Below are 57671 nucleotides of genomic sequence, written 5' to 3' on the forward strand. Positions count from 1 at the left end.
GGCGAAATCGCGGGCGCGGGGCTCGACGTGTTCGAGCGCGGGCACGAGATCAACCCGCGTCTGCGCGAGTTGTCGAACGTCGTCCTGCTTCCGCACATGGGCTCGGCCACGGTCGAAGGGCGGGCCGAGATGGGCGAGAAGGTCATCATCAACATCAAGACCTTCGCCGACGGGCACCGCCCGCCCGACCTGGTCGTGCCGGCGATGCTGTGATCCCTCAGGCCGCGCAGTAGGAAATCAGGCGGTCGCGGTCGATCACGCGCATCCGCGCATAGCCGACCTCGATCATCCCGGCCTGCGCCAGCCGCTTGAGCGCGCGCTGAAGCGTCGGCAGCGACATCGCCAGCATCTGTGCCAGTTCGTCCTGGGAATACTCCAGCCACTGGCCGGGCGTCGGTTGCATGTCGTCATGCTGCAACAGCCGCATCCCAAGCCGGTGGTCCGATCCCGGCGTGGCCACATTCGTCAGAAGCCGCAGCGTCAGCGCCATGTTCTCGTGCGTCAGGGCATAGAAATCGCGAAAGCGCTCGGGATCGGCGCGCACGATCGCGCGCATGTCGAGCGCCGACACGAAAAGCGCCGTGACCGCGGTCGCCGCGGTCACGGTCACAAGCCGCCGCTGGTCGGAAAACAGGGCCAGGTCCCCGATCCAGAGGCCTGGGTCCGCCCGGACAGCCAGGTAATCGAGGCCATTGTCCGTCGGGACCGAGATCGACACCGATCCTTCGACCACCCCGTAAAGCCCGTCGGGTTCGTCCCCCACGCGGTAGATCGTCTGCTTCGGCGCGAAGCTGCGCAGCCGGGCCAACGCAAGCACCTGCTGCTGAAACGCCGGATCGCGCGACGCGAGCCACCCGCGTACCGACAGGAGTTCGGTGGATCTTCGCGTCTCTTCTCGGGGCAGAGGCATCAATATTCCCTGCGAGTCGATCATCTGACGGATTTGCTTTCCGCGCTTTCAGTTAACCTTATCCGGCGCAGGCATGGCAAGCCATCCCCGACCGCTTCCGCACGCCTTGAAGCGTGCCGCCTGCCTGTTAGGTCCGGGAGAGGGAGAAGAACTTTGGAATATGTGAAATCATTGGGGCGCTGGCCGGTCGGAATACGCCGTGCCGCGGCGGCCTGCCTTGTGGTCGCGCTGGCCGCCCCGGCCTGGGCGCAGGAGGAGAAGCCCAACATCCTCGTGATCTGGGGCGACGACATCGGGACCTGGAACATCAGCCACAACAACCGCGGGATGATGGGCTACGAGACCCCCAATATCGACCGCATCGCGGCCGAAGGCGTGGGCTTCACCGACTACTATGCGCAGCAGAGCTGCACTGCAGGCCGCGCCGCCTTTATCGGAGGCAACGTGCCGGTGCGCACGGGCATGACCAAGGTCGGCCTTCCCGGAGCAGAGCAGGGCTGGCAGGAAACCGACGTGACGATGGCCACGGTCCTCAAGTCGCAGGGCTACCGCACGGGCCAGTTCGGCAAGAACCACCAGGGCGACCGAGACGAGCATCTGCCGACGAACCATGGCTTCGACGAGTTTTTCGGCAATCTCTATCACCTAAACGCCGAGGAAGAGCCCGAGAACCGCGATTATCCCGGGGACATGGTGCTGGCCAACGGCAGGACTTTCCTTGAGGAATTCGGCCCGCGCGGCGTGATCCACAGCTGGGCCAACGAAGACGGCACGCAGCGAATCGAGAATACCGGCCCCCTTACAAAGGAGCGGATGGAGAACGTCGACTACGAGACAATTGCCGAGGCCAAGCGTTTCATCACCGACGCGGTGGCGGCGGGTGAGCCGTTTTTCGTCTGGTGGAACGCCACGAGGATGCACTTCCGCACGCACGTGAAGGAAGAGCTTACCGGCATTTCCGGCCCGGATGGCGACGAATACCACGACGGCATGGTCGAACATGACATGCACGTGGGCGAACTTCTCGACCTCGTGGACGAGCTGGGCATCGCCGACAACACGCTGGTGATGTATTCGACGGACAACGGACCGCACTACAACACCTGGCCCGACGCCGGCACCACGCCCTTCCGCAGCGAAAAGAACTCGAACTGGGAAGGCGCCTATCGCGTGCCGGCCTTCGTGCGGTTCCCGGGCCGGTACCAGGAAGGCGTGACACTGAACGGCATCGTCAGCCACGAGGACTGGCTGCCCACCTTCGCTGCCCTCGCCGGCAATCCCGACATCAAGCAGCAACTGCGCGACGGGGTCGAACTGAACGGCCGGACCTATCGCAACTACATCGACGGCTATGACCTGAACGCCTATCTGTCGGGTGAGGCTGAAGAAAGCCCGCGGAAGGAATTCTGGTACGTCAACGACGACGGTCAGGTGGTCGCGGCACGCTATGATGCCTGGAAAGCCGTGTTCCTGGAAAACCGCGGCGAGGCCTTCGGCGTCTGGCGCGAGCCCTTCACCGAGCTGCGCGTCCCGCTTCTCTTCAACCTCCGCCGCGACCCGTTCGAGAAGGCTCAGCACAACTCGAACACCTACAACGACTGGTTCCTCGACCGGGCCTTCGTGCTCGTCCCGATTCAGGGACTCGCGGCGCAGTTCCTGCAGACCATGCAGGACTATCCGCCGAGCCAGACACCCGGGTCGTTCAACCTTTCGGGTATCGAAGAGCAACTTCGGAACGCGGCAGGAGCGCGCTGACAAAAGTGGGGCGCCTTCGGGCGCCCCCTTCCTTTCGGTCGCGTGATTTGCGCAAACCCTGCACAATTCGTTTCAGTTAGGTCCAACATGATCCGACCCATCTTCATTTCCGCTTTCGCCTCGGTCCTTCTGGCCGTGCCCGCCCTTGCCGACCCGCTGCCGTCGTGGAACGACACCGACGCCAAGACGACCATCATCGACTTCGTCGACCGCGTGACCGACCCGACCTCGTCCGACTATGTCACGCCGGCCGACCGGATCGCCGTCTTCGACAACGACGGCACGCTCTGGGCCGAGCAGCCCGTCTACTTCCAGCTTTTCTTCGCGCTCGACCGCCTGCGCGCGCTTGCCGCGGCGGACCCGTCCATCCTGACTTCGGATACGCTGCGCGCGGCCGCCGAAGGCAACCTCGAGGCCGCCCTCGCCGGTGGCGAGGCGGCGCTGCTCGAGATCGTCAGCGTCTCGCATTCCGGCCTGTCGGTCGATGCCTATCAGGATGCCGTCCGGGACTGGCTTGACACCGCGCGCCACCCGGTGACGGGGATGGCCTATGACGAGATGACCTATCAGCCGATGCTCGAGCTTCTGCGCTACCTGCGCGACGAGGACTTCGCGACCTATATCGTCTCGGGCGGGGGCATCCACTTCATGCGCGCCTTCGCGGAAGAAGCCTATGGCATCCCGCCCGAGAACGTGATCGGCAGCGCCGGCAAGACGAGCTATGCGGTGGTCGACGGCGTGCCCACGGTCCTGAAGGACCCCGGTATCGCCTTCATCGACGACAAGGAAGGCAAGCCGGTCGGGATCGACACCCACATCGGCAAGCGCCCGATCCTTGTGGGCGGCAACTCGGACGGCGATTTCGCCATGCTCGAATGGGCGACGGCGGGCGACGGGCCGCGTCTTGGCTTGATCGTGCATCACACCGACGGCCAACGTGAGTTCGCCTATGATCGCGACAGCCACATCGGGCAACTCGTGCGCGGGCTTGACGAAGGACCCGGTCGGGGCTGGCTGATCGTCGACATGGCAAACGACTGGTCGCGGATCTACTCCGGACAACGCTGAGCCCAGTTTCGGGGCCGCTGCCTTCGTGGGCCCCGCGCACCAGCGCCCCGGCGCCGACCCCTTGTCGCTTTCGGGCGATGCGGGGTCGGCGCCACCTGTTCCCGCCCTGCGAATTTCGCCAGAGTGACGCCAAACGGTGACCGGGAGGGAGTCGGGCCATGAAGACCCATGTCAGGGCGCTTGTCGTCGGCGGAGGCGCGGTCGGCACCTCGATCGCCTATCATCTGGCGCGAGCGGGCTGGGACGACGTCATGCTGCTCGAGCGGGATGAACTGACCAGCGGGTCGACCTGGCACGCGGCGGGGTTGCTGCCCTATTTCAACATGTCCTACGCCACCACCCATATCCACGACTATTCGATCAAGCTCTACAAGACGCTTCAGGCAGAGACCGGCCTCAACCCCGGCTTCTCGGTGGTGGGCAACCTGCGCATGGCGCAGACGCAGGCGCGCATGGACGAATACATGCTGTACGCCGCGACCGCCGAAACCTGCGGCGTGCCCTTCGAGTGGCTGACGCCCGCGCAGATCAGGGACCGCTGGCCCCTGGTGCGGACCGACGATCTTCAGGGCGCGATCTACCATCCCACGGACGGCTATATAAATCCGGCCGACGTGACCCAGGCCATGGCCAAGGGCGCGCGCCTGCGCGGGGTGACGATCGAGCGGAAATGGCAGGTCGACGGCTACGCCTGGACGGGCGACCATTGGGAAGTGACGGTCACGAAGATGGCCGACCGGGGCGGCAACCTGGTGCCCACGGACGAGCGCGAGGTGATCCACGCCGAGCATGTGGTGACCGCGACCGGCAACCACGCCCAGCGGACCGCGCGGCTTCTGGGGATCAGGATCCCCGCGATCCCGGTCGAACATCAGTACATCGTCACCGAACCCGATCCCGCGCTGGTCGACTGGCGCAAGTCGAACCCAGAACATCCGGTGCTGCGCGACGCCGACGCCAAGTGGTACGTGCGCGAGGAACGCGGGGGCTGGATCCTTGGCCCCTACGAACAGGGCGCACCCGCGCGCTTCCTCTACGAAGTGCCCGAAAGCTTCCGCGCCGATCTTTTCCCCCTCGATCTGGAGCGGATCGAGCAGGAATACCTGTCGATGATCCACCGCATCCCATCCTCCGAGACGGTGGGCCTGAAGGACGATTTCAACGGCCCGATCTGCTATACCCCCGACGGCAACCCCTTGATCGGACCCGCGCCGGGCCTGCGCAACATGTGGCTGGCCGAGGGCTTTTCCTTCGGCATCACCGCTGCGGGCGGGGCGGGCTACTACCTCGCGCAGCTGATGGTCGAGGGCGAGGCCGCGATCGACATGGCCAGCCTCGACCCCCGCCGCTACGGCTCGTGGATGACGACGGAATACGCGGCGCGGAAGAACGAGGAATGCTATTCCCACGTCTTCATCCTGCATCACCCCGACGAAGAGCGCGAAGCCTGCCGTCCCTTGCGCACCTCGCCCGCCTATGACCGGCAGAAGGCGCGGGGCGCGCAGTTCGGGCAGGTCAACGGGTGGGAGCGTCCGAACTACTACGGCCCCGCAGATGCGCCCGACGGGTTCGACCACGACGCCCGCAGCTTCCGGCGTGGCGGCTGGTGGCAGTACGCGGTCGAAGAGGCCACCGCGATCCGCAAGGCGGCGGGCCTGATCGACGCCACGGCCTTCGCCAAGCACCGCGTGCGCGGGCCGGGGGCGACGGCGTTTCTGGACCATCTGACCTGCAACCGGCTACCGAAGGTGGGGCGGATCAACCTGACCTATGCCCTGACCTCGCACGGCACGGTGCGGACCGAATACACCATCGTCCGCCTGGCCGAAGACGACTACTACCTCGTCTCGGCCGGGGCGTGGGCCGCGTATGACGGCGACCATCTGACGAAGGCCGCCGAGGATTTCATGGGTGCCGGCGGCGGCTGGGTGGCTGTCGACGACGTGACCACGCAATGGGGCGTCTTCGCGCTGGCCGGGCCGCGGTCGCGCGACATCCTGAAGGCGCTGGTCCGCGACGCCGACCCGGCCACGGTCCTGTCGAACAAGCGCTTCCCCTGGCTGTCGGTGCGGCAGATCGAGCTTCTGATGTGCCCGGTCCGCGCCATCCGCGTGGCCTATACCGGCGAGCTTGGATGGGAGCTTCATCACCCGATCGAGATGCAGACCTATCTCTGGGACAGGCTGATGGAGGCCGGGGCGCCGCACGGGCTGACGCTTGTGGGTGCGCGCGCCCAGAACTGGCTGCGGCAGGAGAAAAGCTATCGCGCCTTCGGCACCGAACTTGGTCGCGACGCGACCCCGCTTGAGGCCGGACTCGACCGTTTCGTGGACCTCGACAAGGATTTCCACGGCAAGGACAGGATGCTCGAGACCGGCATCCGGTCGCGCTGTGTCACGATGCTGATCGACGGACCGGCCGACGCAGACCCCTGGGGGCGCGAGGCGCTCTATCACGCTGATGACCGGGTCGGGCGGCTGACGTCGGGCGGCTGGTCGGTGGCCTTCGGCAAGTCGATCGGCATGGGCTATGTCCGTCCCGACCTGGCGGTCCCGGGGACGCGGCTTCAGGTGCGGATGCAGACCCGGCTGTGGGATGCCGTGGTCACCGAAGACAGCCCCTACGACCCGCAAAACGCGACGATTCGCGCCGACGGGTGAACATTGCGCGGTGCGGCGGGCCGGTTTCCGCCGCATTTCTTCGCCGCGGCGCGCGAAAACCGGCATGTCGCCGGCGACGATCCGCCCGCCAAAAAGGCTTTGTTAACGTTTCGCGTCCCAGACTGCGGCAATTCGCGGTCGCTTTCCCGGATTCTCCATCCGCCGTCCCTATTGTGGACACATTTCGACCTAGGCTGGTTAAGCGAGAGGGCGACGGCTGAGGGATGCACGCGCGATGACTGTGGTGACCAAAATCTCGGAGACCTCGGTGGTGGCCAAGGCAGGGGCCTTCGGGCTTTGCGCCGGGGCGAACCTGCGCACCCCCTGCGGCAGCCGGCGGATCGAGAATCTGCGCAAGGGCGACCTTATCGTCACCCGCGACAACGGTCTTCAGCCTGTGCGCCTTGTCTGGCGCCGCACGCTGACGGCCACCGAAATCGCGGCCGACCCGTCGCTTGCGCCGGTGCGGCTGAAGCCCCGCGCCATCGGCCCGATGATGCCCCAGCGCGATCTCCTGGTGGGCGGCGCCCATCGTGTGCTGATCCCGGGCTGGCGGCTTCAGGACGTGCCCGACACCACCGCCTGCCTGATCCCCGCGCGCGATCTCGCCGGGGTCAACGACGCCGCCTATATCGACCGCTCGGCGGAGGAAGTGACCTATTACAACGTCGTCTTCGACCACCACCAGGTCTTCACCGCGAACGGTCTGCCGGTCGAAAGCTTCCTGCCCACGGCGTCGGCGCTCTGTGCGCTGTCGCGCGACGTGACCGACGACATCACCCGGCTTTTCCCCGAACTGCTGAGGGCGCCGTCGGCCTATCCGCCTGCGGAATATCCGACGCCCGAGGCGCCGCGTTACCGCCCCGACTTCGCCTGATCTTCAGCGCAGCCGCGCGGGCTGAAGCGCCCGCAGGATGTCGGCCGGCATGGGCTGCGACCCGCCGGTGATCTGCGCCGCAAGGCAGGCCGACGCGGCAGGCGCCGTCTGAAAGCCGTAGCCGCCCTGACCCGCAGACCAGAAGAAGCCCGCAACCCCGGGCTCGGGCCCCAGGACCAGCGAGCGGTCGGGCGCGAAGGTGCGCAGGCCCGCCCAGCTTGTCTCGACCCGCGTCACCGGCTCGGTCACCATCGCCTCGTAGCGCGCCAGCCCTTCGGCCAGCACCATGTCGTCGGGCCAGGCGTCGAAGGGTTCCATCGGGTCTTCGTCGGCGGGAGAGACCAGCAGTTTCCCCGCATCCGGCTTGGCATACCAGCCTTCGCCCGCGCCGAAAAACATGGGCCATCCACTGACGTCGTGGCCGCCGGGCGCGGGGATGCGGGCCATCGAGCGGCGGTTCGGCTGCAGCCCAAGGGGGGGCACGCCGGCCAGCACCGCGATGCGGTCAGCCCAGGCGCCGGCGGCGTTGACCAGGATCGGGGCCGTGAACGCCTCGTCCCCGGCCATGACGCGCCACAGCGTGCCCTCGCGCGCGATGGCCCCGACCCTGCGGCCGGTCAGGACGGCACCGCCATGGGCGCGCACGGTGCGCGCGAAGTCCTGGATCAGCCGGTCGGTGTCGACGTCCCAGGCATCTTCGTGCCAGGCCGCCCGCGCAAGGCGGTCGCGCCGGAGGATCGGAACCAAGCCCAGCGCCTCGTCCGGGCCGATCTCGGGGATCTTCATTTCGGAAAGATCAGCCTCGAAGGCGTCGATCTCGTCCGGGGCGGCGACGACCATCAGGCCACGCGGGCCAAGATATCCGCCCGTCACGAAGTGGTCGCGGCTTGCTTCGTTCAGCGCCAGCGTCGTGGGCCTGCCATAGCTGGCCTCGTAAAGCGCAGCCGACCGCCCCGAGGCGTGATAGCCAAGCGCCGTCTCGGCTTCGAGCAGGGTCACACTGCCGTGGGGTGCCAGACGCGCCGCCACCGACACGCCCGCGATGCCGCCGCCGATCACCAGGAAATCGCTCATTGCCTGCCGTCCTTTTCCGTTCCGGGCGGCAAGCAATCACAGTTGCAGGGCGGGGAAAACCCCCTGACGAGGTCACTCGCGCAGGATGCCGTTCATCACCCGGTCGATGGCGTGAAGCGCGGCGTGCGGGTCGGGCTGACGCGCCATCGCGCGGCGGAACGCGACATCGACCATCGACTGCGGCGCAGGCTGCCCGATCCAGGGCGCGCCCGCCATCAGGACCCGCGACAGTGTGCCCTGATCGCCGGATCCCGGCCGATAGATCAGGTGGCCGTCCTTCACCGTGCCCACGTCATAGACGACCTGGTCGCCCTTGATCGTTCGCATCACGGTCAGGCTGTCGAGGGTTTCGGGGTCGACGGCGGTCGGGTCGTCGCTGAGGATCACGAAGTCGGCAAGCTTGCCCACTTCGATCGACCCCTTCCGGTCTTCCTCGAAGTGCTGGAAGGCGGGCCAGATCGTCATCGCCTTCAGCGCCGTGATCACGTCGACGCGCTGGTCGGGGCCGATGATGTCGTTCGACCGCGACCGCCGCGTGACGGTCGCGTCGAGGATGCGCATGGAATCGGGGAAGGCCACCGGGGCATCGTGGTGGGACGAGAACATCGACCCGCGCGTGAGGTACCACTGCGTGGGCGAGATGTTCTCGGCCAGCACCGGCCCCACGGTGCGGTCGCGGTGCCAGTCGCCCCAGTAGAAGGTATGCATCGGGAAGAGCGAGGGGAACACGCCGAGATCGACGAAGGCTTGCACCTGATCCTCGCGCTGGAACTGGCCGTGGATCAGGACTGGCCGGCGGTCTGCGGGGCCGTGAACCTCGGTCGCCTGCCGGATCGCGGCGATCAGGATGTCGGACGCGCCTTCGCCGTTCGAATGGGTCAGGATCTGGATGTCGTTGGCGAAGGCCCAGTCGATGGCATCGAAGACCTGATCGTTGCTGGCCGCCGTGTAGCCGACGTAGTCGCCGCGAAAGGTCGGCGGCGGGTTGTAATAGGGCCGGTCGCGGAACGCCGTGAAGCCCTGCGGTGAGCCGTCGATGGTCAGCTTGGCGCCGGCCACGCGGAACCCGTCGACATAGTCGCGGCGGGCATTCGCAAGGATGAAGTCGCGGTCCATGAGGATGTCCGGATAGGACACGACATCGATATCAAGGCCTTCCTCGGTCGCCACGGCCTGCATGATCTGCGCCTGGCCGGCGCTCGACCGGCCGTCCTGACCGGTCGTGTATCCGTAGCTTGCCAGAAGCTCGGTCCCGGCGCGGAACATCACGCGCATGGCGTTTTCGTCAAGCGCGCCCAGAAGACCCATCAGCGCCTCGAAGAAGGGGGTTTCCTCGAGCACGCCGTTCGGGGTGCCGTCGGCCTCGCGCCGGATCACCCCGCCGGGACGCTCGGCCGTCTGGGCGTCGAAGCCCACGACTTCGAGCGCCTTCGAGTTCAGCACGCCGATATGCCCGGACTGGTGAATGATGACGACCGGGATGTCGGTGCTGACGGCGTCCAGGTCCGCGCGCGTCGGGTGGCGCAGTTCGGCAAGCTGGCTGTCGTCGTAGCCGAAGCCCAGCAAAAGGTTGCCGGCGGCGACCCGTTCGGGGAAGGCCTCGGCGAACTCACCCAGGACCCGCTGCAACGCCGGGATGTCGTTCACCTCGCCATCGGGTGCGGGCAGCATGTTGGCCGACAGCGCCTGAAGCCCGATCATCATCGCGTGGCCGTGGGCGTCGACGAATCCGGGAAGCATCGTGCGCCCGCCAAGGTCGATCGTTTCGGTGTTCTCGCCCTGAAGCGCCGACAGGTCGGCCAGCGCGCCCACGGCAAGGATCGTGCCGTCCTTCGCGGCCACGGCCTCGGCCCGCGGGGCCGCGTCGTCCATCGTCAGGATCGGCCCACCGAAGTAGATCGTGTCGGCGCTATCCTGGGCCGCCACCGGACAGGCGATCGCGATGGCAAGTGCGGTGGCGGCAAGTCTGTTCATGCTGAAGTCCCCCTTCAAGGTGAAGAAACCCTAGCACAGAGACCCGGTTTGTCACCCTTGGTGTGGCTCACCCCGGTGCCAAGTACATTGTGCGGAAACGAAAAGCCCGGGTCGATGACCCGGGCTTCACGCCGTTGAAGACAGGCACCGCTCAGCTGGGAATGTCGCCGGTGATGCCCTGCACGTAGAAGTTCATGGTGACCAACTGCTCGTCCGTCGCCACTTCGCCCTCGGCCAGGAAGACCGATCCGTCCTGCTTGGCGATCGGTCCGGTGAAGGGGTGATAGGTGCCGGCGGTGATCGCGTCGATCATGCCCTGCGCCTCGGCGCGGATCTCTTCCGGGATGGCATCGGTCATCTCGCCGATCACCACCTCTCCCTCGGTCATTCCGCCCCAGCTGTGGGTCGATTCCCAGGTCCCTTCGAGAACGGCCTGCACCCGCTTGATGTAGTAGGGCGACCATTCGTCGATGATCGAGGCCACGCGCGGGCTGGGCTTGTACTCGGCCATGTCGGACGCCTGGCCGAAGCCGATGACGCCCGGTGTCTTCGCCATTTCGGCCAGCGGCGCGGTCGAATCGGTGTGCTGGGCGATCACGTCGACGCCCTGTTCGATCATCGCCTTGGCGGCATCGGCTTCCTTCGCCGGGTCGAACCAGGTGTAGGCCCAGATCACCACAAGCTCGACCTCGGGGTTCACCTTCTGGGCGTGCAGGAAGAACGAGTTGATGCCCTGGATCACTTCGGGAATCGGGAACGAGGCGATGTAGCCGATCTTGTTCGTCTTCGTCATCCGGCCCGCGATATGCCCGATGACGGCGCGGCCTTCGTAGAAGCGGGCGTCATAGGTCGCCAGGTTCGCGGCGCGCTTGTAGCCGGTGGCATGTTCGAACTTCACGTCCGGGAACTTCTCGGCCGCGGCCACGGTCGCGTCCATGAAGCCGAAGGAGGTGGTGAAGATCAGGCCGCAGCCGGACAGCGCCATCTGCGCCATCACGCGCTCGGCGTCCGCGCCTTCGGGCACGCTTTCCTGGTAGACGGTCTCGACCGCGTCGCCGAACTGCGCTTCGACGGCAAGCCGGCCCTGGTCATGCTGGAAGGTCCATCCGCCGTCTCCGATCGGGCCGACATAGACGAAGCCGACCTTCAGCGGCGATTGTGCCCGCGCGGGCAGGCCCAGCGCCGCGGCCGTCGCGGCGGCAGCGCCCGAGGCGAGAAGCGTTCTTCTTTTCACGAAACATACTCCCTGTTTTGCGGGGCTCCCCAAGGCCCCGGTGAAGTGGCGCCTCAGTTCGAGGCGTGGAAAACCCGGCCAAGCGAGGCCGGCGCGTTCATCGCCGCGCGCGACCTGTCGGCCGAGATGATGACCAGCACGAGGATCGTTATCAGATACGGCGACATCGACAAGATTTCGACAGGAACCTTCACGCCTGCGGCCTGCAGGTTCAGCTGCAAAACCGCTATTCCGCCGAAAAGGTAGGCGCCCAGAAGAACGCGCCAGGGTTTCCAGGACGCGAAGACCACGATGGCAAGGGCGATCCAGCCCGCGCCGGCGGTCATGCCTTCGGTCCATTGCGGCACGCGCACAAGGCTCAGGTAGGCCCCGCCCAGCCCGGCACAGGCCCCACCGAAGGCGATGGCGGCGATGCGGATGCGCACCACCTTGTAGCCAAGGGCATGGGCGCTGTCGTGGCTTTCGCCGACCGCGCGCAGGACAAGGCCCGCGCGGGTGTACTTTAGGAAGGCCCAGACCCCCGCGACGATCACAAGCGACAGGTAGACGACCGGATCGTGCTGGAACAGCACCGGTCCGATCACGGGGACGTCGGCCAGAAGCGGGATGTTCCAGTCCGGCACCAGGGGCGCGCGGATGCCGACGTAGCTTTGTCCGATCAGCGCCGAGAACCCCAGTCCGAACAGCGTAAGCGCCAGCCCCGTCGCGACCTGGTTCGACAGGAGGTATTGCGTCAGCAATCCGAAGATCATCGAGAAGGCGGCCGAGCCCAGCGCCGCCGCCAGAAAGCCCAGCGTCGGGCTGCCGGTTTCGACGGCGACGATGAAGCCGGTGACCGCGCCGATGATCATCATCCCCTCGACGCCCAGGTTCAGGACGCCCGCCTTCTCGACCACAAGCTCGCCGATGGCCGCCAGCAGGATCGGCGTCGCCGCGACCATGAGAGAGGCCGCAAGGAGGATCGGGTTGATCGAGGACAGATCCATCACGCCACCTCTGCCCGGCCAAGCCGGATGCGATAGTTGGTCAGTACATCGCCCGCCAGAAGGAAGAACAGCAGCATCCCCTGAAAGGCCTGGATCGCCGCGGCCGGGATGCCCAGCATGAACTGCGAAAGCTCGCCCCCGATGTAGGTCAGCGCCATCAGAAGGCCCGCCAGCAGGATGCCGACCGGATGAAGCCGGCCAAGGAAGGCTACGATGATCGCCGTGAAGCCGTAGCCCACGTTGAAGTCGATCGAGATCTGCCGCGCCGGCCCCGCCACCTCGAAAAGCCCGGCCATGCCGGCCAGAAGGCCCGACAGGCCAAGGCAGAAGATCACCAGGCGATTGGGCGAGATGCCCGCAAAGCGCGCGGCCCGCGGGGCCTGCCCCGCAAGGCGGATGTTGAACCCCATGATATGCCGGTTGAGCAGCACGTAGGCGAAGATCACCGCGATGAAGGCCGCCACGACGCCCCAGTGCATGCCGGTGCCGGCGATCAGCTCGGTATTGGCGGCCGAGGGGTATTGCTGAAGGTTGCGGCTGCCGGGGAAACCCGCGCCCTCGGGGTTGCGCAGAAGCCCCAGCGACATCGACGCAAGGATGTTCTGCGCGACATAGACCAGCAGAAGCGATACGAGGATCTCGTTTGTGTTGAAGCGCGTGCGCAGGATGGCCGGGATCATCGCCCAGGCCCAGCCGCCGAGCGCCCCCGCGATCACCATCAGCGGAAAGATCCACCAGGCTTCGAGCGGGTAAAGCGCCAGCGCAACGCCCGCGCCGCAGATCGCGCCGATGATGTATTGCCCCTCTGCGCCGATGTTCCAGATGCCCGCGCGAAAGCCCAGCGACAGGCCGATGGCGATCAGGATCAGCGGCCCGGCCTTGACCAGAAGCTGCGGCCGCGAATAGGCCGCGACCTGTTCGTTGAAAAGCGGGTCCCAGAAGATCAGCCGGATCGCCGCAACCGGGTCCTTGCCCAGGGCCGCGAACATGATCCCGCCCGCGATCATCGTGGCGAGCACGGCAAGAAGCGGCGTCGCCGCCGTCCAGCCGCGCGAGGGCTGCGGGCGCCGTTCAAGCCGGATCATGGCTGCCTAGCCGTCGACATGCGCGACCTCCATGTCGTGGGCGCCGCCCATCATCAGCCCGATCGCCTCGATCGTCAGGTCCTGGGTCGGCCGGGGCGCAGAGAGCCGCCCTTCGTTCAAGGCCGCGAAACGGTCCGAGATCTCGATCAGTTCGTCCAGATCCTGACTGATCACGATCACCGCCGCGCCGCGCCCGGCCAGGTCGAGGATCGCCTGCCGGATCGCCGCCGCCGCCGAGGCGTCGACGCCCCAGGTCGGCTGGTTCACCGCAAGCACCCTTGGTTCCTGCAGGATCTCGCGGCCGATGACGAATTTCTGAAGGTTGCCCCCCGACAGGGATCGCGCCGCGTTCTCGGGTCCCGGGGTGCGCACGTCGAAGGCCGCGATGACCTTTTCGGCGAAGGTCCGGGCCTTCGGCCAGTCAAGGAAGCCCCGGTTGGCGAAACCCTGCCGCACGGTGCCGGTCAGCACCGCGTTTTCGGTCAGGCTCATGTCGGGGGCCGCGGCGTGGCCCAGCCGTTCCTCGGGCGCGGCAAGAATGCCCAGCCTGCGGCGGGCATTGGGACCGAGGTGCCCGATCGGCGTGTCGCCAAGCTCGATCGCTTCGGGGTCGCTGCGCAGTTCGCCCGAAAGCGCCGCCAGAAGCTCGTCCTGGCCGTTTCCGGCGACGCCGCCGATCCCCAGCACCTCGCCTTCGCGCACCTCGAAGGCGACCGATCGAAGCGGCGTGCCGAAGGCCGTGGGCGCGGGCGCCGACAGCGCGTTGAGCCGCAGCGCCACCGGGCCAAGGCTTTCGCTGGCGCGTTTCGGCGTCAGCAGCGTCGTGCCCACCATCATCTCGGCCAGGTCGCGCGCGCTTTTTTCGCGCGGGTTGCAGCGCCCCACGACCTTGCCCAGCCGCAGGATCGTCGCCGCGTCGCAGAGCGACCGGATCTCTTCAAGCTTGTGCGAGATATAGAGGATCGCCGTGCCTTCCGACGACAGCTTCCGCAGCGTTTCGAACAGGATGCCGACCTCCTGCGGGGTCAGCACGCTGGTCGGTTCGTCCATGATCAGAAGCTTGGGGTCCTGCAGCAGGCAGCGGATGATCTCGACCCGCTGGCGTTCTCCGGCCGACAGGTCGCCCACAAGGCGGTGCGGGTCCAGCGGCAGGCCGTAGGTTTCGCTCACGTGGCGGATGCGGCTTGCCAGCTCGCGCGCGGGGGGCGGGTTCTCCATCCCCAGCGCCACGTTCTCGGCCACGTCGAGCGCCTCGAAGAGCGAAAAGTGCTGGAACACCATCGCGATGCCGGCCTGCCGCGCTACATGGGGCGAGGCGGGGGCATAGGCCGTGCCATTCAGGCGCATGGCCCCCGAATCCGGCCGCACGAGGCCATAGATCATCTTCACCAGCGTCGACTTGCCCGCGCCGTTCTCGCCCAGAAGGGCGTGCACCTCGCCCTGGGCGATCTCGAAGGACACATCGCTGTTGGCGACGACGCCGGGATAGGCCTTGGTCAGGCCGTCGATCGTCAGAAGTGATTTCGTCCCCGTCACCCTGTGGCGTCCTTTTCGGCGCTCTCGGTCCGTTGGTCCTTCAGTAGCGCGGCCGCGACCCCCACGGCAATGGCCTGCGGATGCTTGCCAAGGGACGGATCGCCGATCGGGCAGGCGATGCGCGCGATCTGGGCGTCCTCGTGCCCCAACTGGCGCAGGCGCGACCGGAAGCGCGCCCACTTCGTCTTCGAACCGATCAGGCCCGCGCGCCGGAAGCCGTGATGCAGAAGCCGATGGCAGAGTTCGAGGTCGAGCGCGTGGGAATAGGTCATCACCAGATGCTCGGCCTCGTGCGGGGCATAGCGCACCACCTCGGCGGGGGCCACGGCGACAAGCCGGGTGACGCGCGGCGGGATCGCGTCGGGAAAGCGGTCTGGCGCGGTGTCGACCCAGGTGATCGCGATTTCGGGCAGGGGGGCCAGAACGTCGACGATGGCGCGCCCGACGTGGCCCGCCCCGTAAAGCCAAAGCGCCCGAGCGGGCCTTTGGCGCGGCTCGACCATCCAGCCCGCGACGATGCCGGGGCCAGGGGCCTTGCCCTGTGCCCGCGCCGCGTTCAGAAGCCGCCGCACCGCAAGCGGCATCGCCGTTGCCGGGCCGGGCAGCGGGCGGGCGATCGCCTCGCCGGTCGCCGGCCCGAGCCGCGCCGCATCCCAGACTTCGGTCAGAAGGGTCACGCCGCCGCCGCAGCATTGCCCCAGCGCGGGGCCCAGCGGCAGCCGGTCCAGCCGGTCTGACCCCGTCGCCAGAACGGCGCGCGCCCGGGCTGCGGCCTCGTGTTCCAGCGCGCCGCCGCCGATCGTGCCGGACTGGCCGCCGGGCCAGACCAGCATCGCCGCGCCGACCTCGCGCGGGGCCGAGCCTTCGACGCCGGCCACCACGACCCGTGCGACGCGCCCTTCGCGCGCGATCGTCGCGGCAAGGGTGTCGGTGTCGAAGCTCATCCCGCGCAGACCCGTTCGACGGCGCGCAGGATCGCCTCGGGCGTCGCCGGCGCGTCAAGATGGGGATAGCCCGTGCCGCAGGCCGCAACCGCGTCCGACAGCGCCAGGAAGGCCGAGATGCCCAGCATCAGCGGCGGCTCGCCCACCGCCTTCGAGCGATAGATCGTGTCCTCGCGGTTCTCGCCGTCCCACAGGGCCACGTTGAAGACGCGCGGGCGGTCCGAACAGGCCGGGATCTTGTAGGTCGACGGCGCGTGGGTGCGCAGACGGCCCTTGTCGTCCCAGACGAGTTCCTCGGTGGTCAGCCAGCCCGCGCCCTGGACGAAGCCGCCTTCGATCTGCCCGATGTCGATCGCGGGGTTCAGCGAGGCGCCGCAGTCGTGCAGGATGTCGGTGCGCAGGATGCGGTTTTCGCCGGTCAGCGTGTCGATCACGACTTCGGTGACGGCGGCCCCGTAGGCGAAGTAGTAGAAGGGCCGGCCCTCGCCCCGGATCCGGTCCCAGACGATCTTGGGCGTCCGGTAGAAGCCCGTGGCCGACAGGCTGACCCGGTTCATGTAGGCGTCGCGGACGACGTCGTCGAAGGGGATCGCCTCGCGTCCGACGTGCACCATGCCGTCCTCGAAGCGGACCTTCGCGGCCTTGGCCTGGTAGCGTTCGGCAACGAAGGCGGCCAGCCGGTCGCGGATCGTGTCGCAGGCGGCCTTGACGGCCATCCCGTTAAGGTCCGACCCCGACGAGGCCGCCGTGGCCGAGGTGTTGGGCACCTTCGCGGTGTCGGTGGCGGTGATCTTCACCCGTCCCACGTTCACCCCGAAGCGGCTCGCCGCGACCTGCGCGACCTTCTGGAACAGGCCCTGTCCCATCTCGGTGCCGCCGTGGTTCATGTGGATGGACCCGTCCTGATAGACGTGAACCAGCGCGCCCGCCTGGTTGAGGTGGGTCAGGGTGAAGCTGATGCCGAACTTCACCGGCGTCAGCGCGATGCCCTTCTTCAGGATCGGATTCGCCGCGTTCCATTCGGCGATCGCCGCGCGGCGGGCGGAATAGTCCGACGTCTCGACCAGTCGCGCGGTCAGGTCGTGCAGGATGAAGTCCTCGACCGGCATGTGGTAGGGGGTCGTCTGGACCTCGCGCCCCTTCTTCCGCTTTTTCGGCGCGGCGGCATAGTAGTTGGCCAGCCGCACCTCAAGCGGATCGCGGCCCAGGTGATGGGCGACGTGGTCGACCACGCGCTCGATCCCGATCATGCCCTGTGGCCCGCCGAAGCCGCGGAACGCGGTATTCGACTGGGTATTGGTCTTCAGCCTGTGGCTTTCGATCCGCACGGCGGGCAGGACATAGGCGTTGTCGGCGTGCAGCATCGCCCGGTCGGCCACGGGCAGTGACAGGTCCTGGCTCCAGCCGCAGCGGGCATACTGGACGAACGCGATCCCGAGGATGCGCCCCTCGTCGTCGACGCCCACGCGGTAGTCGATGCGGAAGTCGTGGCGCTTTCCGGTGATGACCATGTCGTCGTCGCGGTCATAGCGCATCTTGCAGGGCCGCCCGGTGAGGCGCGCGGCCACCGCGCAGGTCACGGCAAGGGCGTTGCCCTGGCTTTCCTTGCCGCCGAATCCGCCGCCCATGCGCCGCACCTCGACCCGCACCGCGTTCATCGGCAGGCCCAGCGCCTCGGCCACCTTGTGCTGGATTTCCGTGGGATGCTGGGACGAGGAATGCACGATCATGTCGCCGCCTTCCTGCGGCAGCGCCAGCGCGGCCTGTCCTTCGAGGTAGAAATGCTCCTGCCCGCCGATCTCGAAGCGGCCGGTCAGGACATGGGGTGCGGCGGCGATGGCGGCGTCGGCGTCGCCCCGCCCATAGACGCGGGGGCCGTCCTCGAAGCGGCTGTTCGCGGCCAGCGCCGCGTCGATCGTCAGAAGCGCCGGCCAGTCCTCGTAGGCGACGACGGCCTTGCGCACGGCCTTGCGCGCGGCCAGGTGGCTTTCGGCCACCACCGCGAAGATCGGCTGGCCCAGGTAGTGCACGGTGTCCTTGGCCAGCAGCGGCTCGTCATGGACCGAGGGCGAGACGTCGTTGGCGAAGGGCAGGTCGGCGGCTGTCAGCACCGCCACCACGCCCGGGGCCCTGCGCACAGGGTCGAGGTCCATCGACACGATCCGGCCATGGGCGATGCTCGCGGTTCCGAAGGCAAGCGACAGCGTGCCGGCGGGTGCGGGGATGTCGTCGACATAGCGCGCCTGTCCGGTCACATGCAGCGCCGCGGCATCGTGGGGCAGGGGTTTCGCCACGCTCATGGCTGCACCTCGAGCACCCGCGTCACCGCGCCCAGATCCTCGAGCAGGCAGCGCGTCAGCATGTTGCGTGCCGCGTGCAGGCGGTACTCGGCCGAGGCGCGCATGTCGGACATGGGGGTGAAGTCGTGCTCCCACGCCTCCCAGGCGGCCGCCACGGTGTCCTCGTTCCAGCGCTTGCCCGTGATCGCGGCCTCGACATGGGCCGCGCGTTTCGGGATGCCCGCCATGCCGCCGAAGGCGATGCGCGCGGCGGCGACCATGCCGTCCTCGACCGTGATCGAGAAGCAGCCGCAGACGGCCGAGATGTCCTGGTCGAAGCGCTTCGACAGCTTGTAGCAGCGCAGCCGGTCGGGCTGGCGCGGGATCGCGACCGCCTCGACGAACTCGCCGGGCTGGCGGTCCTGCTTGCCGTAGTCGAGGAAGAAGTTTTCAAGCGGCATCTCGCGCCGCGCATTGCCCTTCCTGAGGTGCAGCGTCGCCCCCAGCGCGATCAGCGCCGGCGGACTGTCTCCGATGGGCGAGCCGTTGGCGATGTTGCCGCCGATCGTCGCGGCATTGCGGACCTGAACCGATCCGTAGCGGCGAATGAGCTCGGCGAAATCGGGGTGATGCGGGCGGACCGCCTCAGCCACATCGGTCAGCGTCGCGGTCGCGCCGAAGCGGATCGAGTCGTCGGTTACGTCGATCCCGGAAAGATCGACGATCCCCGACAGGAAGGCCACCGGGCGAAGCTCGCGCAGGGCCTTGGTGACCCACAGGCCCACATCGGTGGCCCCGGCGACCAGCGTGGCCTCGGGGTGGGCCGAGTACCAGTCCGCAAGCGTTTCGGCGTCCCGTGGGGCGATCCACGTCGGAGGGGGGCCGTCTGCCCCCCGCTCCGGCTGCGCCGGAGCGCCCCCCGAGGATACTTCGGGGTCGATGGAGGACAGGTCGTCGCGCAGCCAGTCGGGGACCGGCGCATCGGCCGCCGCCTCGGCGGCGCGGACGATCGGGGCGTATCCGGTGCAGCGGCACAGGTTGCCGGCAAGCTGGTCGTCGAAATCGCGCCGGCCGTTGAGGTGCGCTGTCGCCATCGAGACGACGAAGCCCGGCGTGCAGAAGCCGCATTGCGAGCCGTGATGCTCGATCATCGCCTGCTGGACAGGGTGCAGCGCGCCCCCGGGGCCGGCGATGCCTTCGACGGTGCGCACCGCCTTGCCCTGAAGCTGCGGCAGGAAAAGGATGCAGGCGTTGAGAGCCCGCGCGCCGCTGTCGTCGGTCACCATCACCGTGCAGGCGCCGCAATCGCCTTCGTTGCAGCCTTCCTTCGTGCCGGTCAGCCCGCGATCCTCGCGCAGCCAGTCGAGAAGGGTTCGGGTCGGCGGCACATCCGCCAGCTTCACGGTCTCTCCGTTCAGAAGAAACGCAATCTCGGACATCTGAAACTCTGCCGCGTTACCCTGGACCTGCGGGAGGTCCCCCCACGTTCGATGCGGCGTAGAACGTGGCCCGCTTTGCTGTCGACCGTGAAACAGGAAAGCGGGAAACCGCTGCGAAGGCAAGCCCTTGGCGCGGGGTGGCCGGTGTTCGCCAGCGCCCGAAGATATGGCGTGGGACGGATTGGCGAACCGCAACATCCTGCGCTAGGTTCGACCCATGAGCAGCCTTCCCCGATTCATCCACCTGCGCGTCCATACCGAGTATTCGCTTCTGGAGGGCGCCGTGCGTCTGAAGGAGCTGCCCAAGCTTTGCGCGAAGATGGAGATGCCGGCGGTCGCTGTGACCGACACCAACAACATGTTCTGCGCGCTGGAATTCGCAGTGGGCGCGCAGGGGGCGGGCATCCAGCCGATCCACGGCTGCCAGATCTCGGTCCTGTTCGAACCCGTCCGGCCGGGTGAACGCGAACGCCCCCCTGCCGACGTGGTGCTTCTGGCGCAGTCCGAGGCCGGCTACGGCAACCTCATGAAGCTCAACTCGTGTCTGTACCTCGCCGAGGGGACGGGGCCGCTTCACGTCACGCTCGAGGATCTTGCGCGCCATGCCGAGGGGGTGATCTGCCTGACCGGGGGGCCGGAGGGGCCGCTTGGCCGGTATCTGTCGGACGGGCAGCGCGCCAAGGCCGAAGCGCTTGCCGCGCGTCTGGCCGAGATCTTTCCGGGACGGCTTTACGTTGAGCTTCAGCGGCACGGGCAGGAGGGCGGCGCGGTCGAGCGCGGGATGCTCGAGATCGCCTATGCGCAGGACCTGCCCCTGGTCGCCACCAACGACGTCCATTTCGTGAAGCCCGCGATGTACGAGGCGCATGACGCGCTTTTGTGCATCGCGGACGGCGCCTATGTCGACCAGCAGGGCCCGCGCCGGCGGCTGACGCCCGAGCATTACCTGAAGACGCCGGCCGAGATGGCGACGCTGTTCGCCGATCTGCCCGAGGCGCTGGAAAACACCGTCGAGATCGCGCGCCGCTGTGCCTATGCCGCGCCGAGGCGCGACCCGATCCTGCCGCGCTTCGCCGACGACGAGGTCGAGGAATTGCGCCGGCAGGCGCAAGAGGGGCTGAAGGCGCGGCTCGCCGTCATTCCCCATGCCGCCCCGGTGGCGGAGTACGAGGCGCGGCTCGAGTTCGAGCTTGGCATCATCGAGGGCATGGGCTTTCCCGGCTATTTCCTGATCGTTGCCGATTTCATCAAGTGGGCGAAGGATCAGGGCATTCCGGTGGGGCCGGGCCGGGGGTCGGGCGCCGGCAGCCTGGTGGCCTATGCGCTGACGATCACCGACCTCGACCCGCTGCGCTACAGCCTTCTGTTCGAACGCTTCCTGAACCCCGAGCGGGTGTCGATGCCGGACTTCGACATCGATTTCTGCATGGACCGCCGGGAAGAGGTCATCGCCTACGTGCAGGAGAAATACGGCCGGGACCGGGTAGGGCAGATCATCACCTTCGGCGCGCTTCTGTCGAAGGCGGCGGTGCGTGACGTGGGGCGCGTGCTGCAGATGCCCTACGGCCAGGTCGACCGGCTGTCGAAGATGATCCCGGTCGAGGGCGTCAAGCCCGTGTCGATCGAGAAGGCGCTGGCCGACGAGCCGCGCCTGCGCGAGGAGGCACGCGCCGAAGAGGTGGTTCAGCGGCTTCTCGACTATGGGATGCAGATCGAGGGGCTGCTGCGCAACGCCTCGACCCATGCCGCGGGCGTGGTGATCGCGGACCGGCCGCTCGACGCGCTTGTGCCCGTCTATCGCGATCCGCGCTCCGAGATGCCCGCGACCCAGTTCAACATGAAATGGGTGGAACAGGCGGGATTGGTGAAGTTCGACTTCCTCGGCCTCAAGACGCTGACGGTCATCAAGAACGCCCTCGACCTCTTGCAAGACCGCGGCATCGGGATCGACATCGGGGCGATCCCGCTTGACGACGAGAAGACCTACCAGCTTTACGCCTCGGCCCGCACGGTGGCGGTGTTCCAGGTCGAAAGCTCGGGCATGATGGATGCGCTGCGGCGCATGAAGCCCACCTGCATCGAGGACATCGTGGCGCTTGTCGCGCTTTACCGCCCCGGCCCGATGGAGAACATCCCGAAGTATTGCGAAGTCAAGAACGGGCTGTCCGACCGGGAGTCGATCCACCCCCTGATCGACCACATCCTGGACGAGACGCAGGGCATCATCGTCTACCAGGAACAGGTGATGCAGATCGCGCAGGAAATGGCCGGCTACAGCCTTGGCGGCGCCGACCTGCTGCGCCGCGCCATGGGCAAGAAGATCCAGGCCGCGATGGATGCCGAGCGCCCGAAGTTCCTTGAGGGCGCCAGGAAGAACGGCGTCGACGAGAAGAAGGCGCTCGAGGTCTGGAACCTGCTCGACAAGTTCGCCAACTACGGCTTCAACAAGTCGCACGCGGCGGCCTACGCGGTGGTGAGCTACCAGACGGCGTGGCTCAAGGCGAATTACCCGGTCGAATTCATGGCGGGCGTCATGAACTGCGACCTGCATCTGACCGACAAGCTTGCGGTCTATGCCGAAGAGGTGCGTCGGGGTCTGGCGATCGAAATCGTGCCGCCCTGCGTCAACCGCTCCGAAGCGACATTCAGTGTGTCCGAAGGGCGCATCGTCTATGCGCTGGGCGCGCTCAAGAACGTGGGCGCCGAGGCGATGCGGCTTGTCACGGCGGCACGTGGCGGCAAGCCCTTCGTGACGCTTTTCGACTTCGCCCGCCGCGTCGACCTCAAGCGTATCGGCAAGCGCCCGCTCGAGATGCTGGCGCGCGCGGGCGCCTTCGACCAGCTTGATCCGAACCGCCGGCGGGTGCTGGAAAGCGTCGATGCGCTGACCGCCTATTCGGCGGCGATCCACGAGGCGCGCGCCTCGTCGCAGGTGTCGCTTTTCGGCGAGGCGGGCGAAGATCTGCCCGAGCCGCGCCTGTCGCCGGTCGCCGACTGGTTGCCGAACGAGCGGCTGTCCGAGGAATTCGCCGCCATCGGCTTTTACCTGTCGGGGCATCCCCTCGACGACTACATGGGGCCGCTCAAGCGCAAGGGTGCGCTGACCCTGGCCGAGCTTCAGGAAAAGGCCGAACGCGACGGCGCTGCCGTGGCGCGGGTGGGCGTCGTCGTCTCGGGCCTGCAGGAACGGAAATCCGGCCGGGGCACGCGCTTTTTCCGGATGAACATCTCGGACCCGACCGGGCAGGTGGCGGGCATGGCGCTGTTCCCCGAGGATTTCGATGCGGTCCGCAAGGTCTTCGAAAAGACCTCGCAGGTGGTCCTGACGCTTGAGGCGCGGTTCAACGAAGGCCAGTTCGATCCCGTGGCGCGCGGGGCGACGCCGCTTGACGGGGTCGTCGCCGACGCCGGCAGCGCCGGGCTGCGCGTCTTCGTCGAGGCACCCGAGGCCGCGCCGACCGTGCGCGCGATCCTTGATCGGGCGCGGGCCGAGGCCGGGGTGCGCGGTCGCGGGCCGATCGAGCTGTGTCTGCTTGCCCCCGATCTGCCGGGCGAGGTGGGGATGCTCATCGGCGACGATTTCCCGGTCTCGCCGCAGATCAAGGCGGCGCTGAAGGCGGTTTCGGGCGTCCTGACCGTCGAAGAGCTTTAGTCGGGCGCCTTGAGGATGAAGGGCGACAGGTAGCGGGCCGAAAAGACGGCCAGCACGATGCGCAGGACGTGGTGCGCGGTCACGTAGATCACGCTCATCTGCAGCGACAGCGCGATCAGCGACATCTCGGCAAGGCCGCCCGGCGCGAAAGCCAGAAACACCGCCGTCCACTTTTCGTCGACCCACACGTGCACCGGCGCCGCGAACAGCGCGGCCAGCGCGCAGGTCAGCAGCACATAGACGCCGCTGACCCGAAGCGCGACCAGGAAAAGACGGGGCGACTTGCCCACGAATCGCGCGCCCAGGGTGATCCCGATGACAAGCTGGGTGACGGCGACCAGCCAGCCCGGCGGTCCGCCTTCGACCAGCCCGAAGAGATGCACCAGCGACGACGCGACAAGCGCGCCGGTCATCTGCCAGGCCGGGAAGTTCAGCCGTTTCGCGATCAGGGTGCCCACGACGCCGGACACCGTCAGGATCACCCAGTCCAGCGCCGACAGGGGATCGTGACCGCCCATCACGGCCCCCGCCGCGCTGCCCACCGCATGGCCGGTCCAGATCGAGATGCCGATGGGGATGAAGATGATGCACAAAAGCAACCGCATGAATTGCAGCATCGTGAGCATCGCCGCGTCCGCGCCGGCCTTTTCGCCCAAGAGCACCGCCTCGATCAGCCCGCCCGGGGCCGCGCCGTAGAAGGCGGTCGCGCGGTCTATCCCGCCGAGGCGCCGCATGGCGACGTAGCCGATGAATTGCGTAAGCGGGATGAAGACCAGAAGCGCCAGGACGCTGGGCCACCAGCGCGGGATCTCTTCCAGCACCTGCGGCGTGAACGCCGCCCCGATCGAGACGCCGATCACCGGCACGAAGAACAGCCGGATCTTCTCGGGCATCACCGGCGCGATGCCGAAGGGCCTGAAGTCGGTCAGCGCCGCCGCCGCGACCGCGATCACCGATCCCAGAAGGAAGGGCAGGGGCAGGCCCAGAAGATACGCCGCACCGCCGCCCGCCGCGCCAAGGGCGAGGGCCAGGAAGGGGGGACGAAGATCGAAGCCGCGCGGGGGGAGAAGGGCCATGGGCGTTCAGTAATGCGGCGGGCGTTCGTCGCCAAGGTATATCCCGCCCGACGCCTCGGCTTCGCGCCCCGCCTCTCGCTGCATCAGAAAGGCCACCTGCGCGCGCAGCTGCGCGATCTCGGCGGCCTGGCCGGCCACGATGTCGTTCAGGTCGTCCACCGTCCGAAGAAGATGCGCCAGATGCCCTTCTATCGCCTCCAGTCGCTCCATGCGTCCGCCTTCCCGTGTTGCTGCCTTGCTCCGAGGGGGGCAAGCGGCTAAACCGCGCCGCGAACGGAGGACCGGCGATGTCCAAGGCCACGAAGACCCCCCGCCCCAAGGCGGTCACGCCCAAGGGGTTCCGCGACTATTTCGGCGCAGAAGTGACCGAACGCAAGGAGATGCTGGACCGCATCGCCGCCGTCTATCATGCCTATGGCTTCGACGCGCTGGAATCCTCGGCCGTCGAAACGCTCGAGGCGCTGGGCAAGTACCTGCCGGACGTCGACCGCCCGAACGAAGGCGTCTTCGCCTGGCAGGAGGACGACGACTGGCTGGCGCTGCGCTATGACCTGACCGCGCCGCTGGCCCGCGTTTTCGCGCAGCATCGCAACGACCTGCCCACGCCCTACCGCCGCTATGCGATGGGGCCCGTGTGGCGCAACGAGAAGCCCGGGCCGGGCCGGTTCCGCCAGTTCTACCAGTGCGACGCCGACACAGTGGGCACGGCCAGCGTCGCGGCCGACGCCGAGATCTGCATGATGCTGGCCGATGCGCTGGAAGCGGTCGGGATCGAGCGCGGCGACTACATCATCCGGGTCAACAACCGGAAGGTCCTGAACGGGGTGATGGAGGTCGCGGGCATTCTCGATCCCGCCGACCCCGAGAAGTTCGCGCACGAACGCGGGATCGTCCTGCGCGCCATCGACAAGCTCGACCGGCTTGGCAAGGACGGCGTGCGCGCACTTCTGGGCGAGGGGCGCAAGGACGAAAGCGGGGATTTCACCAAGGGCGCGGGGCTGGCCGACCGGCAGGCCGAGCTTGTCATGCGCTTCGTCGGGGCCGCCGAGCTGTCCTTCGACGACCGCTGGGCCGAGCTACGCGCGCTTGTCGACGGCTCGTCCATCGGCGAGGAAGGCGTGAGCGAACTGCGCCACATCATCGACCTTGTCCGCGCCCAGGGCATCGGCGAGGACCGCGTGGTCATGGACCCCTCGGTCGTGCGTGGCCTTGGCTACTACACCGGCCCGGTGTTCGAGGCGGAACTGACCTTCGAGATCCTCGACGAGAAGGGACGCCCGCGCCAGTTCGGCAGCGTGGCGGGCGGCGGGCGCTATGACGACCTCGTCAAGCGCTTCACCGGGCAGGCCGTGCCGGCAACCGGCGTCTCGATCGGCGTGGACCGCCTTCTGGCGGCGCTGCACGCCAAGGGCCGGATCGGCAGCCAGTCGCACGGACCCGTCGTCGTGACCGTCATGGACCGCGACCGCATGGCCGACTACCAGGCCATGGCGGCCGAGCTTCGTGCAGCCGGCATCCGGGCCGAGGTCTTTCTTGGCAACCCCAAGAACTTCGGCAATCAGCTCAAGTACGCCGACCAGCGCCAGTCGCCCGTGGCGATCATCCAGGGCGCGGACGAACTTGCGCGCGGCGTCGTCCAGATCAAGGACCTGGTCCTTGGCGCGAAGATCGCCCAGACCGCCAGCCACGAGGAATGGAAGGCCCAGCCCGCCCAGTTCGAATGCGCGCGCGGCGCGCTGGTGGCCGAGGTCAAGCGCCTGCTCGGGGGGGTCTGATGCCCGACAAGGCCGCCATCCTGGCCGAGGCCCTGCGCCTGCGCGCCGCCTTCGAGGCGGTGGGCGCAGAGGTCGCCGAGGCGGACATCCTGCAGCCCGCCGAGACGCTTCTTGACCTTTACGGCGAAGAGATCCGCGCCCGCGCCTATGTCACCCACGACCCCGCGCGGGGCGAGGCGATGCTGCGCCCGGACTTCACCGTGCCGATCGTGCAGATGCACATGGACGGCGACGGCGGCGCCAAGCGCTATACCTACATGGGCGAGGTGTTCCGCAAGCAGGAAGACGACCGCGCCCGGGCATCGGAATACATCCAGGTCGGCTACGAGGTCTTCAACGGCTCGGACGCGGCCCAGGCCGACGCCGAGGTCTTTGCCGCCTTCGCCCAGCTTCTGGCGCCGCTCAGGCTGCGTGCCGCCACCGGCGACATCGGCCTGCTCACCGCCGCCGTGAAGGGTCTGTCGACCAGCGACCGCCGGAAGGAGGCGCTTCTGCGCCACCTCTGGCGGCCGCACCGCTTCCGTGCGCTGATGGACCGGTTCGGCGGGCGCACGCCCATGCCGCCCTCGCGCCGCGCCCTGATCGAAGCGGCCGACCCGCTGGCAAACGCCGCGCCCGAGATCGGGCTGCGCTCGCGCGCCGAGGTGCTGGACCGCATCGCCGCGCTGAAGGCCGATGCGATGGACCCGCCCATCGCCGCCGCCGAGATCGCGCTGTTGCAGGACCTTCTGTCGCTCCGCGAGACGCCGCCCAACGCGCTGGCGCATCTGCGCAACCTTGCCGTCGACCTGCCGGCGCTGACCCCGGCCGTGAACCGCTTCGAGGCCCGGCTCGAGGCGATGACGGCGCAGGGGATCGACGTCGACACGCTCGACTTCGAGGCAAGCTATGGCCGCACCTCGATGGAGTATTACGATGGCTTCGTCTTCGGCTTCTATGCCGACGGCCGTCCCAACCTGCCGCCCGTCGCCACCGGCGGGCGCTATGACGCGCTGACCCGCGTGCTTGGCCGCGGCCGCGAACTGCCGGCGGTGGGCGGCGTGATCCGTCCCGCGCTTGTCCTCGACCTGGGGGGCGCGTCATGACGCTGCGGCTTGGCGTTCCGTCCAAGGGACGGCTCATGGAAAAGACCTTCGCCTGGTTCGGAGCGCGCGGCATCGACATGTCGCTGGCCGGCCATGACCGTGAATACGCCGGGGCGGTCGAAGGGATGCCGGGCCTCGAACTGCGGCTTCTGTCGGCGGGCGAGATCCCGCGCGAACTGGCGTCGGGCCGCATCCACCTGGGCGTGACCGGCACCGACATGGTGCGCGAAAAGCTGCCCTTCTGGCAGGAACAGACCGAAACGCTGGCCGAACTTGGCTTCGGTCAGGCCGACCTCGTCATCGCCGTGCCCGCCTTCTGGGCGGACGTCGACACGCTGGACGATCTTGACGGCGCGGCGGCGGCGTTCCGCGCCCGGCATGGTCGGCGAATGCGGATCGCGACCAAGTACCACCGCCTTGTGCGCGAGGCGCTGCGCGCCGCGGGCGTGGCCGACTACAGGCTGGTCGACAGCCAGGGGGCGACCGAAGGCACGGTGAAGAACCTGACCGCCGAGGCCATCGCCGACATCACCTCGACGGGCGAGACGCTGCGCGCCAATCACCTCAAGCCGCTGTCAGACGGGCCGATCCTGCGCAGCCAGGCCACGCTGTTCCGGTCGCGCACGGCCGAATGGGACGCGGAGACAAAGGCGATCTTCGCCACGTTGAAGGCGAAGCTGGGGCTCTAGCCCGCCAGCGCCGCCACCATCGCGCGGACGTCGGCTTCCGAGGTCTCGCGCCGGCCGCCCGGGGGATCGAAGTCCGAGAACGCGGGGTCGCCCGGGACCGGTCGGGAACAGGCGGCGTGCACCTCGTGCGCGCCGGTCGCGGTCACCACGCGGGCCACGTTCCCGGCATCGAGACCGCAGCCCGGCATCACCGAAAGCCGCCCCGCGGCGCGCTGAACCATCGCCGCGATCAGGCCTGCGCCATCGGGCGCAAGGGGTTGCGCACCCGAGGTCAGCACCCGATCGAACCCAAGCGCGATCGCCTGGTCGAGCGCCAGAAGAGGGTCGGGCACCACGTCGATGACCCGGTGCAGCGTGCGCCCGAGCGGCCCGGCCGCGTCGCAAAGCCGGGCGAGCAGGCCAAGGTCCAGCCCGCCGTCCGGCGCCTGCGCGCCCAGAACCACGCCGGCGAGCCCCGCCGCCCGCGCCGCCGCGATATCGGCCAGCATGATCGCTTCGTCCCGATCGGTGAAATGAAAGAGCCCGCTGCGCGGCCGGATCATCGCGCGGACCGGCACGGGCAACGCCGCGGCCGCCCGCATCAGCCCCGCCGAAGGCGTCAGGCCGCCCTCGGACAGCGCCGAACACAGCTCGATCCGCCCCGCGCCGCCGCGCACCGCCGCCAAGGCACCGTCAAGGGTGTCAACGCAGACCTCGACAAGAACGGCCACCCTAGCGCACGCCAATCTCGGCAAGCGCGGCCAGAAGCTGGGGCGGCGCGTCGTCTGCCGCCGTCCGGCCCTGCCGCAAGTCGCGCGGCGCGTCCTTCGGATCAAGGTAGCGCCAGCCCTGGAACGGGCGGCGCGGCGCGGCTTCGGTCCGCACCACCTTGGGGTCAAGCACAAGGGCGCAGCGCAGGATACCGTCGCTTCCCGTCACTTCGTCCAGCCGCAGGATGCGCTGGCGGGCCAGGATCACGCCCTTGAACACCCAGTAAAGCGATCCGCCGTTCAGCACCTCGGCCTCGCGCTTGGGCCACATCCGGGTGATGTGGCGCGGCAGGCCGTCCGGCCCCTTGGCGCGCGGCGTCTCCTGCCAGTCGGTCAGATCCTCGACCCGGTCGGCGCCGACGCAGAGTTTCAGAAGGTGCACGCAGTTATCCACAGATTCCCCCACAGCTACACAGCATATCGTAGTCTTTGCTGCCGGGGCTTCAACCGATTGTACGCATGTCCTATAGTGGAAAGCCGTCACCTGAATTGGGAATCGCCTGCATGAGCCGTTTCGCCGCCCCGATCGCCGAAGCCATCTGGGACATGAAGTATCGCTTCAAGGCCGCCGATGGCACGCCGGTCGACCAGTCGGTCGAGGATACCTGGCGGCGCATCGCGCGGGCGCTTGCCGCGACCGAGGCGGACCCTGCGGCCTGGGAAGACCGGTTCTATGCCGCGCTCGAGGATTTCCGCTATCTGCCTGCGGGGCGGATCATCGCCGGGGCGGGAACCGAGCGCTCGGTGACGCTGTTCAACTGTTTCGTCATGGGCACGATCCCCGACAGCATGGCCGGCATCTTCGAGATGCTGAAGGAAGCCGCGTTGACCATGCAGCAGGGCGGCGGGATCGGCTATGACTTCTCGACCATCCGGCCCAAGGGCGCGCCGGTCGCCGGCGTCGCCGCCGATGCCTCGGGGCCGCTGTCGTTCATGGATGTCTGGGATGCGATGTGCCGCACGATCATGTCGGCCGGATCGCGGCGCGGGGCCATGATGGCGACCATGCGCTGCGACCATCCTGACATCGTCGATTTCATCACCGCCAAATCCGACCCGGCCCGGCTGCGCAACTTCAACGTCTCGGTCCTTGTCACCGACCCCTTCATGGAGGCGGTCAAGGCGGACGGGCCCTGGGACCTTCAGTTCGAGGGCCGGGTCTACAAGACCGTGCAGGCGCGCGACCTGTGGAACCGCATCATGCGGTCGACCTACGACTACGCCGAGCCCGGCGTGATCTTCATCGACCGCATCAACGCGATGAACAACCTTGCCTATGCCGAGACGATCGCGGCCACCAATCCCTGCGGCGAACAGCCCCTGCCGCCCTATGGCGCCTGCCTTCTGGGCTCGATCAACCTTGCCCGGCTGGTGCGCGACCCGTTCGAGGCCGGCGCCGCGATCGACGAGGCCGAACTGGACGAGCTTGTCGCCACAGCCGTTCGGATGATGGACAACGTGGTCGACGCCTCGCGCTTTCCGCTGCCGCAGCAGGCGGCCGAGGCGCAGGCCAAGCGCAGGATCGGGCTGGGCGTTACCGGGCTTGCCGATGCGCTTCTGATGATGGGCCTGCGCTATGGCTCGGACACGGCCGCGGCACAGACCGAGCGCTGGCTGCACCGCATCGCCCGCGCGGCCTATCTGGCAAGCGTCGAGCTTGCGAAGGAGAAGGGGGCCTTCCCGCTGTTCGACGCCAAGAAATTCCTTGCCTCCGGATCGCTTGCCCACATGGACGACGATGTGCGCGCGGCGATCCGGAAACACGGGATCCGCAACGCCCTTCTGACCTCGATCGCGCCCACCGGCACGATCAGCCTTTACGCCGGCAACGTGTCGTCCGGGATCGAGCCCGTCTTCGCCTATGCCTATACCCGCAAGGTCCTCCAGAAGGACGGCTCGCGGACCGAGGAAGAAGTCGTCGATTATGCCGTGCAGCTCTGGCGGCAGAAGTTCGGCGACGTGCCCCTGCCAGAATACTTCGTCAACGCCCAGACGCTTCAGCCGCTTGACCATGTGCGGATGCAGGCGGCGGCGCAGAAGTGGGTGGATTCGTCGATCTCGAAGACCATCAACTGCCCCGAGGACATCGACTTCGATGCCTTCAAGGACGTGTACATGGAGGCCTACGAGACCGGCTGCAAAGGCTGCACCACCTACCGCCCGAACTCGGTCACGGGAAGCGTGCTGAGCGTGGCCGAGGACAAGCCCGCGAAAGCCGCTGCGCCGAAGCCCGGCACGATCGCCGCCCGCATCGAGGCCGCCGCCGCCGCGGTGGGCATCGAGGACATTCCGACGCTGGCTGCGAAATCCGGCGTCGATCCCGACCGCATCGCATCGTGGGATGACGGCCACAAGCCCACCAATCGCGACGCCCGCGCCGTGGCCGAGGCGCTGGGCGTGACCTCGCGCTGGCTGCTCTTTGCGGAAGGCGAGGGGCCGGTGGGCCCGGCCGCACCCGCCTCCGCCACGCCCGCCGCCGAGGTCGTGACCAAGCGCCGGGACGAGCCGCGCATGCCGCATGGCGACGTGGTCTATATCTCGGAACCGCTCGACCGGCCCGGCGCGCTCGAGGGGCAGACCTACAAGCTGAAGTGGCCGGATTCGAACCACGCCATCTACATCACGATCAACGACATCGTCATCGGCGGGCATCGCCGCCCCTTCGAGGTCTTCATCAATTCGAAGAACATGGAGCATTTCGCCTGGACCGTGGCCCTGACGCGGATGATCTCGGCCGTGTTCCGGCGCGGCGGCGACGTGAGTTTCGTGGTGGAGGAACTCAAGGCCGTCTTCGATCCGCGCGGCGGGGCCTGGATGAACGGCAAGTATGTCCCCTCGATCCTGGCCGCGATCGGCGGGGTGATCGAGCGCCACCTGATCTCGATCGGCTTCATCCCGGGCGAGGGGATGGGACTGAAGTCCGATCCCCAGGCGCAGGTCGTCAACCTGGACACACCCCGCGGCCCGGCCTGCCCGGCCTGCGGGCAATACGACATGCGCATGATCGAAGGCTGCATGACCTGCGCGTCCTGCGGCCATTCCAAGTGTTCCTGATGATCGGTTGGTGAGTTCCGGGCGTTTCCAAGGGCCGTTCTCGGGCGAAAGACTGTCGGTCAGTCACCCGAACGCCTGACGCACCAATTCCCACAGGAACCGCAGAGCCACGAGGGCAAGGAAGCTTCCGAACGCGATCTCGAGACGCCGCCGTGACAGCCGGTGGGCCAGCGCGACGCCGGCCCTTGTCGTCAGCAGGGAGGCGGGGATCGTGAGGGCGAAGGCGGCCAGTGACACGTAGCCGACGGAATAGGACGGAAGGTCCGGCCGGCCAAGACCGGCAAGCATGTAGCCGATCGTGCCGGGTATGGCGATCAAGACGCCGACCCCGGCAGAGGTCGAGATCGCCCGGTGAATTGGTACCCCGTGCAGCGTGAGGAACAGGTTCGAGATCGCGCCCCCGCCGATCCCCATGATCGCCGAGACGAGGCCGATACCTGCCCCCGAAAGGCGCATTGTGGTGGCTCCGGGAAGGCTGTCCGCCAGTCGCCAGCCCTTGCCGCCCGTCAGAAGCTTCGCCGCATTGATGAGGGCGACGACAACGAAGACGGCCTGGAAGACGGACGGAGGCGCGACGCGGGCGATGGCGGCGCCGAAGAGGACGCCGACAAGTATGGGCAGCGCCCAGATCCTCAGAAGGTCCTTGTCGAGCGTCCCCTTCCGGTGGTGGCCGAGGGCCGAGCTGATCGAGGTCGGGACGATCACCGCAAGGGACGTACCCACGGCAAGCGGCATCGAGATTTCTGGCGGATAGCCGAGGCCACGGAAGATCTCGAAGAAGACGGGAACCGAGATCGCCCCGCCGCCCACGCCGAACAGGCCCGCGAGAAAGCCGATCGCCGCGCCCGCCAGAGCCAGCGCGCCGATAAGGGGCAGGATCGCGGCCGGATCGCCGAGGGCCTCCATCTCAGGGTTTCAACAGATGGCGCGTCAGACTTGCCCCGTCGAATCCGCCAAGACCGGCCGATAGGGCTGCGGCATAGCTTTTGCGCGCATCTTCGGACAGGGGCAGTTGCCGGCCGGACGCCGAAGCCCGCTGCAAGGCGAGATCGAGGTCCTTGGCAAGACCGGCGATGTCGAACGTCCCGGGCTGATCGGCGCCCTGCAAGGTGTCTATCACGACCTGCGCCCTATTCTTGAGGACCGTCGGACCTCCGGAACTGTCGGCGATCAGCGATATCGCGGTGTCCGCCGCTATGCCCTCGGCCTCGATCATGGCCAGCGCCTCGGCAAGTGTCTGCCAGTAGACGGCGAGCGGCAGATTGACGGCAAGCTTCATCGCGGCGCCGCTTCCCGCGGGCCCCAGATGCTCGACACGGCGGCAGAGCTGGTCGAGAAGGGGTTTGGCCCGAGCGAAGGCGGTTTCCGTCCCCCCGGCCATGCCCAGAAGCTGGCCCTTCAGCGCCGGGGCGACCGTGCCTCCGACCGGGCAGTCGACGAAGTCGGCGCCCGCCGCAAGGAACCGCGCCGCAAGGTCCCGCGCGTCCTCCGGCAAAAGCGTCGAGAGGTCGATGACGAGTTTCCCCCGCATGTCTGTCGCCAAGAGACCGTCGGCGACCGCGTTCACCGCCGCCGCATCGGTGAGCGAGATGAGGATGGCGTCGCACCGTGCGAGCGCGGCAAGGTCCGGCGCCAGGTGCGCTCCGGCCTCTGTGGCGGCGGCCGTGCGGTCAGCGGTCCTGTTCCAGACCGTGACGTCGTGGCCAGTCTCGATGAGCCTTCGCGCGAAGGCGGTCCCCATCCGTCCGGTCCCGGCGATGCCAATTGTCGTCATGGTGCGTCCTCCACATGCAAACCAAGGATTTCAAGCGTGCTTTCGCCCGCCCTGAGCCGCCTTTTGAACTCGGCCTCGCGCCCCGCCCGCGACTCGGCCGCGGCAAGGGCGCTCGCCACATCGCCAGCCGCGATCGCGATGGTCGCGTCGGCATCGGCGACGATGTAGTCGCCGGTCGCGATCCTTGTTCCACAGATCTCCACGGGCACCCCAATCTCTCCCGGGTCCGCCTTGACGGTCCCGCGAATGTTCACCCCGCGGGCAAAGACGGGAAAGCCGATCGCCGCGATCTCTTCGCTGTCGCGCACCGTTCCGTCGATGACGAGGCCGGCGATACCGCGCAAGGTGCAGGCCAGCGCCATGATTTCGCCGAAGGGGCCGCTTTCGACGCTCGCCCCGTAGTCGACCACAAGGACCTCGCCCGGAAGGGCCTTGGAGATCGCCAGATGCAGCGCAAGGTTGTCGCCCGGCCGGCAACGGACCGTGCGCGCGGGTCCGGCAACCTTCATCCCGGGCGCAAGGGCCCGCAGCCCGGGGCGCAGGATCCGCGCGCCGGGCGTGGCTTCAGCGACGGTCGCCGTGCCGAGCGCTGCAAGGCGCTCTGCGGGGCTCACGCCGCGCGTTCCCCGATCCGGACCTGCATCGGCTGAAGACCATCCACCGAGCAGTCCAGGACATCGCCCGTCACGACGGCGCCGACCCCGGCAGGGGTGCCGGTCATGATGATGTCGCCGGCCTTGAGTTCGTGCTGCTCCGACAGCTTCGCGATGATCTCGTCGATCTTCCAGATCATGAGCGAGATGTCGGCATCCTGCCGCGTCTTGCCGTTGACCTTGAGCCGGACATGGCCGGTGGTCATCACGCCTGTTTCCTCGACGCGCGTGACCGGGCCGACCGGGGCCGAATGGTCGAACCCCTTGGTCACTTCCCAGGGCAGGCCCTTGGCAAGCGCTTCCGCCTGGTGGTCGCGCCGCGTCATGTCGAGACCGACCGCATAGCCGAAGATATGCTTCGACGCCTCGGCTTCGGGGATGTTGTAGCCGCCGGACTTCAGCGCCACGACCAGCTCGCACTCGTAGTGGAAGTTGTTGGTGAACACCGGATAGGGGATCTCGCCCCCGTTGCGCACGAGCGCGTCGGCCGGCTTCATGAAGATGACCGGCGGGTCACGCTCGTCGGCGTTCATCTCGATGATGTGGGCGACGTAGTTCTTTCCGATGCAGTATATGCGCCGCACCGGGAACTTCTCGTCCGAGTTGGCGATATCCAGGTGCGCCTGGGGTGGCGGCGTCAGGGCGTAGGCGACCATCGTTCTTCATCCTGCTTGAGTGTTCTCGCCGTCGGTCAGGCGCGGCGATTCATGCCGACAGGATTTCCCGGATCACGCGCCATTTCAAGATATGATCCGGTTTTGAAGGTAACTTCATATATTTTTTTGCGCGCGGCGGCGAATCATATAGCCTCGGCAGCGTTTCCACCGGCAGACCGGGGGGACGCTGGGAAAAAGGGAGGAAAACCAATGAACACTCGGACACTGTCGAGACGCTCGTTCGGCAAGCTTGCAGCGGGAAGCGTCGCGGCTGCTGCCATCGGTATGCCGGCCATCGTGCGCGCGCAGACTGCCATCACCTTCGCGGTGCCGAACCCCTCGGCGCTGACGTGGCTGCCCTATTGGGTCGCGGTCGGGGAAGGTTACTTCGCGGACGAAGGCCTCGAGCCGACGCTGGAGGCAATCGACGGGTCCTCGGCCGTGCTCCAGGCGATGAGCGCGGGACAGGCTCAGATCGGCGCCCCCGGCCCCGGGCCGACGCTTGGCGCGCGCTCGCGCGGCGTCGACGTGAAGTTCCTGTACAACCTCTATCCGAAATCCGTTTTCGGTCTTCTCGTAAAGGCGGACAGCAACTTCCAGACGCCCGCTGACCTCAAGGGCACTGTCATCGGCGTGGGAACCGCGGACGGGGCGGAAGTGTCGTTCACAAGCGCGATCATGTCCGAACTCGGCATGAGCGCCGGCACCGACTTCACCTTCCTGCCGGTCGGCGACGGCGGCACCGCGGCCGTGGCCTTCCTGCGCGACGAGGTCAATTCGTACGCCGGGGCCGTCTCGGATGCCGCCATCCTTGCGGCGCGCGGACTTGAACTGCGGGAAATCACGCCCGAACAGTTCCTTGGCTTCTTCGGCAACGGCATCGCCATGCTCGAAAGCCAGATGGCCGCGATGCCGGACCTCGCCCCGAAGTTCGGCCGCGCGCTTGTGCGCGGAACGCGCTTCGCGCTTGACCCGGCCAACAAGGAGACGGCGCTCATGCACTGCGCGGCCGGCAACCCGCAAGAAGGCGAGCAGGACTATGCGCCCTCGCTGTTCGACGGGGTCGTCAACCGGATGACGCCGACCGACGCCTTCATCGCCGAGGGTTTCGGCTTTCAGCCGCCCGAGCATTGGCAGGCGATCCACGACTCGGCGGTCGCTTCGGGCGCCTTGTCGGCCCCGCTGCCAGACCTTTCCGCCGTCTACACGAACGAGTTCGTGGCCGGCTGGAACGCGTGAAGGTGACGGTCGAACCCCATCCTCTGAAACCCTACCCGGCCGCGTCGGAGGCGCGGCCGGTGTACGAGATCGCGCGCGTTTCGAAGACCTATGCCCGCAACCAGCTTGTCGCCCTGTCGGACGTCCATCTGACGATCCACAAGGGGGAATTCGTCTCGGTCATCGGGTCGTCGGGCTGCGGAAAGTCGACGCTGCTCAAGATCATGGCCGGGCTCATGCCCCCCACGACGGGACGTGTGGTGCTGGAAGGCAAGCCGGTCGTCGGGCCGCGCCGCGACATCGGGATGATGTTTCAGCAGGCCACGCTCCTGCCGTGGAAGACCGCGATCGAGAATGTGCTTCTGCCGATCGAGATCCGCGAAGGAAAGGCCGCCGCGCGCGCGTCGCATGAGAAAGCGATGGATCTGCTGCGGCTTGTCGGACTGGGCGACTTCGCGAACGTCTATCCGGGCGAGCTTTCGGGCGGGATGGCGCAGCGTGCCTCGATCTGCCGGATGCTCGTGTCCGATCCCGCGATGCTGCTGCTCGACGAGCCGTTCTCGGCGCTGGACGAACTGACACGTGACTTCATGAACATGGAACTCCAGCGCATCTGCATGGAGCGTCACGCGACCGCCTTCCTGGTCACGCACTCGCTGGCCGAGGCGGTGATCCTGTCGGATCGTATCCTCGTGATGAAGGCGCGGCCGGGCCGCATCGTCGAGGACGTGCGCATCGACCTGCCCCGGCCGCGGACGCTCGACATGATCAACACGTCCCGCTTCGGCGAGATCGTCGCCCATATCCGAGACCTTCTGGGAAGGGAGGCCTATTCATGACAGACGTGACACAGGGTGCGGCCACGGGATCCGATACCGTTTGGGAGGAACACGTCGCCGTCATCGACCGGATCCCGCGGTGGCTGGCGATGGCGATGCTTTTTGTTCTCGTGGTCGGCATCTGGGATCTTGTGACCCGGTTCGAGGTGGTCTCTCCCATCATCCTTCCCACGCCGCTCGAGACGCTGGAGGACCTGATCTTCGTCGGGAACAACCTGATCTCCGGCGGCTACATGCTTGACGCACTGTGGACGACGACGCTGACGGTCCTCTATGGCTTTCTGATCGCCATCGCGATCGGGTTTTCCCTTGGCGTCCTTGTGGGCGAGACGAAGTTCGGCGAGCGTGCGGTCATGCCCTACCTCGTCGCGATCGACACCATGCCGAAGGTCGCCTTCGCGCCGTTGTTCATCGCCTGGTTGGGCTTCGACATCGCCTCGAAGGTCGCGCTCGCGGCGTTCATCGCGACCTTTCCCATCGTCGTGGCGACTGCGGCCGGCCTCTATGCCGCCTCCGAAAACGAGCGGATGCTGTTCAAGTCCATCGGCGCCACGCGCATCCAGACGCTGCTCAGGCTGAAGCTGCCGACCGGGTTGCCCTATGTCTTCACCGGGCTGAAGATCGCCGCGGTCGGCGTCATGGCCGGGGCGATCACCGGCGAGTTCCTGGGCGGCGGAAAGGGCTTCGGCGCCCTCATCCGGCAGTCGGCAAGTCAGCTTGACACGCCGCGCGTCTTCGCGCTGATCCTCTATCTGAGCCTTCTGGGGCTCGCTCTCTTCTTCGTGGTGGTGTGGATGCAGCGACGGTTCGTCTTCTGGAACAAATCCGATCGGCCGGGTGGAGTTGGCTGACATGGCAGTGCCGAACGGCGTCGCGGCCGAGGCCAGGAACCTATCCGAACTGGCCTACGACAGGATCCGGCGCGGCATCCTGCAGGGCGACCTCTTGCCGGGCGAGAAGCTTCAGATCGAGGCCATGTCCGACCGCTACGGCGTCGGCGCAGTGCCGGTCCGCGAGGCGCTGAACCGCCTGTCCTCGGAGGGCCTTGTCGAACGGAAAAGTCACCGGGGGTTCAACGTCGCGCCGATCTCGATCGCCGAACTCGAAGAACTGGTCAAGACGCGCATCTGGCTTGAGACCATCGCGCTGACCGAGTCGATCAGGAACCACGACGAGGCCTGGGAGGAAGAGCTTGTCGTAAGCTTCCACCGCCTTGCCCGCACCCAGCGCCGCCTTCCCGAGGACGGAACCCCCGAGACCACCGAGGAATGGGAAGACAGGCACAAGGACTTCCACATGCTGCTGCTTCAGCGCTGCGGATCGTCCTGGCTTCTGGACTTCTGTTCGATGCTGATGGATCAGGCCGTGCGGTACCGCAACCTGTCGATGAACACCAATCCCAACAAGCAGCGCCGCGAGGGCGCCGCTGCCGAACATCGCGCGATCCTTGACGCCGTGCTCGATCACGATGCCGCCCGCGCCTGCCAGCTTCTCGAAGAGCACTATCGCATCACGCTCGACACGTTGCGCAACGTCACGTTCCAGACCAACGACGCCGGTGAAGGCGCCTCGGGGCGCCAGGCCGCGATGCGATGATCGCCACACCCGGCGGGTCGCGCCACAGGTGTCTTCGCGCAAGGCCGTGATCCCGTCTTTCTTTCGATGGCCGGTTCGCCCGCGCGTCGGGCGGTCAGCATGGGCCTGCCGAAGCGATTGCGACTGCGGGTTCCGGCAGAACGGGAAGTAGCGCGATCCCCATGGATCGACGTTTTCTGCTCCAGCCTGATCTCACCCGATCCATTTCGCCGCGATGTCCGACAGGCTCGCCACCACGCCGTCCCGAGGAGGTCATGACAAGGTCGCTCTGCCCGACTCAGCGCGGGACCCCGGCGTCGGGCGCTTCCTTGGCCCCTCACCGACGGGGTCGAGTCGTGCCTCCTGCGCGAGCGCGGCCCTGTCATGGATGCGAACGCTTCCCCGTCCGGTCTCGAGAACCCCCGCCGCGATCAGGGCGCCGAAGGCCCGCCGGAACGCCGCACGGCTCATTCCCGCCATTCGGCCCAGTTCCTCTTGCGTGGCGTTGATCGTGCCGTCGGGCTGGGCAAGCCGCAGGAGCACCCGCGCGAAGCGCGGCCGCGCGGGCAGGACAAGCGCCTCGGCCAAGGCCTGTGTCGCCAGCGCGCCGTTCAGCGTGGCTAGGTGGTGCAAGTGCCGCCAGTCGCCCGGGTTTTCCTCAAGCATCCGGCGCAGCGGAGCCTGCGGGATGCGGAATACCTCGCAGTCCGTGGCGGCGACCACGGTCAGCATGCGCGGCACTCCGGACAAGAGCGCACCGTCACCCACCCATATCCCGGGCGGCGCACGATGGATGACCACGTCCTCCGAGTCGACGGGGACCGAGATGTCGAGATGCCCCGAACCAAGCCCGAAAATCGCATCGGCCTCCTCGCCGAAGACGTAGAGCGCGCGGCCCCGCGGCACCGAGGCCCAGCGCCCGATGGCGATCATCCGGCCCTGGAATTCGGGCGGCTGGAGCGAAAGCCACCCGGTCTTCGTAAGCGTCCCGAGGTGCTGCGACCGTTTGGTCCGGCCGTCCATACCTGTCCTCCCCCGACCATCTTCATCGCGCTGAGTGACATTTGTCGCTCAGCGGATCGCGGCCAATGATTAGAATCAAACGGGCACGAATTCAGCGAAAGGACCGACCATGACCACCCGCCGCCAGCTTCTGGGTTCGATCCCCGCCACCGGCGCCGCGTTTGCGTTGGGGGGCGCACTCGTCAGCGAAGGCCCGGCCCATGCGCAGGAGGCGCGGCCCGTGCTTGAAGGTCACTTCCACCCGAAGGGCAAGGCGCCTTCGCCCCACACGATCCGGATCCTCGAAGACTCCAGGGCCACGCTGCCTTTCGCCGATACGCGCGACATCGCGGAACAGGAACGTGGGCTGATCGCGCGCCGAACCGATCCGCGCATCATGGCCGATGCCGGCAACGTTGCCTTCGACATGTCGGACTACGACTTCCTGAACGGCACCGGCGACTTCGACAGCATCCACCCCTCGATGACCCGTATCGCCCGGCTCAACAACAACTTCGGCCTTTACGAGGTGGTGCCGGGAATCTACCAGGTCCGCGGCTTCGACCTGTCGGACATGACCTTCGTGCGCGGCAAGACCGGCTGGATCCTGATCGACGTCATGACCACCGTCGAGACCGCCCGCGCGGCGTGGGACCTGTTCCAGGAACACGTCGGCGAAGGTCTGCCCGTCGCCGCGGTCATCTATTCCCACACGCATGGCGACCATTTCGGGGGCGTCCGCGGCGTCGTGACTGACGAGGACATCAGGTCGGGCCGGGTCGAGATCATCGCGCCCGACGGCTTCATGCAGTTCACCATCTCGGAGAACGTCTACGCCGGGAACGCGATGAACCGGCGGCTCTTCTACCAGTACGGCCTCCTCCTCCCGGTCGCGCCGCACGGCTTCGTCACGCAAGGCCTCGGCCACCGCATCCCGGCAGGGGCCACGAGCCTCATCGCGCCCACGCGCCTTGTTTCGGACCCGATCGAGGAATTCGAGGTCGACGGTATCCGGATGATCTTCCAGAACACGCCCAACACCGAGGCGCCGCGGGAGATGAACACCTACATCCCCGACCTCAAGGCGCTGTGGATGGCCGAGAACGTGACCGCCACGCTCCACAACATCTACACACTGCGCGGCGCGCCCGTGCGCGACCCGCTCAACTGGGCGCGCTACATCAACGAGGCGCTTTGGCTCTTCGGACAGGAGGCCGAGGTCATGTTCGCCTCCCACCACTGGCCGCGCTGGGGGAACGACCGCATTCGCGAGGTTCTGCGCGACCAGCGCGACCTCTACGCCAACATGAACAACCAGGTGCTGCACTACGCCAACCAGGGCGTGACCATCAATCAGATCCACAATGTCTATCGGATGCCCGCAAGCCTTCAGCAGAAATGGCACTGCCGGGGCTACCACGGGTCGCCCGAGCATAACGCCCGCGGGGTGGTCCAGCGCTATCTCGGCTTCTGGGACTGCAATCCGGCGACGCTGATCCCGCTTTCGCCCGAAGACTCGGCGCCGCTCTACGTCGAGATGATGGGTGGCTCGGCCACGATCCTGGCGAAGGCGGCGGAGTTGCATGACTCGGGCGACTACCTCCACGCGGTCGAGATCCTGAACAAGCTCGTCCTGGCCGAGCCTGCGAACGCCGACGCAAAGGATGCGCTGGCCGACGCCTTCGAGCAACTGGGCTACCAGCAGGAGAACCCGGGGCTCAGGAACTCCTTCCTCGCTGCGGCCTATGAGCTCCGTACGGGCATCCCGCAGGGCACCATAGCAAGCTCGTCAGGCCCCGACGTCATCCGCGCGATGTCGACGGAACTCTTCCTCAATTTCCTCGGCATCAAGATGGACAGCCGCCGGGCGGAAGGGCTTTCGTTCGTCATGAACCTCGTCACGCCGGACAATGGCGAGCGCTTCGTGGTGGAGCTGTCGAACGCGACGCTCACGAACATCGAGGGCTATCAGGCCGAGGACGCCGACCTCACCCTTACCGTGAACCGCTCGGACCTCGAGCGGGTGATGGGTGGCGTCGCCACGCTCGAAGACCTGCTCGCCGAAGGCGCGGCGCAGGCCGAAGGTGACCTCGCCATTCTTGGGCAACTGGCCGGCCTCATGGTCGAGTTCGACCCGCGGTTCGAGATCATGCCGGGCACCAAGTCCCGGACCGATCTTCCCGACGGCGAGGCGCTCCAGGCTGAGATCGGGGCGGTGATCCCCGAGTAGGCGCCCCGGGCGGGGGCCCGGGCAGAGCCACCCACCCCGCGGGCCGGGATCACCGCGTGCCCGGCACGCCGCGGGATATGTCGCGTCGGCTGGCCGGGCTGTCGCAAAACCTTCACTCGACGCCGATCAATGATTCCTCTATTCGGGAATCATGGAAACGTATGATGCGGCACATGCCTTCGCCACGCTCGGCCATCCCGGCCGCCTTGCCGTATTCCGGCTGCTCGTGCGCTTTGCGCCGCGCGGCGTGCGGCCGACCGAGATCGCCGAGGCGCTGAGGCTGAAGCCCAACACGCTTTCGCATCACCTGTCCGACCTCACCGCCGCAGGCCTTGTTCAGGTCGAGCGGCAGGGGCGATCGCTTTACTACTCGGTCGACCTCGACACGACCGAGGGGCTGATCGGCTACCTCGCGTTCGACGTGGGCCGGGCACGGCCGGAACTTCTTGCCCCCTTCCTTGCTGCACAACGGGACCAGGCCATGCGCGACACAGACTTCGACGTGCTCTTCATCTGCTCGGGCAACTCGGCCCGCTCGATCTTCGCCGAAGCGCTCCTGCGCGATCTCGGCCAGGGAAGGTTCCGGGCGTTTTCGGCCGGAACGCGGCCGAACACCGCGCTCAACCCGTTCGCGCTCGAGGTGCTGAAGCGCAACGGGCACGATGTCTCGGGCCTGCGCTCGAAGCACATCGCCGAGTTCCAGAAACCCGACTCGGTCGAGATGGATTTCGTCTTCACCGTCTGCGACACGGCGGCGGCCGAAGAGTGCCCGCCCTGGCCCGGACAGCCCATCACCGGCCACTGGGGCCTGCCCGACCCCGCGCGCGCCACCGGCACAGACGCCGAGAAGGCGCTTGTGTTCGCGCAGACCTACGCCGCGCTTCGCCGGCGGATCGCGGCCTTCGTCGCGCTGCCGTTCGAAAGCCTCAACCGCCTGTCCCTGCAAGCCCGCGTCGATGCCCTTGGCACCGACGCCCATGACACGCAAAGGGGCTGAGCCCATGGCACGGATCGCGCTCAATGGCCTTGGCCGGATCGGCAAACTGGTCCTGCGGGACCTGATCGACACCGGCGCGGGGGGTGACATCGTCCTGCTCAACGACCCCGCGGGGGATGCCGAGCAGCATGCGCTTCTGATGGAGTTCGACAGCGTGCATGGCCGCTGGCGGACGCCGGTGGCCCATGAGGACGGCGCGCTGGTGCTGAACGGCCGGCGCATCCGCCTGACCCACGAAAAAACGATCGAGGCGCTGCCGCTTGCGGAGATTGGCGTCGACCTCGTCATCGACTGCACCGGCGTCTTCAAGACCGCCGCGAAGGTCGCGCCCTACTATTCGGCAGGCGCGAAGAAGGTCGTGGTCAGCGCACCGGTCAAGGACGGCGGCGCCCTGAACCTCGTCTACGGCGTCAACCACCACCTCTACGACGGCTCGCAGGCCCTCGTCACGGCGGCCTCCTGCACGACGAACTGCCTTGCCCCGGTGGTGAAGGTCATCCACGAGGCGCTGGGCATCCGCCACGGCTCGATCACCACGATCCATGACGTCACCAACACCCAGACCATCGTCGACCGCCCGGCGAAGGACATGCGCCGCGCGCGTTCGGCGCTCCTGAACCTCATCCCCACGACCACCGGCAGCGCCACCGCGATCACGCTGATCTACCCCGAACTGAAGGGCCGCCTGAACGGCCATGCGGTGCGGGTGCCACTTCTCAACGCCTCGCTGACCGATTGTGTCTTCGAGGTCGAGCGGCCAACAACGGTCGAAGAGGTCAACGCCCTTTTCGAGGCGGCGGCGAGTGGCCCGCTTCAGGGCATCCTCGGGTTCGAGCGTCGTCCGCTGGTGTCGTCGGACTTTACCAACGACCCGCGCTCTTCCATCGTCGACGGGCCGTCCACCATGGTCGTGAACGGCACGCAGGTGAAGGTCTACGCCTGGTACGACAACGAATGGGGCTATGCCTGCCGCCTGGCCGATATCGCCCGCATGGTGGCGGCCTCGCTGTGACCGAAGCCGCGGCACCAACGCCGAACCCGCTGCGCGCCTATGCCGCCGTCACGGCGGCCTACTGGGCCTTCATGCTGTCGGATGGCGCGCTCCGGATGCTGGTGCTTCTGCACTTCAATACGCTGGGCTTCACGCCGATCCAGCTTGCCTGGCTGTTCCTGCTTTACGAGGTGGCCGGGATCGTCACGAACCTTGCCGCCGGCTGGCTTGCCGCGCGCTTCGGGCTCGCGGCCACGCTGTACGGCGGGCTCGCGCTTCAGATCGGGGCGTTGGTGGCCCTTGCCCAGCTCGACCCCGGCTGGGGCGTCGCGGCCTCGGTCGCCTTCGTGATGGCGGTGCAGGGGGTGTCGGGCGTGGCCAAGGACCTTGCCAAGATGTCCTCGAAGTCGGCAGTGAAGCTTCTTGCCCCGAAAGAGGACGGCGGCCTCTTCCGCTGGGTTGCGGCGCTGACGGGATCGAAGAACGCGGTGAAGGGCCTTGGCTTCTTCCTTGGTGCCGCGCTTCTTGCGGTCGCCGGGTTCGAGGCGGCGGTCTGGGGCATGGCGGGCGTCCTTGCCGCCATTCTCGTCGCGGTCGTTCTGTTCCTGCCCGCCGGCCTCCCTGGCCGGATGAAGGCCGAGGAGGCGTGGAGCGGCTGGCGCTCGAAGGACCCGCGCGTGAACCGCCTTTCGCTTGCCCGCATGTTCCTCTTCGGCGCACGCGACGTCTGGTTCGTCGTGGGCATCCCGGTCTACTTTCAGGCGGTGCTGTCGGACGGCACGGCGGAAGGCCGGCGCGAGGCCTTCTTCCTTATTGGCAGCTTCCTTGCGCTGTGGATCATCGCCTACGGTGCCGTGCAGGCCGTCGCGCCGAAACTCCTCGGGGCGCGGACCCAGCCGGAAGAGGCGATGACCGCCAAGGCGATCTTCTGGGCCGGCCTGCTGGTTCCCATCCCCTTCGCCCTTGCCGCCGCCGCGCTTCTGGCGGACGGGCCGTCGCCCATGCTCACCGCCACGCTTATCGGTGGCCTTCTTGTCTTCGGCTTCGTCTTCGCGATCAACTCCTCGGTCCATTCGTACCTGATCCTGGCCTTCGGATCGGCCGACCGCATCACCCGCGACGTGGGCTTCTACTACATGGCGAATGCCGCCGGGCGGCTGATCGGCACGCTTCTGTCCGGGATCAGCTTCCAGTTGGGCGGCCTGCCGCTTTGCCTGGCCACCGCCGGGGTCATGGCCCTTGCCAGCTGGCTTGCCGCACGCCGGTTGCGCGGTGTCTGAGGGGCCGAAGGCCGCGATCAGGGTTCAAGCCGCGAGAGTGCGCGGTCGAGGGCGGCAAGGGCGAAGTCGATGTCCGCGGCGCTGACGACAAGGGGCGGGCGCATCTTGACGATGTTTCCGCGGATCCCCTCGCTGCCCACCAGCACGCCTTCGTCCTTCAGAAGGTCGATCAACCGTCCGGTCTGCGCCGCGGCCGGCGCCCGGGTGGCGCGGTCCGCAACCAGTTCAAGACCCACGGCCAGCCCCGTCGCCCTGACGCAGCCGATGATCGGGTGGCGGGCCTGCAGCTTTCGCAATCCCTCGGCGAAGCGCGCGCCCATGCGGGCGGCGTGGTCGGTCAGGTCCTGCCGGTCGATGGCGTCAAGCACCGCCAGCCCCGCCGCCGCCGAGACGTTGTTGCCCCCGAAGGTCGAGAAGAAGGCGGTGGTCGTCTCGAAGTGATCAAGGATCTCGGGCCGTGTCAGGACGACGCCGATCGGGTGGCCGTTGCCGGCGGGCTTGCCGATGGTCACGAAATCGGGCGTCACGCCATGGTGCTGGTAGCCCCAGAAATGCCCGCCCATGCGACCGAAGCCCGATTGCACCTCGTCGGCGATGCAAAGCCCCCCGGCGGCGCGCACACGCTCGAAGACGCCCGCGACATAGCCGGGAAGCGGCTCCAGCACGCCATTGGTCATGAAGGCGCTGTCGATGATGACGGCCGCCGGTTTCACGCCCGCCTCGGCCAGAGACGCGATCGCCCGGTCGGTGTCGGCGGCGAAGTCCTCGGCCGCCAGTCCCGGGTTGTTATAGGTGTCCGGCGCCATCAGGGTGCGGACATGGGGGGGCAGGACCCCGGTCTTGCTGGCCGACGGCGAGACGGCGTCGATCGCCTCGGTGATGCCGTGGTAGGCGAAGTCCTGGCAGAGAAAGCCCGTGGCCCCCGTCCAGGCGCACGCCATGCGCCAGGCGATGTCGTTTGCCTCGGACCCCGAATTGACGAAGGCGCATGCCGTCAGGGCGCCGCCGGTCAGCGCGCCAAGGCGTTCGGCATAGTCGAGCACCTGTTCGCCCAGATAGCGCGTGTTGGTGTTCAGCACGCGCGCCTGCCGCGCGATCGCCTCGGTCACGGCGGGGTTGCAATGCCCCACGATCGGAACGTTGTTGTAGAAATCGAGATAGCGACGACCGCCTGCGTCGGTCAGCCAGACGCCGTCGCCGCGGACCATGTGCAGCGGGGGGTCGTAGAACAGGTAGGGGCGCGAGCCCATCAGCCGCCTGCGACGCTCGAGAAGCCCCGACAGGGGAACGGAACGCCCGGGCGCCGGCGCCATCCCGCTGGCCTTGCGAAAATGGTCGGTCAGGGTGTCGGGGCCCAACGCCGCGATCTGCCGCATCAGCGCGAACGAGCCAAAGGCCTCGCCAGCCGTGTAGTCGGGGGTGTCGGGCGTGTGCGTCGCGCGATAGGCCATGATCAGCGCGGCGACCAGCACGCGCATCAGGACAAGGTCGTAGAGCGTGTCGGTTTCCGCGTCCTCAAGCGGGATGCGCGCGGTGAAGCCTGACAGGATCGCCTCGGTCGTGGGCAACAGGGTTTCCGCGTCCGAGAAATCGCTCAGCGCATTGGCCAGGTCGATGACGATCGGCCCATGCAGCATGTCGCCGAAGTCGATAACCCCCAGCGGCGCCTCGTCGGGCGCAACGACAAGGTTGTGGCGGTGCAGATCGGCGTGAAGCGCCTGCGCCCGCAGCCCGGCGAGGCGCGGCAGGGTCCGGCCCAGGAACCTGTCGATTGCCTGCCGCGCCACGCCCCGGTGTTCCGACGGCAACAGGTCGACGTGCCCGGACAACTGGCCGATCTGGCGCGGATCCCACAGCAGCGGACGCGCGTTGAGAGACGGGTGAAAGAAGCCCCGCATCGCCGTCTGAAGCTGCGCCAGAAGCGCCCCGATGCGGTGTAGCTCACCGCGCGACAAAGGCCGCTCGACGGCGATTTCGCCTTCCAGAAAGCTCAGCAGGTAGCACTGGAACAGGGCGCCGTCCGGGGCCGCGATTTCTGAGAGCGGGCCGCCCTCAAGCGTCGGCAGGACGCGCGGCACGTTGAGCGTGGGATCGACCCTTGCGATGTGATCCAGGGCGGCGATCTGGCAGTCAAGCTGGCCCGCGTCTTCCGAGCCGTTCATCACCTTGACGACGAAGGCGCGGCGATCGGGAAGTCTCAGAAGCAGGTTCTGATCGCGTTCGGAATAGAGGGGCTTCATGCGTCCGGTCAGCCCGTAGGCCCGGATCAGATGTCCTTCGACAACGGAGACCGGCAGGTCTGGCGGGTTGGCTGCGAGAAACTTCATCCGGCCTCCTTGGCCCCAGGTCGGGATGCACCGCATCCGCTGCGTGCGAAGTCTCGGCGACGCGCGAACGGGTTGCAAGACGCGCAATCCGCGCGGCAGGCGCAAGGGCGGTGCCGGGGCCGCGGGTCATCGGTCTGAAGACATCGCGCTTGACCCCCCATGACCCTTGAAATATGCCTCCGGACGCTGAGCGGGCGTTGTGTAGTGGTAAGACCTCAGCCTTCCAAGCTGATGACGCGGGTTCGATTCCCGCCGCCCGCTCCAGCCGCGACGTCGTGCGTGCCGCAGACGCGCGCCCGCGGCCAAGGGCCCAAACACATCCAAGGCTTTGCTGATCCTTGCCCCCGTCGGAAGGGCCGCCCTGGCCCATTCTGACGCAGCCTGACGCCTTGTGACGGCGCGGCGTTGCCGCTATCCAGCCTGAACCGGGAAGGGAGGATGCATGGCCGAGCCCGCGATCCAGTCGGAAGCCGAACGCGCCAAGTCGCGCAACGTTCGGGCGCTTGGCGCCTTGTGGCCCTTCGTGATGCCCTACCGGGTGCATCTTGTCGCGGCGCTTGCCGCGCTGGTCTTCACGGCGGTCGTATCGCTGGTCCTGCCGATTGCCGTGCGCCGCGTGGTCGACGGGTTCGAAACCTCGGCCGAGGCGCTTCTTGACAGCTATTTCCTTGCCGCCTTCGGCATCGCCGGCCTTTTCGCGCTGGGCTCTGGGCTGCGCTACTACCTTGTCACGACACTGGGTGAGCGGGTGGTCGCCGACATCCGCAAGGCGGTCTTCGACCGCATGATCGGCATGAGCCCGGCCTATTTCGAGAAGATCATGACCGGTGAGGTCCTGAGCCGGATCACCACCGACACCACGCTTATCCTCAGCGTGATCGGCTCGTCGATCTCGATCGCGCTGCGCAATGCGCTGATCCTTGCCGGCGGGCTTGTGATGCTGTTTGTCACGGCGCCCAAGCTTGCGGCCTTCGTCCTTCTGATCGTGCCTGCGGTGATCGTGCCGATCATTCTGCTGGGACGCCGGCTGCGCGTGCTCAGCCGCCAGAACCAGGACTGGATCGCGGCGTCGTCGGGCAACGCCTCCGAGGCGCTCCTGTCGGTCCAGACGGTGCAGGCCTTCACCCACGAGGCCGCCTCGCGCGGCGCCTTCGCCACGGTGACCGAAAGCGCGTTCCTGTCGGCGCGCACCCGTGTGCGCGTGCGCGCGGCGATGACCGTCATCGTCATTGCGCTTGTTTTCGCGGGCATCGTCGGCGTGCTCTGGATTGGCGCCCGCGACGTGCGTGCCGACGCCATGACGGTGGGCGAACTTGTCCAGTTCGTGATCTACGCCGTGATGGTCGCGGGCGGCGTCGCGGCCCTGTCCGAGATCTGGGGCGAGTTGCAGCGGGCCGCGGGCGCCAGCGAACGGCTGGCCCAGCTTCTGCACGCCGAAGATACCGTCGCCGACCCGGCCCGCCCCATCGCCGCGCCGCGTCCACTGCAGGGCAGCATCGCCTTCGAGGACGTGCGCTTCCGCTATCCTGCCCGGCCCGAGCAGGCCGCCCTCGACGGGGTCAGCTTCACGATTGCGCCCGGTGAAACGGTGGCCCTTGTCGGGCCGTCGGGCGCGGGCAAGACCACGGTCATCCAGTTGATCCAGCGCTTTTACGACCCCCAGGGCGGGGCGGTGCGTCTGGACGGGACCGACCTGCGCGACATGGCGCGCGCCGACTTCCGCCGCTCGATCGCGCTCGTGCCGCAGGACCCGGTGATCTTCGCCGCCTCGGCGCGCGAGAACATCCGCTTCGGCCGCCCCGAAGCCACCGACGCCGAGGTCGAGGCCGCCGCGAAGGCCGCCGCCGCGCACGAGTTCCTGGCCGCGCTGCCGCAGGGCTATGACACCTACGTGGGCGAGCGCGGCGTGATGCTGTCGGGCGGCCAGAAGCAGCGCGTGGCCATCGCCCGCGCCATTCTGCGCGATGCGCCGATCCTGCTTCTGGACGAAGCCACCTCGGCGCTGGACGCCGAAAGCGAACAGGCCGTGCAAAGCGCCGTCGACACGCTGTCGGAAGGCCGGACCACCGTGATCGTCGCGCACCGCCTTGCCACGGTGAAGAAGGCCGACCGGATCCTTGTCTTCGATCAGGGCCGGATCGTCGCGGAAGGCACCCATGGCGACCTAGTGGCGCAGGGCGGTCTTTACGCCCGGTTGGCCCGGCTTCAGTTCACCGAAGGGCTTGCCGCCGAATAGACGACGCTGCGGCACGCCCGTCGTGACGTGGCGTTCGCACGGCCTTCGCCGCTTGAACGGGGGCGCCGGTTTCCGCATCTTCGCGCGCAACATGCGACCGGGCCGTCCAAGGTCCGGCCAACGGCCATTCGGGGAGGAGACCGGGATGACGATTTTCGCGTCGCTGGCGGACGCCAAGGCGATCGAAGCGCAGATGGACTGGAGCGCGCGGGACGTACCCGCCACGCTTTACGGACTGCTTTCGCGCACCGCCGACAGGTTTCCTGGCCACAAGGCAGTGTCCTACCAGCTCTTGTCGGGGCCGTCGGACAAGGCCGAAACCCTGACCTGGCGCGAACTGCACGGCCGCGTCACCCAGGCGGCCAACCTGTTCCGCAGCCTCGGGATCGGCGAAAGCGACGTGGTCGCCTACGTCCTGCCCAACGCCAACGAGACGGTCGTGACCCTTCTGGGCGGCGCGGTCGCGGGCATCGCGAACCCGATCAACCCGTTGCTCGAACCCGACCAGATCGCCTCGATCCTGCGCGAGACGAAGGCGAAGGTGGTCGTCACGCTAAAGGCCTTTCCAAAGACCGACGTGCCCCAGAAGGTGGCCGAGGCGGTGAGGCACGCCCCCGGCGTCGAGACCGTTCTCGAGGTCGATCTGGTGCGCTACCTCACGCCGCCGAAGTCGTGGATCGTGCCGCTGATCCGGCCGAAGAACCCGGTCACACACCATGCCCGCGTGCTGGACTTCGCCGCGGAATGCGCGCGCCAGCCCCGGTCACTGACCTTCGCCGACAGCACGGGCGACCGCGTGGCCGCCTATTTCCATACCGGCGGCACGACCGGCATGCCCAAGGTCGCGCAGCACACCTATGGCGGCATGATCTACAACGGCTGGATCGGCCATACGATCCTCTTCAGCGAGACCGACAACATCATCTGTCCGCTGCCGCTGTTCCATGTCTTCGCCTGCCACGTGATCCTGATGGCGGCGCTGAGTTCGGGCGCACATGTCGTCTTCCCGACGCCACAGGGCTATCGCGGCGAAGGCGTCTTCGACAACTTCTGGAAGCTGATCGAGCGCTGGCAGATCAGCTTCATCATCACCGTCCCCACAGCGATCTCGGCGCTGATGCAGCGGCCGGTCAACGCCGACATCTCGACGGTGAAGACCGCCTTTTCGGGCTCTGCGCCGCTGCCGGTCGAGCTTTACAAGCGTTTCGAGAAGGCCACGGGCGTCAACATCATCGAAGGCTACGGCCTGACCGAGGCGACCTGCCTTGTCTCGTGCAACCCGATCGACGGGCCGAAGAAGATCGGCTCGGTCGGCATTCCCTTCCCCTATACCGACGTGAAGATCCTTGTGCACACGGTCGACCAAGGCGTGGCCGAAATGGCGGTCGACGACATCGGCGAGATCTGCGTGGCCAACCCCGGCGTCCTGCCTGGCGCGACCTACACCGAGGCCGACAAGAACCTGCAGCTGTTTCACTATGACGTCTATCTGCGCACCGGCGACCTCGGCCGGATCGACGCGGATGGCTACCTGTGGATCACGGGGCGGGCGAAGGACCTGATCATCCGAGGCGGCCACAACATCGATCCCGCCCAGATCGAGCAGGCGCTGGCCGGCCACGATGCCGTGGCGATGGTCGGCGCGATCGGCCAGCCCGATGCCCGCGCGGGCGAGTTGCCCTGCGCCTATGTCGAACTGGTCAAGGGCGCCAGCGTCACGACCGACGAACTGATGCAGCATGCGCGTGCCCATATCCACGAGCGGGCGGCCCATCCCAAGCACATCGAGATCCTGCCCGAACTGCCCAAGACCGCCGTCGGCAAGGTCTTCAAGCCCGACCTGCGCCGTCTTGCGATCACGCGCGTCTTTGACGAGGCGCTTGCCGCCGCCGATCTTGAGGCGCGCGTCGCCGAGGTGATCGAAGACAAGAAGCGCGGACTGGTGGCGCGTCTGAAGACGAAGGGCAAGGCCGCCGAGGAGGCGAAGGTCGCCGAGACGCTGGGCAACTTCACCACTCCCTGGGAGTGGGTGGACTGAGCGCTGCCCGCCGGCTGCGCGGTGAAGGCGCCTAGCGTTCGACGATCTCGGCGCCGTCCGTGATCTGGTCGCTGGGGTGGGTGACGACCCGCTGGCCGGCCTGAAGGCCCGACAAGATCTGCACGGAGGCCTCGTTTCTTCGTCCGGCCTCGACCTTGGTCAGGCGGGCGACGCCCTGGTCGGCCACGAACACGTACCAGTCCGCGCCCTGCCGGAACAGGGCCGAAAGCGGCGCCTGAAGCACGTCGTCCTCTTCCCACTCGATGAGTCGCAGGAAGACCGAAAAGCCGTGCCCCAGACCCGTGCGTTCCTCGGGCGGCGTCAGAAAGTCGAGACGGGCGTCGACGCGCTGTTCCTCGATCCCCAGCGCCGAGACCCGGGTGCGCGCGATCGGGTCGATCGATCGCAACTCGGCCCGCAAGGCGTTTGGCCCGCCCCAGCGCTCGACGATGGCCCCGGTGCCCGGGCCGACACGGATCGCATCGCTGGACAACAGGTCGGCCACGATCTCGAGGTCGGTCGGGTCACCGACTGTGACAAGCGTGGTACCCGGCGACACGGGCCGTTCGCTGACGACCTCGACCGACAGGACCACGCCGTCGACCGGCGCGGTCAGGCGAATGCAGCAATCCCCGGCTGCGTTGCCCGGCTGGCCGATCCCGGGTTCGAAGAGGGCCGCCTTGGCCCGTTCAAGCGTGCTTTGGGCCAGGTCCACGCGCGATTGCGCCGCCGACAGCGCCGCCTCGCGCGACGCGACCTGCGCGTCGGCATCCTCAAGCCGGGTGACCGACGCCACGCCGCGTTCCACAAGCGCCTGTGTCCGGGCGTACTGCTGGCGCGCGTAGTCGAGGTCTTCCCTGGCCTGGCGCACTTGCGACTGGGCGACGTCGAGGCCGGCCTCGGCCTCGCGCACGGCGGCTTCGGCTTCGATCCGGCTGCGCGCGTCGAGCAGGGCCGAAACGGCGGGTTCGACGATGGCAACGACGGTTTCGCCCTTCGTCACCGGGTCGCCCACGTCGACGGGCGCGCGCAACGCGGTGCCCGCGATCGGACTGGCCACGTCATAGACCTCTCGGATCCGGGTCTTTCCGTCGGCGTTGATCGTGACGCGCATCGGACCCGCGGCGACTTCGGTCAGGTCGACGGGCACGGGTTGGGTGCGGAACGTGACGTAAAGAAGCCCGCCCGCGATGATCAGGGCAAGAAGGGTCAGCACGACGGTGCGCAGGGTCGGTTTCATGGATCACTCCCGTGTCTTCATCACGGCGACAAGGTCCAGCCGGTCAAGGCGCCGCCGCACGATCAGCGCGGCGCCAAGGCTGGCCGCCAGCACGATCAGACTTGCATAGCTGTAGGTCTCGGGGTTCAGCACCAGCGGAATGGAATAGAGATCCGAGGTGAAGCTGTTGACCAGCGTCCAGACGACCATATAGCCCAGCGCCCAGCCCAATGGCTGCGCCAGGAGCGCCAGCAGCATCGTCTCGCCGATCAGGATGTACGAGACCTCGGCCTTCGAAAAGCCGAGGATGCGCAGGCTTGCCAGTTCGCGGGCGCGTTCGGAAAGCTGCACCCGCGCACCATTGTAGGCGACGCCGACAGTGATCAGGATGCCAAGGACCGCGAAGACCGTCATCGTGGTCAGCAGGTTCGTCGCGATCGTTTCCTGAAAGGCACGGCGGTTCTGCGTCATCATGATCGTGCCGCGCACCGTGGGCATGTCCTTCAGCGCGGCATGGAAGGCGTCGATCTGGCCCTCGTCGAGCTGGAGGTTGATCGTCGTCACCTGCGGCGCCTGCCGGAACAGGGCGTTCAGCCGGTCCATGTCCATCAGCGCCCCCATTCCGAAATACTGCGTCACGATCTGCGCGACCGGCACCTCGTAGGTGCCCCGGTCGCCGCCATGAAACTCGACCTCGATCATGTCGCCGATCTCGGCGTGCAGGCTTTCGGCCAGCCGGTCGGTCAGCACGATCCCCAGGGGCGGCGGCTCGACCGTGCGGCCCTTGGCGTCGACCATGCGGCTGAGGGTGGCGCCGGGCCGGCGGGCCTGGATGTTGGTGTCTTTCTCGTAGCGGCCCCGGCGCAGGGTGGCGCCAAGGAACATCTCGCCCTCGACCATCATCGCGCCCGGCAGCCTGCGTGCCTCTTCCACGGCGATTTCGGGCGCGTCGCCGCCAAGGATCAGGATCGCGTCCTGACGGTTCTGCTGGTAGAAGGCGCTGTCGATGATGACATCGGTGGAATCCCCGGCGAAGTTGGACGCCACCAGCACCGCCACGGCAAGGCCAAGACCAAGGACCGTCATCGCCGACCGGACCGGCCAGCGCATCACCGACCGCAGGATCATCACCGTGGGCTGGCTGAGGCGCATCGCCGCGATCAGCCGGTCGATCGACGTGCGCTTGAACCGCGGCGGGGCAGGGGGGGTCATCGCCACCGCCGGCGGCAGCCACGCCGCCGCCAGCGCCGCCCGCATCGAGCCCGCGACCGCCGCGCCGATGGCGATCAGCGCCGAAAGGACATAGACATCCTTGCCCATCGCGAAGATGAGGTAAGGGAACTTGAAGAATTCAGCATACATCTCGGCCATCGCCCGGGCCAGCCATGTCCCCGCCGCCCAGCCGATGACGATGCCGACAAGCGCGATCAGGCCCGCAAGCATCAGATAGTGGATGCAGATCGTCAGGTCGGAATAGCCCACCGCCTTCATCAGCCCGATCTCCGCGCGTTCAAGCGCCACGATCCGCCCGATCACCATGTTCACGAGGAACACGGTGATCCCCATGAAGACCGGCGGCAGCACATAGGCCAGCGTCTTGAGTTGCGTGATCTCGCCGCCGAGGAAAGCGTGGCTGATCTGGTCCTCGCGACCATGGGCGCCGTTGGAGCCGAAGGGGTCGAGAATGGTCTCGAGGTGGTCGATGACCGTGTCGATCGGCGTGCCGGGCAGGATCTGAAGCGACAGGGAATTGAACGCACCGGTCATGTCGAAGGCCGCGGCGAGCGTTCGCTCACGCATCCAGATCACGCCCATGTTGCGGTTGTCGGGCATCATCTGCCCGGGTCCGATCGTGTAGATGTATTCGGGCGAAAGCACGGTGCCGACGATCGTCACCCTGCGCTTCTGGCCGTCGAGGTTCACCGCGAAGCTGTCGCCAATCACATAGCCGTTCGCCTCGGCGAAGGGTTCGTTCACCACCACCTCGTCGCGGGCCTCGGGTCCTGGCCAGTCGCCCGACCGCAGCACGGGCAGGTTCATTCGCGGCAGGCCGTCGTCCGGGATCGACTGGATCCAGGCCTGTGCGGTCTCGACCCGGCCGGGCAGGTCCAGCAGCACAAGCGACTGGATGCGCGCCTCGGCGGCATAGACGCCGTCGATGGCCAGGATCTCGGGCATCAGGGACAGGGGGGCGCGCTGAACATGCGCGAAGACGTCCGCAAAGCGGTTGCGTTCGTAAAAGGCCGTGCGCGTGTCATCGAGCGCGCGGCTCATGCCCAGCGACATCAGCATGATCGACACGCCCGCGGCCAGCACCATCGCGATGGCGAGGGCCTGGGACCAGAGGCGCCGGAAATCCCGCAGAAGTTTCCTGTCGATCGCCCGCATCACGCCTACCACTCGATTTCCGAGGGCGCGACGCGCGTGTCGTTGACCCAGGTTTCGTTGATCCGGCCGTCCTGGAACGTGATCACGCGATGCGCCATCCTCTGGATTGCCGCGTTGTGCGTGATCACGACGGTCGAGGTCCCGAACCGGTCGTTGATGTCGCGCAGCGCGTCAAGCACCCGGATGCCGGTCTTGCTGTCCAGAGCGCCGGTGGGCTCGTCGCACAACAGCACCTCGGGGCGCTTGGCGATGGCGCGCGCGATCGCGACCCGCTGCTGTTCGCCGCCCGACATCTCGGCCGGGAAATGATCGATCCGGTGTGTCAGCCCCACAAGCCCCAGCGCCTCGGCGGCGGGCATGGGGTTCGGGGCGACATCGGTGACAAGCTGAACGTTTTCGCGCGCGGTGAGCGATGGCACGAGGTTGTAGAACTGGAAGACGAAGCCCACGTGGTCGCGCCGATAGCGCGTCAGCCCCCGGTCGTTCAGCCCTGTCAGTTCGAGATCGCGAAAGAACACGCGGCCTTCGGTCGCCTGATCGAGCCCTCCAAGGATGTTGAGAAGCGTGGACTTCCCGCTGCCCGAGGGGCCAAGGAGCACGGTGAACTCGCCCGCGTAAAGCTCCATGTCCACGCCCGCCAGGGCATGGACCTTCACCTCGCCGGTGTCATAGACCTTTGTGACGCCTTCCATCCGGAAGATCGCCTGTGGCTCTGCGCGTTCCATGGGGCGCAGCATTGCATTGGCGGTCGGCTGCGGCCTTGACCCGGATCAAGTGAAAATCTTCTGCGGTCCCTCGCCAAGGACGCGCGACCGGGGTAGGAGGCGACGCATGGATGCGACGGACGACGACAGGGTCATTGCCGCGCTGCGCGCCTCGGGGCCGCGGGCCTCGATCGGCATCGCCTCGCTGGGGGTGCTGGGCGCGTTCCTTCTGTGGATCGCGATCACCACGCCGCCCGCCGATATCGGATGGCTGGCCGTCCTGCTGGCCTGCGGCGCGCTGGCCTTCTGGGCGGCGTTCGAGATGTATCGTGCCGCGCAGGACGGGATCGAACTGACGCGGCGCGAACTGCGGACCACGGGGGGGCGGACGATCTGCAAGGTGGCCGACGTGAAGGGGGTCGAGCGCGGAGCGCTGGCCTTCAAGCCCTCGGGCGGCTTCGTCGTTCACCTCAGCGTGCGTCAGCCCTTCGGCTGGTCGCCGGGCATCTGGTGGCGCTGGCGGCGGACGGTCGGCGTGGGCGGCGTGACGCGCGGTGCCGAGGCCCGCGCGATGGCCGATATCCTTGCGATGGTGATCGCCGAAAGGACCTAGGTGTTGAGCTGCGGGTTGAGGCAGTTCACCACGGTCGACCCATCGTCGAACCCGACCTGTCCCCGGTTGAAGCGCGGGCGCGTCGGGATGAAGTTCGTGAAGGTCCGTTCGTCCAGCCCATAGGGCCGGCGCAGCAGGGGCACGTAGTCCATCTCGGTCTCGACGACGATCACCTCGGTGCCGACCGCCATCATCGGGATGCGGTCCTCGATGTCCGAGATCGCGGTGTGCCGTTCCATCCCGTTGCCGCGCGCCTCGGACCAGCACAGCACGAATTCGGTGTTGCCGGATATCGGATCGAGTTGCGCACCCACCACCGAAACCCGCAGCCGCGTGACATAGCGGTCGCGGTTGAGGAAGTTGTGCATCGCGGCCATGCCGTCGATGTACTCGGGCGTGATGTTCACGATCTCGCGCGAAAGCATGTCCGCGATCGTGTAGGCCGACTTCACGTTGATGTTCTGCATCTTGAAGGCATCCCAGAACACGTACATGCCGCCATAAGCCCACAGCAGGATCGGCAGGATGATCGCGGTTTCGGCCGAAAGCGTGGCGTCTTCGTCCTTCAGGAACTCGCGGAAAAGGGATTTCAGGACCTGCATCTGGATCACCGGCTGGGTTCGTTGACGAAGGCGCTGACGGCCACGATGGCATAGCCGTTCGGCCGGAAATCCTCGTCGCCCGGCGCGCCCTCGCTGGGGATGCGGTCAAGGATCGCGCCCAGGCCGAAGCCCGGCAGGATCGGGTCGACGTTCGCGCAAAGCCGCACGAGCATGAAGTCGTTGTTGCGACCGACGTCGTAGTCGGGGTCGTCGAAGGGGTCTGTCTCGGCGTTGCGGTCGACGCAGCGCGGGCGGTTGTCGAGCGGTTGCCAGGTGTCCGAGCTGACGACCTGAAGCTCGACCTGAAGGTCCTCCATGCAGTTCGGAACCAGTGTCGCGACGTCGCAGATCTGATCGCGGAAGGTGTCGAAGTCCGGCGGTGTCGGCGTGCCGATGCGGATCTCGCGCACCGCAAGGTCGAGCCCGCG

Annotated in this window: 46 protein-coding genes and 1 tRNA gene (2 of these 47 only partly in view); 22 read left to right on the top strand and 25 right to left on the bottom strand. The window is 67.4% G+C overall.

Annotated elements, in window-relative coordinates:
- On the top strand, positions 1 to 213 hold the 3' end of the coding sequence (locus ACRDNQ_RS00475) for a 2-hydroxyacid dehydrogenase (RefSeq protein ID WP_431826656.1). Its footprint begins 774 nt before the window's first position; 213 of the gene's 987 nt are visible here — the last part of the coding sequence; its start codon lies beyond the left edge, outside the window; its stop codon occupies positions 211 to 213.
- 4 nt (positions 214 to 217) lie between these two features.
- Here the strand turns inward: ACRDNQ_RS00475 and ACRDNQ_RS00480 are convergent, their stop codons facing one another.
- Positions 218 to 910, bottom strand: a complete 693-nt coding sequence (locus ACRDNQ_RS00480) for a Crp/Fnr family transcriptional regulator (RefSeq protein ID WP_431826657.1) — start codon at positions 908 to 910, stop codon at positions 218 to 220.
- A gap of 162 nt (positions 911 to 1072) precedes the next feature.
- On the opposite strand from ACRDNQ_RS00480, the gene ACRDNQ_RS00485 reads away from it, so the two are divergent.
- From ACRDNQ_RS00485 to ACRDNQ_RS00500, 4 genes are all read left to right on the top strand, one after another.
- Complete coding sequence (locus ACRDNQ_RS00485; protein WP_431827829.1) at positions 1073 to 2665, top strand: arylsulfatase; 1593 nt, start codon at positions 1073 to 1075, stop codon at positions 2663 to 2665.
- A gap of 87 nt (positions 2666 to 2752) precedes the next feature.
- Positions 2753 to 3733 carry an HAD family hydrolase gene (locus ACRDNQ_RS00490; protein WP_431826658.1) on the top strand — a complete coding sequence of 327 codons (981 nt, stop codon included), beginning with the start codon at positions 2753 to 2755 and terminating at the stop codon, positions 3731 to 3733.
- Positions 3734 to 3891: 158 nt separating this feature from the next.
- Positions 3892 to 6393 (top strand): GcvT family protein, encoded by a 2502-nt coding sequence (locus tag ACRDNQ_RS00495; RefSeq protein ID WP_431826659.1) that lies wholly within the window; start codon positions 3892 to 3894, stop codon positions 6391 to 6393.
- A gap of 235 nt (positions 6394 to 6628) precedes the next feature.
- Positions 6629 to 7270 (top strand): Hint domain-containing protein, encoded by a 642-nt coding sequence (locus ACRDNQ_RS00500; protein WP_431826660.1) that lies wholly within the window; start codon positions 6629 to 6631, stop codon positions 7268 to 7270.
- A gap of 3 nt (positions 7271 to 7273) precedes the next feature.
- On the opposite strand, the gene ACRDNQ_RS00505 is transcribed toward ACRDNQ_RS00500, so the two are convergent.
- The 9 genes from ACRDNQ_RS00505 to xdhA form a co-directional block, all read right to left on the bottom strand.
- Positions 7274 to 8344: an NAD(P)/FAD-dependent oxidoreductase gene (locus tag ACRDNQ_RS00505; RefSeq protein ID WP_431826661.1), complete on the bottom strand. Its 1071-nt coding sequence runs from the start codon at positions 8342 to 8344 to the stop codon at positions 7274 to 7276.
- Positions 8345 to 8416: 72 nt separating this feature from the next.
- On the bottom strand, positions 8417 to 10318 hold the full coding sequence (locus ACRDNQ_RS00510) for an amidohydrolase (protein ID WP_431826662.1): 1902 nt from the start codon (positions 10316 to 10318) through the stop codon (positions 8417 to 8419).
- Between the two features lie 151 nt (positions 10319 to 10469).
- A complete protein-coding gene (locus tag ACRDNQ_RS00515) occupies positions 10470 to 11552 on the bottom strand; it encodes a BMP family ABC transporter substrate-binding protein (protein ID WP_431826663.1) in 1083 nt (360 codons plus the stop codon).
- Positions 11553 to 11605: 53 nt separating this feature from the next.
- Positions 11606 to 12538 (bottom strand): ABC transporter permease, encoded by a 933-nt coding sequence (locus ACRDNQ_RS00520; protein ID WP_431826664.1) that lies wholly within the window; start codon positions 12536 to 12538, stop codon positions 11606 to 11608.
- Positions 12538 to 13623: an ABC transporter permease gene (locus ACRDNQ_RS00525; RefSeq protein ID WP_431826665.1), complete on the bottom strand. Its 1086-nt coding sequence runs from the start codon at positions 13621 to 13623 to the stop codon at positions 12538 to 12540. The genes ACRDNQ_RS00520 and ACRDNQ_RS00525 overlap by 1 nt, the downstream gene beginning before the upstream one ends.
- 6 nt (positions 13624 to 13629) lie before the next feature.
- A complete protein-coding gene (locus ACRDNQ_RS00530) occupies positions 13630 to 15159 on the bottom strand; it encodes an ABC transporter ATP-binding protein (RefSeq protein ID WP_431826666.1) in 1530 nt (509 codons plus the stop codon).
- Positions 15156 to 16103, bottom strand: a complete 948-nt coding sequence (gene xdhC / locus ACRDNQ_RS00535; RefSeq protein ID WP_431826667.1) for a xanthine dehydrogenase accessory protein XdhC — start codon at positions 16101 to 16103, stop codon at positions 15156 to 15158. The genes ACRDNQ_RS00530 and xdhC overlap by 4 nt, the downstream gene beginning before the upstream one ends.
- Positions 16100 to 18403 carry a xanthine dehydrogenase molybdopterin binding subunit gene (gene xdhB / locus ACRDNQ_RS00540; protein WP_431826668.1) on the bottom strand — a complete coding sequence of 768 codons (2304 nt, stop codon included), beginning with the start codon at positions 18401 to 18403 and terminating at the stop codon, positions 16100 to 16102. Before xdhB ends, xdhC begins: the two co-directional genes overlap by 4 nt.
- Positions 18400 to 19821 (bottom strand): xanthine dehydrogenase small subunit, encoded by a 1422-nt coding sequence (gene xdhA, locus ACRDNQ_RS00545; protein ID WP_431826669.1) that lies wholly within the window; start codon positions 19819 to 19821, stop codon positions 18400 to 18402. Before xdhA ends, xdhB begins: the two co-directional genes overlap by 4 nt.
- Before the next feature lie 217 nt (positions 19822 to 20038).
- Here xdhA and dnaE point away from each other — a divergent pair, with 217 nt between their 5' ends.
- On the top strand, positions 20039 to 23473 hold the full coding sequence (gene dnaE / locus ACRDNQ_RS00550) for a DNA polymerase III subunit alpha (RefSeq protein ID WP_431826670.1): 3435 nt from the start codon (positions 20039 to 20041) through the stop codon (positions 23471 to 23473).
- On the opposite strand, the gene ACRDNQ_RS00555 is transcribed toward dnaE, so the two are convergent.
- Positions 23470 to 24549: an AbrB family transcriptional regulator gene (locus tag ACRDNQ_RS00555; RefSeq protein WP_431826671.1), complete on the bottom strand. Its 1080-nt coding sequence runs from the start codon at positions 24547 to 24549 to the stop codon at positions 23470 to 23472. The two genes, dnaE and ACRDNQ_RS00555, sit on opposite strands and share 4 nt — an antisense overlap.
- Before the next feature lie 6 nt (positions 24550 to 24555).
- A complete protein-coding gene (locus ACRDNQ_RS00560) occupies positions 24556 to 24759 on the bottom strand; it encodes a SlyX family protein (protein WP_431826672.1) in 204 nt (67 codons plus the stop codon).
- 77 nt (positions 24760 to 24836) lie between these two features.
- On the opposite strand from ACRDNQ_RS00560, the gene hisS reads away from it, so the two are divergent.
- The 3 genes from hisS to hisG are packed head-to-tail and all read left to right on the top strand — an operon-like array spanning position 24837 to position 28098.
- Positions 24837 to 26324: a histidine--tRNA ligase gene (gene hisS, locus ACRDNQ_RS00565; RefSeq protein WP_431826673.1), complete on the top strand. Its 1488-nt coding sequence runs from the start codon at positions 24837 to 24839 to the stop codon at positions 26322 to 26324.
- Positions 26324 to 27409, top strand: coding sequence for an ATP phosphoribosyltransferase regulatory subunit (locus tag ACRDNQ_RS00570; RefSeq protein ID WP_431826674.1), 1086 nt, complete (start codon positions 26324 to 26326; stop codon positions 27407 to 27409). Before hisS ends, ACRDNQ_RS00570 begins: the two co-directional genes overlap by 1 nt.
- On the top strand, positions 27406 to 28098 hold the full coding sequence (gene hisG / locus ACRDNQ_RS00575) for an ATP phosphoribosyltransferase (protein WP_431826675.1): 693 nt from the start codon (positions 27406 to 27408) through the stop codon (positions 28096 to 28098). Before ACRDNQ_RS00570 ends, hisG begins: the two co-directional genes overlap by 4 nt.
- Here the strand turns inward: hisG and ACRDNQ_RS00580 are convergent.
- Positions 28095 to 28808 carry a copper homeostasis protein CutC gene (locus ACRDNQ_RS00580; protein ID WP_431826676.1) on the bottom strand — a complete coding sequence of 238 codons (714 nt, stop codon included), beginning with the start codon at positions 28806 to 28808 and terminating at the stop codon, positions 28095 to 28097. The two genes, hisG and ACRDNQ_RS00580, sit on opposite strands and share 4 nt — an antisense overlap.
- A gap of 1 nt (position 28809) precedes the next feature.
- Positions 28810 to 29229: a DUF1489 family protein gene (locus ACRDNQ_RS00585; protein ID WP_431826677.1), complete on the bottom strand. Its 420-nt coding sequence runs from the start codon at positions 29227 to 29229 to the stop codon at positions 28810 to 28812.
- A gap of 122 nt (positions 29230 to 29351) precedes the next feature.
- Here ACRDNQ_RS00585 and ACRDNQ_RS00590 point away from each other — a divergent pair, with 122 nt between their 5' ends.
- The gene (locus ACRDNQ_RS00590; RefSeq protein ID WP_431826678.1) at positions 29352 to 31901 is read left to right on the top strand and encodes an adenosylcobalamin-dependent ribonucleoside-diphosphate reductase; all 2550 of its coding nucleotides are present in this window, start codon (positions 29352 to 29354) and stop codon (positions 31899 to 31901) included.
- A gap of 63 nt (positions 31902 to 31964) precedes the next feature.
- Here the strand turns inward: ACRDNQ_RS00590 and ACRDNQ_RS00595 are convergent, their stop codons facing one another.
- From ACRDNQ_RS00595 to ACRDNQ_RS00610, 4 genes are read right to left on the bottom strand one after another with little or no spacing between them, the layout of a single operon-like run.
- Positions 31965 to 32807, bottom strand: coding sequence for a sulfite exporter TauE/SafE family protein (locus ACRDNQ_RS00595; protein WP_431826679.1), 843 nt, complete (start codon positions 32805 to 32807; stop codon positions 31965 to 31967).
- 1 nt (position 32808) lies between these two features.
- Complete coding sequence (locus ACRDNQ_RS00600; protein ID WP_431826680.1) at positions 32809 to 33675, bottom strand: NAD(P)-dependent oxidoreductase; 867 nt, start codon at positions 33673 to 33675, stop codon at positions 32809 to 32811.
- A complete protein-coding gene (locus ACRDNQ_RS00605) occupies positions 33672 to 34289 on the bottom strand; it encodes an RraA family protein (RefSeq protein ID WP_431826681.1) in 618 nt (205 codons plus the stop codon). The genes ACRDNQ_RS00600 and ACRDNQ_RS00605 overlap by 4 nt, the downstream gene beginning before the upstream one ends.
- Positions 34286 to 34984 carry a fumarylacetoacetate hydrolase family protein gene (locus ACRDNQ_RS00610; protein ID WP_431826682.1) on the bottom strand — a complete coding sequence of 233 codons (699 nt, stop codon included), beginning with the start codon at positions 34982 to 34984 and terminating at the stop codon, positions 34286 to 34288. Before ACRDNQ_RS00610 ends, ACRDNQ_RS00605 begins: the two co-directional genes overlap by 4 nt.
- A 210-nt stretch (positions 34985 to 35194) precedes the next feature.
- Here ACRDNQ_RS00610 and ACRDNQ_RS00615 point away from each other — a divergent pair, with 210 nt between their 5' ends.
- From ACRDNQ_RS00615 to ACRDNQ_RS00630, 4 genes are read left to right on the top strand one after another with little or no spacing between them, the layout of a single operon-like run.
- Positions 35195 to 36223 carry an ABC transporter substrate-binding protein gene (locus ACRDNQ_RS00615; protein ID WP_431826683.1) on the top strand — a complete coding sequence of 343 codons (1029 nt, stop codon included), beginning with the start codon at positions 35195 to 35197 and terminating at the stop codon, positions 36221 to 36223.
- 2 nt (positions 36224 to 36225) lie between these two features.
- A complete protein-coding gene (locus ACRDNQ_RS00620; RefSeq protein WP_431826684.1) occupies positions 36226 to 37041 on the top strand; it encodes an ABC transporter ATP-binding protein in 816 nt (271 codons plus the stop codon).
- Positions 37038 to 37892: an ABC transporter permease gene (locus ACRDNQ_RS00625; RefSeq protein WP_431826685.1), complete on the top strand. Its 855-nt coding sequence runs from the start codon at positions 37038 to 37040 to the stop codon at positions 37890 to 37892. Before ACRDNQ_RS00620 ends, ACRDNQ_RS00625 begins: the two co-directional genes overlap by 4 nt.
- 1 nt (position 37893) lies before the next feature.
- A complete protein-coding gene (locus ACRDNQ_RS00630; protein ID WP_431826686.1) occupies positions 37894 to 38637 on the top strand; it encodes a GntR family transcriptional regulator in 744 nt (247 codons plus the stop codon).
- A 252-nt stretch (positions 38638 to 38889) separates the two neighbouring features.
- Here ACRDNQ_RS00630 and ACRDNQ_RS00635 read toward each other — a convergent pair whose 3' ends face one another.
- The gene (locus tag ACRDNQ_RS00635) at positions 38890 to 39639 is read right to left on the bottom strand and encodes a Crp/Fnr family transcriptional regulator (protein WP_431826687.1); all 750 of its coding nucleotides are present in this window, start codon (positions 39637 to 39639) and stop codon (positions 38890 to 38892) included.
- A gap of 109 nt (positions 39640 to 39748) precedes the next feature.
- On the opposite strand from ACRDNQ_RS00635, the gene ACRDNQ_RS00640 reads away from it, so the two are divergent.
- From ACRDNQ_RS00640 to arsJ, 4 genes are all read left to right on the top strand, one after another.
- The gene (locus ACRDNQ_RS00640; RefSeq protein ID WP_431826688.1) at positions 39749 to 41848 is read left to right on the top strand and encodes an alkyl/aryl-sulfatase; all 2100 of its coding nucleotides are present in this window, start codon (positions 39749 to 39751) and stop codon (positions 41846 to 41848) included.
- A 151-nt stretch (positions 41849 to 41999) separates the two neighbouring features.
- On the top strand, positions 42000 to 42845 hold the full coding sequence (locus ACRDNQ_RS00645) for a metalloregulator ArsR/SmtB family transcription factor (RefSeq protein ID WP_431826689.1): 846 nt from the start codon (positions 42000 to 42002) through the stop codon (positions 42843 to 42845).
- Positions 42846 to 42849: 4 nt separating this feature from the next.
- The gene (locus ACRDNQ_RS00650) at positions 42850 to 43857 is read left to right on the top strand and encodes an ArsJ-associated glyceraldehyde-3-phosphate dehydrogenase (RefSeq protein ID WP_431826690.1); all 1008 of its coding nucleotides are present in this window, start codon (positions 42850 to 42852) and stop codon (positions 43855 to 43857) included.
- Positions 43854 to 45116: an organoarsenical effux MFS transporter ArsJ gene (arsJ, locus tag ACRDNQ_RS00655; RefSeq protein WP_431826691.1), complete on the top strand. Its 1263-nt coding sequence runs from the start codon at positions 43854 to 43856 to the stop codon at positions 45114 to 45116. Before ACRDNQ_RS00650 ends, arsJ begins: the two co-directional genes overlap by 4 nt.
- Before the next feature lie 17 nt (positions 45117 to 45133).
- On the opposite strand, the gene ACRDNQ_RS00660 is transcribed toward arsJ, so the two are convergent.
- A complete protein-coding gene (locus tag ACRDNQ_RS00660; RefSeq protein WP_431826692.1) occupies positions 45134 to 47443 on the bottom strand; it encodes an aminotransferase class III-fold pyridoxal phosphate-dependent enzyme in 2310 nt (769 codons plus the stop codon).
- A gap of 190 nt (positions 47444 to 47633) precedes the next feature.
- Here ACRDNQ_RS00660 and ACRDNQ_RS00665 point away from each other — a divergent pair.
- The 3 genes from ACRDNQ_RS00665 (at position 47634) to ACRDNQ_RS00675 (ending at position 51717) form a co-directional block, all read left to right on the top strand.
- Positions 47634 to 47707: transfer RNA gene (locus ACRDNQ_RS00665), tRNA-Gly, on the top strand.
- A gap of 178 nt (positions 47708 to 47885) precedes the next feature.
- The gene (locus tag ACRDNQ_RS00670; protein WP_431826693.1) at positions 47886 to 49679 is read left to right on the top strand and encodes an ABC transporter transmembrane domain-containing protein; all 1794 of its coding nucleotides are present in this window, start codon (positions 47886 to 47888) and stop codon (positions 49677 to 49679) included.
- 145 nt (positions 49680 to 49824) lie between these two features.
- Positions 49825 to 51717 (top strand): acyl-CoA synthetase, encoded by a 1893-nt coding sequence (locus ACRDNQ_RS00675; RefSeq protein ID WP_431826694.1) that lies wholly within the window; start codon positions 49825 to 49827, stop codon positions 51715 to 51717.
- A 31-nt stretch (positions 51718 to 51748) separates the two neighbouring features.
- Here ACRDNQ_RS00675 and ACRDNQ_RS00680 read toward each other — a convergent pair whose 3' ends face one another.
- The 3 genes from ACRDNQ_RS00680 to ACRDNQ_RS00690 are packed head-to-tail and all read right to left on the bottom strand — an operon-like array spanning position 51749 to position 56049.
- A complete protein-coding gene (locus ACRDNQ_RS00680) occupies positions 51749 to 52957 on the bottom strand; it encodes an efflux RND transporter periplasmic adaptor subunit (protein ID WP_431826695.1) in 1209 nt (402 codons plus the stop codon).
- A 3-nt stretch (positions 52958 to 52960) separates the two neighbouring features.
- On the bottom strand, positions 52961 to 55324 hold the full coding sequence (locus ACRDNQ_RS00685; RefSeq protein ID WP_431826696.1) for an ABC transporter permease: 2364 nt from the start codon (positions 55322 to 55324) through the stop codon (positions 52961 to 52963).
- A gap of 5 nt (positions 55325 to 55329) precedes the next feature.
- Complete coding sequence (locus ACRDNQ_RS00690) at positions 55330 to 56049, bottom strand: ABC transporter ATP-binding protein (protein WP_431826697.1); 720 nt, start codon at positions 56047 to 56049, stop codon at positions 55330 to 55332.
- 106 nt (positions 56050 to 56155) lie between these two features.
- Between ACRDNQ_RS00690 and ACRDNQ_RS00695 the strand changes: the two genes are divergently transcribed.
- Positions 56156 to 56641, top strand: coding sequence for a hypothetical protein (locus ACRDNQ_RS00695; protein ID WP_431826698.1), 486 nt, complete (start codon positions 56156 to 56158; stop codon positions 56639 to 56641).
- Here the strand turns inward: ACRDNQ_RS00695 and ACRDNQ_RS00700 are convergent.
- Both ACRDNQ_RS00700 and ACRDNQ_RS00705 read right to left on the bottom strand, forming a co-directional pair.
- The gene (locus tag ACRDNQ_RS00700) at positions 56638 to 57252 is read right to left on the bottom strand and encodes a TadE/TadG family type IV pilus assembly protein (RefSeq protein ID WP_431826699.1); all 615 of its coding nucleotides are present in this window, start codon (positions 57250 to 57252) and stop codon (positions 56638 to 56640) included. The two genes, ACRDNQ_RS00695 and ACRDNQ_RS00700, sit on opposite strands and share 4 nt — an antisense overlap.
- Positions 57249 to 57671: the 3' portion of a TadE/TadG family type IV pilus assembly protein gene (locus ACRDNQ_RS00705; protein WP_431826700.1), read on the bottom strand. The gene runs 165 nt beyond the window's last position; only the last 423 of its 588 coding nucleotides appear in the window; its start codon lies beyond the right edge, outside the window; its stop codon occupies positions 57249 to 57251. Before ACRDNQ_RS00705 ends, ACRDNQ_RS00700 begins: the two co-directional genes overlap by 4 nt.

It is taken from the genome of Saliniferula longa, assembly GCF_050789285.1.
Taxonomy (GTDB): Bacteria; Pseudomonadota; Alphaproteobacteria; order Rhodobacterales; family Rhodobacteraceae; genus CAVPWP01.

Excerpts from the sequence above, each read along its gene's own strand:
- ACRDNQ_RS00590 (WP_431826678.1), top strand. The coding sequence starts at position 29,352 with ATGAGCCGTTTCGCCGCCCCGATCGCCGAAGCCATCTGGGACATGAAG.
- ACRDNQ_RS00520 (WP_431826664.1), bottom strand. The coding sequence starts at position 12,538 with ATGGATCTGTCCTCGATCAACCCGATCCTCCTTGCGGCCTCTCTCATG.
- ACRDNQ_RS00635 (WP_431826687.1), bottom strand. The coding sequence starts at position 39,639 with ATGGACGGCCGGACCAAACGGTCGCAGCACCTCGGGACGCTTACGAAG.
- xdhA (WP_431826669.1), bottom strand. The coding sequence starts at position 19,821 with ATGTCCGAGATTGCGTTTCTTCTGAACGGAGAGACCGTGAAGCTGGCG.
- ACRDNQ_RS00505 (WP_431826661.1), bottom strand. The coding sequence starts at position 8,344 with ATGAGCGATTTCCTGGTGATCGGCGGCGGCATCGCGGGCGTGTCGGTG.
- ACRDNQ_RS00630 (WP_431826686.1), top strand. The coding sequence starts at position 37,894 with ATGGCAGTGCCGAACGGCGTCGCGGCCGAGGCCAGGAACCTATCCGAA.
- ACRDNQ_RS00650 (WP_431826690.1), top strand. The coding sequence starts at position 42,850 with ATGGCACGGATCGCGCTCAATGGCCTTGGCCGGATCGGCAAACTGGTC.
- ACRDNQ_RS00675 (WP_431826694.1), top strand. The coding sequence starts at position 49,825 with ATGACGATTTTCGCGTCGCTGGCGGACGCCAAGGCGATCGAAGCGCAG.
- ACRDNQ_RS00495 (WP_431826659.1), top strand. The coding sequence starts at position 3,892 with ATGAAGACCCATGTCAGGGCGCTTGTCGTCGGCGGAGGCGCGGTCGGC.
- ACRDNQ_RS00525 (WP_431826665.1), bottom strand. The coding sequence starts at position 13,623 with ATGATCCGGCTTGAACGGCGCCCGCAGCCCTCGCGCGGCTGGACGGCG.
- ACRDNQ_RS00595 (WP_431826679.1), bottom strand. The coding sequence starts at position 32,807 with ATGGAGGCCCTCGGCGATCCGGCCGCGATCCTGCCCCTTATCGGCGCG.
- hisS (WP_431826673.1), top strand. The coding sequence starts at position 24,837 with ATGTCCAAGGCCACGAAGACCCCCCGCCCCAAGGCGGTCACGCCCAAG.
- ACRDNQ_RS00560 (WP_431826672.1), bottom strand. The coding sequence starts at position 24,759 with ATGGAGCGACTGGAGGCGATAGAAGGGCATCTGGCGCATCTTCTTCGG.
- ACRDNQ_RS00610 (WP_431826682.1), bottom strand. The coding sequence starts at position 34,984 with ATGGTCGCCTACGCCCTGACGCCGCCACCCCAGGCGCACCTGGATATC.
- ACRDNQ_RS00500 (WP_431826660.1), top strand. The coding sequence starts at position 6,629 with ATGACTGTGGTGACCAAAATCTCGGAGACCTCGGTGGTGGCCAAGGCA.
- ACRDNQ_RS00480 (WP_431826657.1), bottom strand. The coding sequence starts at position 910 with ATGCCTCTGCCCCGAGAAGAGACGCGAAGATCCACCGAACTCCTGTCG.
- ACRDNQ_RS00490 (WP_431826658.1), top strand. The coding sequence starts at position 2,753 with ATGATCCGACCCATCTTCATTTCCGCTTTCGCCTCGGTCCTTCTGGCC.
- ACRDNQ_RS00625 (WP_431826685.1), top strand. The coding sequence starts at position 37,038 with ATGACAGACGTGACACAGGGTGCGGCCACGGGATCCGATACCGTTTGG.
- ACRDNQ_RS00670 (WP_431826693.1), top strand. The coding sequence starts at position 47,886 with ATGGCCGAGCCCGCGATCCAGTCGGAAGCCGAACGCGCCAAGTCGCGC.
- hisG (WP_431826675.1), top strand. The coding sequence starts at position 27,406 with ATGACGCTGCGGCTTGGCGTTCCGTCCAAGGGACGGCTCATGGAAAAG.
- ACRDNQ_RS00570 (WP_431826674.1), top strand. The coding sequence starts at position 26,324 with ATGCCCGACAAGGCCGCCATCCTGGCCGAGGCCCTGCGCCTGCGCGCC.
- ACRDNQ_RS00660 (WP_431826692.1), bottom strand. The coding sequence starts at position 47,443 with ATGAAGTTTCTCGCAGCCAACCCGCCAGACCTGCCGGTCTCCGTTGTC.
- ACRDNQ_RS00555 (WP_431826671.1), bottom strand. The coding sequence starts at position 24,549 with ATGGCCCTTCTCCCCCCGCGCGGCTTCGATCTTCGTCCCCCCTTCCTG.
- xdhC (WP_431826667.1), bottom strand. The coding sequence starts at position 16,103 with ATGAGCTTCGACACCGACACCCTTGCCGCGACGATCGCGCGCGAAGGG.
- ACRDNQ_RS00600 (WP_431826680.1), bottom strand. The coding sequence starts at position 33,675 with ATGACGACAATTGGCATCGCCGGGACCGGACGGATGGGGACCGCCTTC.
- ACRDNQ_RS00510 (WP_431826662.1), bottom strand. The coding sequence starts at position 10,318 with ATGAACAGACTTGCCGCCACCGCACTTGCCATCGCGATCGCCTGTCCG.
- ACRDNQ_RS00695 (WP_431826698.1), top strand. The coding sequence starts at position 56,156 with ATGGATGCGACGGACGACGACAGGGTCATTGCCGCGCTGCGCGCCTCG.
- ACRDNQ_RS00645 (WP_431826689.1), top strand. The coding sequence starts at position 42,000 with ATGGAAACGTATGATGCGGCACATGCCTTCGCCACGCTCGGCCATCCC.
- xdhB (WP_431826668.1), bottom strand. The coding sequence starts at position 18,403 with ATGAGCGTGGCGAAACCCCTGCCCCACGATGCCGCGGCGCTGCATGTG.
- ACRDNQ_RS00690 (WP_431826697.1), bottom strand. The coding sequence starts at position 56,049 with ATGGAACGCGCAGAGCCACAGGCGATCTTCCGGATGGAAGGCGTCACA.
- dnaE (WP_431826670.1), top strand. The coding sequence starts at position 20,039 with ATGAGCAGCCTTCCCCGATTCATCCACCTGCGCGTCCATACCGAGTAT.
- ACRDNQ_RS00685 (WP_431826696.1), bottom strand. The coding sequence starts at position 55,324 with ATGCGGGCGATCGACAGGAAACTTCTGCGGGATTTCCGGCGCCTCTGG.
- ACRDNQ_RS00615 (WP_431826683.1), top strand. The coding sequence starts at position 35,195 with ATGAACACTCGGACACTGTCGAGACGCTCGTTCGGCAAGCTTGCAGCG.
- ACRDNQ_RS00680 (WP_431826695.1), bottom strand. The coding sequence starts at position 52,957 with ATGAAACCGACCCTGCGCACCGTCGTGCTGACCCTTCTTGCCCTGATC.
- ACRDNQ_RS00640 (WP_431826688.1), top strand. The coding sequence starts at position 39,749 with ATGACCACCCGCCGCCAGCTTCTGGGTTCGATCCCCGCCACCGGCGCC.